Raw genomic sequence first — 42,088 nt, 5'->3', positions numbered from 1 at the left:
CCTCTTCTCAGTCGCAGAATGCCGAAACTTCTTCAAAGCTGCAGGCTATGAGGCAGAATAAATGCGACATGCTTTAGACTTTGGTATTGGTCTTCCCTTCATGGGAGGATTGTAATGAAGCATATCAATGAAAAGGCTGTCGCAGCGGCCGCAACTCGTGTTTGGTCTGTCAAAGACTTCTGCAAGCTCTACCGCGTGGCCGAAGCTGAAGAAAAGAAACTTCTCCGCCTCTTCGGCGAATATGCGACTTCTTGCGAACTCCGCTACAACGTAAAACGTCAGCCACGTTGGCACTAACTCCAATTCGTCCCGGCGCACTCAATATGCGCCGGGCTACTCCGTATCTCCGACCGGACGAATTGAGCGGGGATGGACCGGCCCGAAGGGTTGCGGAGAAAATTCCAGAAAGTGGTGGCCACTTCGTCTCGGGGAAAGTATCGCGCGTCGCGTCATCACCAAGATCGTACAAGCGCGCACTCAAGGACGACGGTGACGTTTTCTGGGGAATCTGTCGCGCAGCCTGCGAGGGGCGCGCCAATGACCTGCGATTGAACGCAACATTTCGGCGCCAGCAGCATCCGAAGACCATGTTTATTTTGCGACGATACCGCTGGGTACATCCTGTGCCCAAATGCGACATGCCAGTGATTTCAATGGCTTCACTTTGGCGATCGTGGCATGTAGCGATGCTACGCGCAATTGACCCTCGTCGATCGCCGGCGGGTTCACCACCTCGTCGCACGCAAGGTCGCTCGCGCGCCATTGTTCAACTATCGATTGCGATATTTCTAGCCCTTGCCGTCTCTCGCGCGTCAGAGCTTCACCTTTGACCGCGGCACGGAGTTTGCCGGTTTCAGGGCTTTGAAAAATGGCATCGGCGCGCGCGCATTTGGTTGTCTAATCGCATCTCGCGAGTCAATCCCGATTGACTACACGCGATGAGCTCCAGATTCCGGCCGCGGCACGGGTTCGACAGTGGTCATATGGCGCGTTCCTATTCTTGGTTGTTGCTCGGCGCACCATTGTGACGTGCGAGCAAACCTATGTCCGGAACATGGTTCTCTCCGTGATCGGCACAAAGCCCCCGCATGTTCGCGGGCAACGGTCTTCCTATGTTCTGCGCGCAGTCTCTGGGAGCTGCGCCAGGTACACGGAATGGCCTAGACCTACGTCCACGCCAGGAACGCCTCGTCGCGTCAGATGCGCGGAGGGTAATTGGCCGTCAGACTTTCAAGGCGGTCCTCGTCGAGATCGCGCTCTAGATCAAGCTCGAGGAAGAATACGCCGTTCTTACAATCGACGACATCCGGGAGGCGCAGAGTGCCTGGTGAATTCTGGCCAGCTATCGACTGGCGAGGTGCCGACCGGAAAAGATCGAAAGTCCCGAGCGCCGGGCCGGCGGGCCGGCCTTGACGCGACGGTGTCCACGCCGTGGCATCTTCAAACTCGCAGGTGAGATTCTTTTTCTTTGTTCCGGCAGACATGGAACAAACGCGTCGCTCATGACTTCTCTAAGGACGCCCCAAAGAGGGTACGGAAGTGAGGAAAATCCATGAAAAACAACGTCTTTCCAAGCGTCTTCGCCCTGATGATGACGTCAACCCTTGCATTCGCGCAGGAAACGCCCCCGCCCGCCACGTCGGGTGAAACGCCTGTCATTGCAACGCCTGACGAGCAGAATCCGGCGGCACCGGTGGCTGGCGAAAACAGCTTCACCGAAGACCAGGCCAAGGAGCGGATTGCCGACGCTGGCTACAGCGACGTGACAGGCCTGAAACTGGACGAAAATGGCGTGTGGCGCGCCAAAGCGATGAAGGATGGCAAATCCGTCGCCGTTGCACTCGATTTCCAGGGAAATATCGTCGCCAACTAGGCAGGGAGGAACTATTCATGAGAACCGTAACAGGATTGTTCGACAGTTACGACGATGCGAGCCGCGCTGTCAGCCAGCTCGAAACCACCGGTGTCCCATCAAGCGACATCAGCATTGTGTCGCATGAAAGCGGCCGCAGCACGACGGAGCACGATACTAATGCAGCCGAGGGCGCGGGCACGGGTGCGGGCCTTGGCGCCGTGGCCGGCGGCGCAGGCGGCCTTCTCGCAGGGCTCGGAATGCTGGCTATCCCCGGCGTTGGTCCCGTCGTCGCGGCGGGATGGCTTGCCGCCACCGCAGCGGGAGCCGCCGCGGGAGCTGTTGCCGGGGGAGCCGCCGGCGGTATCATCGGCGCGATGATCGAGTCCGGCGTCTCCGAGGAGGATGCTCACCTCTATGCGGAAGGTCTGCGACGCGGTGGTACCATGGTGGTCGCCAAGGTCGATGAATCACGCATATTAGAGGCCGAGGACATCCTTCAGTCGGCAAACCGCGTGGATATCAACCAGCGGCGTTCAGCCTATGCGGGCGAAGGCTGGAGCAGGTTTGATGAGACGCTCGACCCCTACTCTCCCGAAGATGTTGCGGCGGAGCGAGAACGGCGGCGGCGGCCGCTTGTTTAACAGCAAAGCCTCATCCTGCGCCATCTTACGCGGGATGGGGCCTCTAGGCATGGGTGCAACGATCGGTGAGAGATCCGACTTCCGTCTTGCTTCAGCGGACGGATGCGCAGGCCCGTATTCGATTGCGGACGGAGCAGCCGATGGCAAGTTCCGCCTGCTGTGCCGCAAACGTGTGCCCGCAGGCCGAAAGCTCGTGAATACGGAGGGCTGCGAGGGGGCGCGGTCGCTGGCATCCTCGTCGGTGGCCGTATCTGCCGAACGGCAATTCGGCACCCGGCCTGGAATGCGATTGCAAGATGCTGGTTTGAGCGCCTCCAAATCTTTGCTGCCGACGTTGGCGCTCCAGCATGGGCCGCTCCGGAGCGTTGGCGCGAAGACGCGCTTGATGTCATTGCTACCTTCAAAGATCGCATCTACTCGCTGGAAATACCTATCGCGGTTCCTTCGAACGCAACGCGGGCTTGCGTCTCGACCACCACTCCTCAATCCGGCCCTGGCGTAAGAAAGGCGAGCATCCGGCCCGCCTATAGAGGATGATGGGACCGCACCAGCGACCGCGCGCCGGTCTGGATCGAGATCAAGCCGCCATCGTTTGAGGTCAGGCCGACGCCTGCTGTGTCGCCCTTCGCTCGCGCGCCCGCGCGATTCGACGTGCCTCGCGCAGTTCATTGAGGGTCGGCAGCCACCAACCGCGGCGGCGCTCATGCTCTCCCGCTTCCTTTCGTGACGGCCAGGTCTGCACAAGTTCTTCCAGTGACGGCGCCCGCCATATTCCCCAAACGTGATCCCCGGCGATATCAGGATAGAGATCGGCAATCTTTTCGCGCTCGACCAGTTCGCGGGTGATATCTCTGACGACGACGATCCCGTATGGCGGCGTCGCAATCGCGCGATCCAACGGTGGCAGATCATTGGCGGGAAACGGGATACGCCGGCGTTTGCGTTCAGCCGCCCGACGGCGGGACATCTTCTCCTCGTACGTTCCTTTACGCACCTCGGCACGCTTGCGTCGTTCTTCAGGCTCGCACCGCTGTGCTTCCGCTTCGATGAGTTGCCAGCGATCGACAAGATCATCATATGAGGAAAACGGAACTCGCCAGACCTTGTGATCGCCGTCCCAGCGCGCGAACGGCACCTGCCGGATTTCCTCGACCAGCTTGCGTGAATAGGGCGTCTTGATGCGAAAACCTTCCCTGTCGACACTGAGGTAGAGGCTGAGGATCGGCTCAAACTCGAACGCGTCCCTGCCCTTCGCGTCGGCATAGGGATCGACACGGGTCTCTTCTTTGGCCATCCACCGATCGATGCGCCGGAGCGCGGTCTTTCCCGGCACAGTCCAGGCCTTTCGCCGGTCGCTCCAGCGAGCACGCGGAAAGGTTTCGCGAAACCGCTGCACGGTCATACGATCAAAAGGAAATGAGACGGTGGCACGGTCATCGCCCTCCACAGCATCATCGCCAATGTCATCCTCGTCGATCATTCCCTTGTCCGCCAGGTCTTCTTCCAGCTGCGGTTCTCAAAGAACGCACCCCACCCCAAAAAAGATGCAGCGACAACAGTCATGATCGAGATTTGTCAAAAGCGAAAATGAAAGCGGCCTCAGTTGTTGAGTTCAGATTTTTTTCGTCTCGGAACAAATTCAAGGGCAAAAACTCTGGGGCCGTGCTGCTGACGCTGCTCGCCGAGATCGAGTTCCGCGGCTGGACCGACGATGGCAATCTACGTCATGCCTTCTAGAAGGACATGCGCGAAGTCCAGCACAATGCCGGGGTCTTTGACATGGTTACCTTAGATGGCAAGTGGTCGCCCCTACCGTCCAGGTCAGCGTGGTCGAGACCGAAGTGATGCAGCACAAGTTGCAGATTCCGGCGGTTTGACTTGAAATAGACGCCAGTTCGCGAAGGTGCGCCAAGCCTTCGATGGGAAAGTTAGGGACTTTCATGCTACTTATGTGGAATCGACGCGCGGCCGTTAAAAGATCATGCGGCGGCCTTGTGCTTACCAAGCCGCTTAGTCGTCTGTTCTAGTGGGCGCTTTCCATCGCCGGTGCGGATCGTGAGCCTTGGCGCCCGGCCCGGCGCGTGGCGAGGGCGGCGCCACCGCTATCGCCACTTGGTCGTTGCGCAGCCCTTGTTTATCTTGATGAGATAGGATTCGGGATTGTCACGCGCCATTTCGTGGCAAACGTCAGAGCTGGGGGGAATGAAGTTCCGGCAGATCGGCACCCGTCGATATCGGCACGTCCTTGCGGGTTTTCTTCTTGCGTTCGTCAGCCTCGAGGCCGTGCTTGCTGCCCCATACCGCATCCGCCTCGCCCTCGTTGCCACTCGTCATGAACGGCATCGGCTTGCGCCCCTTGCCGTCGGTGATCTGTTTTTCGTTCGCCCAGAAGCGACCGAGGTCATGTTCTCCTCCAGGACGGTCGCGCCATTTTCCTTCCACGGAATAATCGTCATGGTGCTTGCCAATTCGTCCGCTTGCCACCGTCCGTTGCGCGTACGAACGAGCACAAAACTTTTATACAGGCGCTTGCCATTCAGCACGGATTTGAAATCCCCATTCTTCAAAGCCTCTTAAGCGGTCTTGTTGCTTTAGGACTCCCAATAGCCGCGATCCCACAGCATGACCGTACCGCCGCCACACTGCCCTTTCGAGATCGTGCCCTCGAAATCGCCGTAGTCGAGCAGGTGGTCCTCGACTTCGACGGCGAGCTGCTTGTCATGTGGATCGCGCGATGGTCCCTTGGTTATGGCCCAGAATTTGAAAACGCCACCGAGCTCGAGGCGCAGTCGTAGTGCAGGTGCGTCGCATCGTGTTTCTGGATGACAAAACGCAGCCGGTTCGACGATTTGACGGCAGCGGAGCCGGGTCTGCTTAAATCCCGCTTTCTTTTGTAGGTCGAGAGCTTGTAACGCACCATGATCGATTTCACCAGATCCGGTCGATTTGCGATGCAATCATCGGTTCGACGCCGCGCCGGGCGTGCCCAGACGAAGGTGCTGAACGAGTCGTCCGAGAATATAGGTCATGGCGCCAGTTGCGAGAATCCTCAGCCACGAATGCAGGTTGCCTCGCGACGGTCGCGCATCCATCCCGTCAGTCTGCGTTCGAATTGTGGTCAGCCGAGCTCTGAGATCCGCAAGTTCTCTCCGAAGTGCAGCGATTTGCTGCTCCGCCGAGGGAGGCATTGCATTTCCGACTCCCGAATTGGCGGGGCTTTCATCCTCGAGCTCGGCGAGATGTTCGCGCAGCTGGGCTGGACTGTCGAAGCCCTTGGCTCGTATATTGGTCATTACTCTGTCTCCCGCAACAACGATGACTACAGCACCGCGGAAAGCTCGGTAGATAGCCAAACAGTACCATCCGAGAATCCTTGGCCCAGATGAAAACTCACCTGCACGATCGTTGTTCCGCGCGTTTAACGGCAGCGTGGTCGCGACCATGATCGGCGACGAATATGTTCGACCGCGATACTACCGCCGCTCAGTTCACGAGGGTCGCATGGCAACCGGTACGGTCAAGTTTTTGGCTTCGGCTTTATCACGCCGGACAACGGCGGAACGGGTCCATGTCTCTGCCGTGCTGTCGGGCGGCCCGCTTCACGATGAGACGAATATCAGCTACGGCGTTGGTGGATCCATACCACCTTTCGCTGCGATCGCGGCCTCGATCTCCCGTATGACCTTGGCCGCTTCGAGCAAAATATCTTTCATCTCGCCTTCGGAAAGAGTGCGCCTGTCCTACGCCGCTCTCGTCAAAGGGTGTGGAGGTCATGACACATTATCTTACGGAGACAATGATCGCGATGGTGTTGGAATACGCTGGGCACAAGGTCATAGGGCCCGTTTCGAATGCCGAAACTGCCAATGAACTGGTTAAACGCGAAAAGACTGGCATTCATGCGGCGATCCTCGATATCAATCTCAATGGAGCGATGGACTTTTCGGTCGCAGATCACCTGGTCTCGCTTGGCATTCCGGTCTTCTTCGCAACCGGGTATGATGGAAGCATCTTACCTGCGCGCATTGCTACGACTTTGTGCTTTGAAAAGCCCTATGACGATCGCGCGATTATCGATATTCTTTCGAAACTCTGACGCGCGCCTGCCAAAATCAGTGGAACTCAGAAGGGGAACCGGTGCATTCGAAGAACTTTCTCCATCTTCTACAAGGAAAACGAATCCTTGTTGTTGAAGACGAATATTTTCTTGCGGACGAAACCCGACGGAAGCTGGAAGTGCTCGCGGCAGAAGTGATTGGACCTGTCGCCAGCGTCGAGGACGCTATCGCACTGATCGAAGCCGAGATCGTGGATGGCGCCATACTTGACGTATATCTTGGCGACGAGTTCGTCTTTCCAGTCGCAGACAAGCTGGAGGCTCTCGACATTCCCTTCGTGTTTGCGACAGGGTATGATCAGAGCGTTTTGCCAGACAGGTTTCCCGGCTTTCTTCTATGCGAGAAGCCGACAGAATTGAGCAACATCGCTCGCGCTCTGTTCGGCGATAGGAATTGCGATGACCTCCAGTGAAGTGGCGGCCTGGTTCTGATCACAAGCAGGCTCGGTTCCAAGCAGACCAATTGAACCCGTGCCCCAGGGAAGGTCATCAGGAATAGCAGCTTTTCCGAGCAATGCTTTCGCCCCCTCGGCGCCAAGACGATCCGCAACAGCGATCACCTCGTCGGTGGCATTGAGCGCTCCAGCACCCACCAGGATCGCGACCCGTTCGCCCTCGTTGAGGACATCGGCGGCCGCCTGAAGATCGTCCTGATTTGGTATGAACTTCGGCGCGCGGTAACTATACCCGAGTGGAGGGTGCCATGGGCATGCTCGGGCTCGTGATAATCCATCACCTGCAGGTCATTCGGCAGGATGAGGGCCGTGACGGTGCGCTTTGCCAGCGCAATTCGCACCGCGCGATCGATGAGATGTCGTACCTGCGCCCGTGTCGTATGTTGCTGAACGAAGTCGCTTTCAACATCTTTGAATAGGGCGGCGAGATCAGCCTCTTGCAATAATGCCCTCCGATTGCGCCCCTTGCCTGTTGTCCGACGATCGCCAGGAGCGGTTGGTGGTCAGCTCGCGCATCGTAGATACCAGTGACGAGATGCGTGGCACCTGGCCCGGATGTTGCTATACGCACCCCCGAGCTCGCCGGAGAACTTCGCGTAGGCCCAAGCCATGAAGGCTGCCATCTCCTCATGTCGCGCCTGCACGAACTCGAAATTATCGCTTGCGCGATTCAGCCCTCCGAATACGCCATTGATGCCGTCGCCAGGGTAGCCGAACATGCGGCGCACGTCCCCTGCGTGAAGGCGGGAAATAATGAAATCGCCAACGGTTTGTTTCATCGAATGGCCCTTCACCCTCTTGATACCCACCACAATCAGAAAACCCGAGCGGCTGTGGTTCCTGGAGAAAGCGATGCTGAATGTAGGGGGTGTATAAGGAACGAACACGGTCCCTCTCCACAATCGTTGATGGCTTCCAATGTCTTTCCACAGCTCACGGGGAACAAGGCGCACTTTCTCCCGTTAGCAAGTGATGAGAGGTAGGACCAACAAACTCACCGTTTATCGGCCTTTCAACGACTGCCGCCCTTTTACGATCAAGGCATGCATCGCAAGGCCCCTAAGCCCCTATCCATCGATACAAAGGTGAAAAATGACGATCACCGCGCTTGCTCTCAACTGTACGTTAAAGACGAAGAAGGCGGAGGCCCCCTCTTCCACCGAACGAATGCTGAAACTGCTTGCCGCCACGATGGAGCCCTACGGGGTAGTCACTGAGCTACTTCAGCTTACCGACCACGACATCAAGCCGGGCGTTTCTTCCGACGAAGGAAATGGTGACGCTTGGCCGAGCATACGCCGGAAAATCCTCGACGCTGACATCCTCGTGATGGGCACGCCTATCTGGATGGGCCAGCCGTCTAGCGTCTGCAAGCGGGCGCTCGAGCGGATGGACGCCTTCCTGGAAGAAAAGGACGATAAGGGCCGCATGGTTTCTTACGGCCGGGTCGCCGCTGTAACGGTCGTTGGCAACGAGGATGGCGCTCATCACGTCTCGGCCGAGCTTTACCAGGCGCTGAACGACGTCGGATTCACCATTCCCGCCAATGCCGTGGCCTATTGGGTGGGCGAGGCGATGGACTCGATCAATTTCGCCGATCTCGAAGAAATCCCTGATGTCGTGCGTTCGACCCTCGATCTCGTCGCCCGCAACACCGTGCACGCCGCCCGCCTCTTCAAGGACCGGCCCTACCCCGGCAAAGGAGAATGATCATGGCGAAGAAAAAGAAGAAGTGGTCGCAGAACGTGACCGAAAGCAGCGATGCGATGAACCTCGAGGAAGGCGTCTTCAAAGAGGGCGGCGCCAGAAAGATAGCCCACTCTCTGAAACAATCGGCGGTAGAAAGCGACCGGCGCAAGTCCAGCCCGTTCCGCTCCGCCATGTCCATGCTGAATTTCTACATCAACCGGGCCGGCGACCAGCTTACCAAACGTCGCCGCGCCACGCTGGAAAACGCCAAGGACGAGTGGCAAGGAATTCGGCAAGGAGCCGAAGAAAAGCAAGTGACGGCCAAGCGGCAATCGCTGCAGCCGGCCCAGCGGGTGTTCGCTATTATATGACGGTTTCGCAACTGTAGAACAACCTTTACGCTTCGACACGGGAAGATGCGTTCTCGCCACCGAAGGCCGGCGGCTTATCCGTGCCAATGACGCTGAAGGAACAGCTTGAGATCGGCGGTCGTCCGATCATACCGGTCGGGATTCGGCACTTACAAGGGAACCGTCGCGGCGGCAACCTAAAGCCGTCAGGAACAATGTCCCGCGACTGGAGTTAGATCCAATTCATCCAAGTCAGGAGGAGATGCAAATGCCCCGCGGCGACAAGTCTTCCTACACCGACAAGCAAAAGCGCAAGGCCGAACATATCGAGGAAGGATATGAGGATCGCGGCGTTTCGGAAAAGGAGGCCGAACGGCGTGCCTGGGCCACCGTCAACAAGGAAAGCGGTGGCGGCAAGAAATCCGGATCCGGCCGCGGTCATGTTGAAAATCACGTTTCCTCGGAAAAGGGCGGTCGAAAGGGTGGAGCGGCATCTGCGGCGAGACCAAAAGCGGAACGCTCGGCTTCAGCAAAGAAGGCGGCCGCCACTCGCAAGCGCAACGAGCAGCACTCCCATCATTGACGGGATAGGCCCGAAAGAAAAAGGAGATTGAATCATGAAAGTCAGTGAAGTCATGACGCGCAACGTGCGCATTGCCAATGCAAACGAGACCATACAGGACGCCGCCCGCATCATGGCGGAAATCGATGCCGGCGTCGTCCCGGTTGGAAAGGACGGGAAACTGGTGGGCATGCTCACCGACCGGGATATCGCGATCCGGGCCGTTGCTCAAGGCATGGGACCCGGATCGAAAGTGAGCGACGTCATGTCGGCCGAGGTGAAATATTGCTTCGAAGACGAGGACCTCGACCACGTCTGCAGCAATCTCGGAAACCAGCAGATTCGCCGTATTCCCGTTCTCGGCCGCGACAAGCAGTTGGTGGGCATCCTGTCGCTCGGCGACGTGGCCGTAGAAACCGGCGGAGATGGCGCCAGCGAGGCGTTGGCCGCGATCTCCCGACCCGGCGGCGCGCACAGCCAGTCCGGAACGCAGCCGCATTGAGGCTCCTCTGTCATAATGAGGCCGGGGCGCAGCGCCGGTCTCACAGGATAGCAAGCCCTCGCCGTGCAGGATCAACAACGGTCCGAGCATCGGATGAGAGACAGCTATCCGCCTTCGCCGTCAACATGATCCTCAGCCTTTTAACCATGTACGTCCTCGCGTTCTTTATGATCGATGGCTGGATCAGTTGCTCTACAGGGCGCTGACTATGGTGGCGCCCATGGATGACGTGTTGCGATATGTGCCACTCACGATCGGGACCCACGTACCCGACGACCTTCTTGAAGTATGGTTTCCGTCTGGCACCGGAATGAACCGACCGAACGGCCCTTGACGCTGCATGCGTTCATGGATTGCCAGTTCGAATGCGACTATGGAGAGCGTGAGGAAGGAGTATTCTGGAAATGGGTTCCCGCGATATAGTTCGGGTCGTTTGCGGGAGCGGGCGGAATCCTACGCTGAGGCTTTGCGCAACGATATTCTTTGATGAGATTGATATGCTCACATCCAAGCGGCGAGACGGATTGGGCGATAGGAATTTTCTCGCGTTTCTGGTTGGCGACGACTTCGCCGAGCTTCATGGTGTTCCGATCGCGGCGAGAAGGCTGATGCGGGGAGCCGGTAGTGGTGGCCTTCGGCGGAACGATCGCGGATTTCCCGGTGAGCGACTGAGGGTCTTGGCAAACCCGAGAACCAAGGCATAGGCACAGGCCGCATGTTTAACCTGAAGCTGAATCCACCTGTATTTTTGAGTTCCGTGGCCGTGATCTCGTTGTTCGTCGGCGTGGGCGTTGTCGCCCCCAGACGCGCCGAAGTACTGTTCGGCTTCATGCAGTCGGGAATTCTGACCCAGTTCGGATGGCTGTATCTTCTAGCAGTGGCCATCTTCCTCATCGCAATTATCATCCTGGCATTCGGTCGGTATGGAGAGCTGAAGCTTGGTCCCGACGACTCCGAACCAGAGTTCCATTACCTCTCATGGCTGGCAATGCTGTTTGCCGCAGGCATGGGCATCGGGCTCATGTACTTCGCAGTTGGCGAACCGTTGACACACTTTGTCTCGCCGCCTGAAGCCGAGCCATCCTCGGTCGCGGCCATGCGCGAGGCGATGAGCGTGACTTTCTTCCATTGGGGCATTCACGCTTGGGCGGTATACGCCGTGGTGGGCCTGTCTCTCGCCTATTTCGGATATCGATACGACCTGCCGCTCACGGTGCGTTCCGGCCTGTATCCGTTGCTCAAGAACAGGATCCATGGGCCTATTGGACACGCTGTCGATATTTTTGCCATCTGCGGCACGCTCTTCGGGTTGGCGACCTCACTGGGATTCGGGGTCCTTCAAATTAACTCGGGCCTCAACTTTCTGATCGGTGTGCCTGTCTCCATTTATGTTCAGATCGCTTTGGTCGCCGTCGTCACGGCAATCGCCACCATTTCTGTTGTTACGGGGGTCGCAAAAGGAGTCCGCATTCTCAGCGAGCTGAACCTCGCATTTGCCGTGCTCTTGATGCTCTTTGTGCTGTTCGTCGGGCCTACCAACCTTCTTATGCGGGACTTCGTCCAGAACATTGGCCTCTATCTCGACAGCCTGCTCCTGCGGACTTTCAACATTTATGCCTACGAACCGCGGCCGTGGATCGATCAATGGACGCTGTTCTACTGGGCCTGGTGGATTTCCTGGTCGCCCTTCGTGGGAATGTTCATAGCCCGCATTTCCCGCGGCAGAACGGTGCGCGAATTTGTCGTCGCGGTTCTTTTTGTTCCAGCGATCTTCACGTTCTTCTGGATGACGATCTTCGGCAATACCGCGATGTATGTCGATACGACGCTGGCTGGTGGCGCCCTTTCACAAGACGTCAAGGTCGATCTTTCGGTCGCTCTCTTCCAGTTCTTCGAATACCTGCCGTTGTCGTTTGTGACGTCGACACTAGCCGTCATTCTGGTCAGCGTCTTCTTTGTAACATCCTGCGATTCAGGATCGCTCGTCATTGATACCATTGCCTCAGGCGGGAACACCGACACCCCAGTGCTCCAGAGAGTCTTCTGGTGCGCTTTGAGCGGCCTCGTCGCCGCGGTTCTCCTCGCAGCGGGAGGATTGTCTGCTCTGCAATCGGCGACCATTTCCACCGCGTTGCCATTTGCGATCGTGATGCTTCTGTTGGTCCTTTCCCTCTTTATCGGAATGAAGGCGGATGTAGAGCAACAACGGGCACGCCAATTAGGCACGACAAACGCCAGGCCCGCGTCCGAGGTTCCGTGGCAGAAATGGCTCGGACAAATGCTCAGTGCACCGCGCAAGGGGGAGGTGGAAGCATTCCTACAGCGTACTTGTCTGGCAGCCCTTCAGCAGGTCGCGCGGGAACTGGAGACGCAGGAACGCCCCGCGTTGGTAACTTCCGACGCGTCGGATGGATTGGTTTCCCTTACGTCATCCACCGAGGGTCTTCGTGATTTCGTTTATGGTGTCCGGATTGCAGAATACAAGCTTCCTGCCTTCACAATCTTCGAGGCGGACCAGAAGGCGGTCAGGTTCGAAGCCAGGACCTTCTTCGGAGATGGCAGCAGCGGCTACAACATTATGGGATTTTCCCAGGATCAGATCATTAACGATGTTGTCGTTCAATTTGAGCGCTACCTCGCCCAGGTTCGCTCGCTTGAGGCATCCTTGCTCACGGCAGCTCCGGGCACAGACAAAGGAATCACCGCACCGTGATTTTCTTTGTCGGCTGGCGAGTCTTTGCCGCGCGCTTCGTCAACGCGGCGCCTGTTCACCGTGTCAGGACCGAAGGCGACATCGCAATAGCAGGTCGCGAACGAGAACCGGGGCATGCCAAAGCGGGGACTACACAATCTGTTCCCAATCGCCGGTTTGTGACGGGAAATGCTTGCCGGTCTCGAGATCATCACAGACCGGGATGCCGATGCTAAACCAACTCGGTCCATTCTGAGAATGGCAGACGGCGATCAGGAGCGTTGATCTACGGCTAGGGCCACGGGCGTCTCCCGACGGAAAATCCGGTCTACAAGCCGGTTCTTAGGACGAGCAAGGAGGATCAAATCGATGCCCATCACCAAGAATATGCAAGACCCGCTGTCCAAGCCCTTGGGAACCTACATTCAATCCTGAACGCGCGGCCCGGATGTTGTGGCCGATCCGACCGAACGTATCAGACTGCGTGCGTTCGAGATTTGGGAACAGGATGGTATGCCAGAAGGTCGACATGAGGAACATTGGCTGCAGGCCACCGCGCCGCACTCTCCGCCTTCAGCGCTCTCGAACCATAATTCTCGCCAGCGAGATAGAGGGTTCGCTTCCGCGCGAACTGGCATTCCAGTCCCTGGAGGCGGACCAGTGCATCAAGACCTTCGGCCGCCTTAGCAGAACGCTGCCACACACGCTGTGTAGGCCCAATCCCCTTGATCGCGACAAGGCGATGCAGCGGTACGTCGATCTCGTGCTGGATCATGGCCGTACTGGCCATACTGCTCCCATGCACTGGTCGTCGACGGTCGATGACGAGGGTACACCGCCAATTCCCGCCCGGCCGAAATTCTTTGCCAAGCATCGGATCGTCTCGTAGGAAACGATGATGCCGCGCTCCAACACCATTTCCTCGATCAGACGCAGACTCGACGGAAACCGGAAATACAGCCAGACCACATGGGCGATCACAGCGGGAGGAAACGACGGCACTTGTAGCTGAATCGACTCCTGCTCATCACCGACGATATAGCCGCAGACCTTTTAGCACCAGTTAACTTGCTCGCCCGCCGGTGTACCACACCAATGTATAGGTTAGACTACCATAGTAAGCGGGTATGCTTCTCGCGATAAGGAATGGGGGAACAATGCTCAAAGCGCCATCAATTCTTCGCTCGAGCGACACAGAACTGTGGCATAGCATTGCCTTCGGCCTGGTTTCCATACTGCTCGCTGCGGCCGTCTTTTATGTCGACACCTACACCGACATCGAGGGCGCGATTGCCGTGCTCTACGTTGTTACAGTTCTGCTCGCAGCCCAAGTCACGACCCGCAAGGGCCTTATTTTTCTTGCCGTAGCTTGCGCCGGACTCTCGCTCCTTTCCTACGCCATGACGCATGGTGACGAAGCGGACCTTCAATCGACCCTACGTCTGCTCGTCGCTCTTGCTGCGCTGGCTGTGACATCCATGTTGCTACTGAAGACAGAAACCGCGCGCCTCACATTGGTATCGACAAACGCGGCCTTGAAGGAGAGCGAGGCAAGATACCGCTCGATTTTCGATCGCACCCGGGTCGCACTCTGGGAGAGGGACTATTCCAAGTTGCGCAGACACCTGATGGATATCAGAGCGCAGGGCGTCACCGACATCAGGGCGCATGCACGCGCCAATCCAGACTTTGTCGACCATTGCATCGATCTCATCACGGTTGTTGCGGCAAATGAGGCAGCGCGGGAGATGCTTGGTCCAACCGCTTCTGCCATCGGCGTGCATCGGTCCAACATCCCTGTCAAGGAAAGGTTTGTCGACGTGCTGCAGGCAATCATTGACCGCGAGCGGGTCTTCGAAGGCAAGGTCGATGTACGCACGGACAACGGCGAGGACAAGCTGGTGCTACTGAGTATTAGCTTTCCCGAGGATCCCGCTGCCTTCAACCGCGTTGTCGTCAGCATGGTCGATATCACCCAGCGCGAAATGGCCCTGAAGGCTCTGGCCGAGGCTCAAGCCGAGCTCACGAAGGCATCAAAGGCTGCGACCGTCGGCGCAATGTCGGCATCGCTCGCCCACGAACTCAACCAGCCGCTCGGCGCGATCGTCGTGAATTCGCAGACGCTGCTACGATGGCTTGACCGCGACCCGCCGGACCTCGCTGCCGTGCGCCGTTCGGCCGAGCGAATGATCCGCGACAGTCAGCGGACGAGCGAGATAATTCAGAATACGCGTGATCTGCTTTCTCCGTCACACAGCAAGCTTGACAGTGTCAGCCTAGAAAATTTGGTGGATGAGACGATGGCGTTGATGGAGCACGAATTTCAGCGCAGCAATTCGACCGTGCTTATCGATTGGAAGGGCGATGTTCCGCCGATTTCGGCCGTAAAAATCGAACTGCAGCAGGTGTTGATCAATCTGCTTACCAATGCCATTCAGGCCATGGATGAAGCTGGTAGTCCGAAGCGGACGATTACGATTGCTGCGGAGCGCCCCGACATCGAACACGTCTCAATCACGGTGCGCGACTCTGGCCCCGGGATCACGGAAGACGCGAAGGACAAGCTATTTGCTCCGTTCTTTACGACGAAGCCGACCGGCATGGGCATGGGCCTTTCCATTTGCCGCAGCACGCTTGAGGCACGCGGGGGAAGGCTCATTGGAGCCAATCATCCAGATGGCGGGGCAATTTTCGAAGTACGCCTGCTGATAAGGCCGGAGGTAGAGCATGCCTGAAGCCCGCAACGTCCAGAAAGTGCCACCCCTGCCGGTGGTCTTCATTGTCGATGACGACCAGTCCATGCGAGAGGCCCTGACCGACCTCTTCTGCTCGATGAAATTCGACGTGGAGGCTTTCGAAAGCGTAGCGGCCCTCCTGGAAGCGGCAAACCTCAATCGCCCTGGGTGCATTCTCCTTGATGTCCGTTTGCCGGGCATCAGCGGGCTGGATTTCCAGGCGCAACTCGAGCGCACTGGCATCACGATGCCGATCGTGTTCATCACCGGGTTCGGTGACATACCGATGAGCGTGCGGGCAATGAAGGCTGGTGCCGTCGATTTTCTGACCAAGCCATTCAAGGACCAGGATATTCTCGATGCGGTTGCGATCGCGATAGAGCGCGACGCCGAGCGCCGCCGCCAGGATACACAGAGCGAAGCCGTGGCCTCGCTCGCGCGAACCCTGACGCCGCGCGAGCGCGAGGTCATGGAGGCGGTCGTCAAAGGGTTGATGAACAAACAGATCGCCTATGAGCTCGGCATCAGCGAGGTGACGGTAAAATTGCACCGCGGAAACGTGATGCGGAAGATGGGAGTGCGCTCGCTCGCCGACCTCGTGAGGAAGGCTGAACTGCTGGGAGAAGGCGCACGGCCACCTGTATCTTAGTGTGATATCTTTGAATCGGGCATGGGCACATAACCAGAATTGGATCCAGTCAGAAAGGTCAATTCATTGCCCACAGTCCCAACTATAGCCGTTGTCGACGACGACCAGGCCATCCGTGAAGCCATGGATGATCTCGTCAAGTCCTGCGGCTACGAGTGCCGGTTATTTGTCTCCGCGGAAGAGTTTCTCGCCTTTGAGCCACGTTCGGCCATCGATTGTGTACTCGTCGATGTCAAAATGCCCGGTCTCAGTGGGATCGAATTGCAGGCAGAGTTGAACAAGCAATCAGGGCGTCCACCGTTGATCTTTGTTACGTCTTACAAGGATGAAAAGACGCGCAATGCAGCGATGGCCGGAGGTGCATTTGCGTTTCTTGGCAAGCCGGTCGATACCGCGATGCTGATCGGCTTCATGCAGTCGGCTCTCACTCGATGACAGCAGGATACAACGAAAGCTGCCGAGCTCCGATCTAGCACGGCCATGGTAACGTGCATCACGACCTGGATCGCTGCGCGTGTCTGACGTTCCCTGAAGTGTTCGCGCCTGTTCGCGACGCTGCTTGCCCAGGCGAGAGGCGTCCCATCTTGCCACCTCAGAAGTCTGCTTGCGTGCAGCTGGCGACCATGTCGTGAAGTATCGCACGATCGATATAGATGCGCCCATGCTGCGGATCGAGCCCTGGATGGGAAAACTGAAGGGCCGGGTGATTCGGCATGCTCAACGCCTGCTCGAGGTTTACGATTCCCAGCGGCACGTATCCACCAGCGCCAACGGCGACGATTTCGATCAGGGTAAAAGCCGACTTCGTTTTGATCATCATCGTAGCTCGATCGTATGCGGGAATATTCAAGCACCGGAACGACCTGGAGGGCCCCGGGCACCGTCACTGTCTGCTTAGCACCATGATCAATTGCGGCCCGCCGCGGGTATGTGAGATCATCGCTCGCTAGGGCCGTGCGGTTTTCGTGATGGAAGACGCCAGGGCACGGCGGCAACTGAGTGTTGCCGCCTGAGCCGTTCGGGTGGCAGCAAGCATTTCATCGATGGCCACCGGCAACCCCTCCGGCGGCCGCCGGCTACCTGGAACTGGCTACTTAGAGACGGTGTCCGCCGCCTGTTCAATGAGGTGCGCGACGGCATCAGGATGGGAGATCATCACAACATGTGATCCACCTTTCACAACGACAGTGCCCTTAGACTTTGCGCGTTCCGCCATCCAGGCCTGCGCGGCAGGCGGGATGTTCTTGTCTGCGTCACCGTAGACGAACCACGACGGGACATTCTTCCAGGCCGGATTGCCTGCCGGTTCTTTCAGCGCGGCTTCTGTGATCGGACGTTGTTCTGCAGCCATGAGCTTGGCGGCCGGTTCAGGAACATCGGCAGCGAACTGCTCAGGGAATTTCGCCTGGTCAATGTAGAGGTCGTGACCGCCTCCGGAAAGGCTGATCGGGGCGACAAGAGTGAGGGCGAGCGAGCTTCCGGGGAGTTTGCCGCTAAGTTCGACCGCGCTTTCACCCACTTCAGGGGCGAACGCGGCGACGTAAACCAGCGCCTTGACATTGTCGTGGCCGTTCGCTGCACCGGAAATGACATGACCGCCGTAGGAATGGCCCACCAGCACGATCGGTCCCTTGATGCTCGACAGAATGGAGGAGACATAGGCTGCGTCCCCTTTGACGCTGCGCAGTGGATTTGCGGCGCCGACAACCGGATAGCCGTCGGCTTCCAGGTCCTTGATCACGCCGTTCCAGCTGCTGGAGTCTGCAAAGGCCCCATGAACGAGGACGATGGTCGGCTTCTGTCCAGCCATTACAGGACTGGAGAAGGCAATTGCTCCGGCTATCAGGGGAGCGAGGATGTTAGCAAAGAAGAACGTTCTGCGACCGAACAGGGCGTAAGGGTGATGTTTCATTTGAGAACTCCACGGGATAAGACAAAGTCGTCAGAGCTTGGCGACGGGTTGCTTCGAAGAGGAACCACTGACGTCGGTCCAGTCTTCGATCAGGCTCGTGGTGGCAAAGTCATGGTGATCGGAGGTCAGCTCATACGGCTGCCTTAGGACGAGGACGAGTTACCCATTGTCCGATCGCCGCTCGGTCAACATGTCGTCGGGCGTGATGAATTCCGCATCGTTGTGGAGCAGCCGCTGCAAGCCTGCAGCATGACCCCAGGGCGCAAAGTATCGGGCCACCTATCTTGCGGGCGCGCTCTGCAATCGCGCGCGTCATTGCGAATAGCGGGTCTGACTGTTCATCGAGCAGCAGGTGATAGTCGCGAAAATGCGGCTCCAAGAAATGCCAGTTGAAGTTCTTGGTCTTGAGATGGAGTGCGAAGACGTCAGCCAGCAAAGCTGTAAGCGCCGCCGCAATATCCTTGGTCGCCACAGCGCCGAGATCGCTCGGCGTTGCAAGCGTTAGGCCGCGTTTCCTAGCTGCAGTTCGTATGTCCATAGTCGCTCTCCTGGTCTCGGGCTGACTGATCGCGGCCAGTGTCTTTCACCCTCGACGATAGAGGCGTGTGATGGCGGCCGAAATCGCCTGCAGGTTTAGTTCGAACCAGACCTAAGTGTAGTTTCGCAAATTGGCGGACCGGCCTAGCTTCATTGTGTCGCCTCACCCCCAATGATGCGGCTCGCGAACTGACCGCTACCGGGCTTCGGCGCCGTTCCCCTCCGCCCAGCCGAAGCCACGGATCCTCCCAAGGTCAGCTTTGGCCGTCTCCGCCGCCAAGGAGACGGCCTTCTTGTTTGTGGGGGCGACTGTCAAAGGCGCCGGTAAAAGGATGCACGACATTGGCAACCCAAGCGAAACTGGCGTCGGCATTCGCTTTTGTAACCTTATGTATCAGACGACCTCGAAGGTACGCTTGCGAACAAGATCGGGTGTACCGTGACACGCCCCGGACAACTGCAACTGTTTGGTTGGGCACCAGGCGCGGGATGCATCACCGCGCGGGGAAACACATTTTGCGGTCCAGGAGCGACGCAATGTACATGACGATGAGGAAGCAACGGCAGGCCTACAGCCAGTTCGCCAGTGTTCTCGATCAATCCGCTTACGAGCCCTTGCCGGACGGGTGGCTTGTAGGGACGACTGATATCGTCGATTCGACCCGAAGCATCCGAGGTGGTCGCTATCAGGATGTAAATTTTGTCGGAGTTTCGATCATCGCCGCACTCGGCAATAGCCTCGGGACATTTGATTTCCCGTTCACGTTCGGCGGTGACGGAGCCGCGTTCGCTGTACCGGGTGAGGCTTACGAGCAGGCGTCCAACACAATGCGACAGGTCCAAGCCCTTGCCCAAAGGCAATTCGGGCTGTCGATGCGCGCCGGCCTGTTTCCGATCGGCGACATCAGGGCAAACGGTCGCGACGTGCGTATTGCCCGCTATGCAGCGTCAAGCGATGCGACCTACACGATGTTTTCCGGCGGTGGAATTCGATGGGTCGAGCACCAATTGAAGCTTGGACAAGGCCGCCCGCTGCTACCCGTTGTCAATGTCGAGGATAGTCCCGACCTGACGGGGCTCTCCTGCAACTGGAACCCGTTCGTCAACAGGAACGGAACGATTCTGTCCCTTCTGGTTGAACCGCGGAGCGAGGACAGCCCGGTATTTGTCGGCCTTGCCAAGCGCATCGTCGAGATTTTTGACGGGGAACGACGGAACTCGGTGCCTGCCCCCGAAACCGCCCCTGCTCGTCGAGGCGAGACTGAGGCGATCGATCCGATGACCTGGTCCGCGGTCGTATCGAATTCCGATTTCAGGAAATATGATGATGCCCTTCGCCTGACCGTGGACTGCTCGCTCGAACAGGTCGAGGCGGTGAAGGCCATGCTACGACTCGCCGCCAGGCGCGGCGAAGTCGCATATGGTCTTCACTGCCAGTCACATGCGATCATGACCTGCTTCGTGCCGTCTTCGGATCCGCACGGTCATCGGCATTTTCTGGATGGGTTGGACGGCGGCTATTCGAAGGCCGCGGCGATGTTGCGGGCTGCGGCATGATCGGATTCCATTCTTGACAGAACAGTCCAGAATCAATAGAAGTCGGCCATGGCACGAACGAAAGAATTCGACAGAAGTCTGGCGCTGAAGGCAGCAATTGGCGTATTCCGCGAGCACGGCTTCGAAGGCACGTCGACGGACATGCTCGTGCGGGCGATGAAGATCGGCCGGCAGAGCCTCTACGACACCTTCGGCGACAAGTGGAATCTTTATTGCCTCGCCGTGGAACGGTACTCAGTTGGAGAAACCGATGCACACATTGCTATGCTGCGCAGTGAGACGCGCGCCTTGGACGGTATTCGGGCAATGATGGAACGCGTGGTCGAAACTGCCGGGGAGACCTGTCTCGGCATCAGCTCGATCTGCGAGTTCGGCCAAAGCCGGCCGGAACTGACCGCCCTCCATCATTCCGCCAACAAGCGGCTGAAGGAAGCCACGCGCAATTGCATCCGCGAGGCCCAGGCTGCGGGCGACCTAGACGCATCCTTGTCCGCGGGAACGGTGGCGGACTTCCTCTTTGCCGGCGTTACCGGCATGCGTGTCGCCGCCCGCGGCGGGGCAAGTCGGGAACATCTGCAATCCCTCTGCCGGCTGACACTTCGTGCCATCACCTAGAAAATTTGCCTGTTTCTGGAACGAACGATCAAGAACGGAGAAGCACATGAAAGCCGTTGTCATGAACAAGGTCGGGGGAGCCGACGTAATTGAATTTGTCGATCGCCCCGAGCCCGTTGCCCCGCCGGGATACGTCGTCGTCGAGGTCGCCGCAGCCGGCGTGAACTTCATGGACATCGGCGTACGTCAGGGCATGGCGTGGACGGAAATGCCGAACCCGAAAGTTCTCGGCGTGGAGGGAGCGGGGCGCGTCAGCGCCGTTGGCGACGGCGTCGGAGACTTCGCAGTCGGCGACCGCGTGGCTTGGGTCTATGCGCCGGGCAGCTATGCCACGCATGTCTCGATCCCGGCAGCCTCGCTTGTCAGGATTCCCGATGGCATCGACGATCCCACTGCCACAGCCGTTATGATGCAGGGCCTGACCGCCAGTCACTTCGCCACCGATTTCTATCCGGTGCAGCCGGGAGACATAGCACTTGTTCATGCGGCCGCAGGCGGGGTCGGCCTGTTGTTGACGCAGATCATCAAAAAGAGAGGCGGCCACGTGATCGGACGCGTCTCGTCCGAAGACAAGGTTGCCATCGCCCGACAGGCTGGCGCGGAGCACGTCATCATCGATACGGAAGGGCATTTCGCTGAAGAGGTTCTCCGCCTCACCGGCGGCGAAGGCGTGAACGTCGTCTATGACGGCTCGGGCCCCCAGACTTTCGAGGGATCACTTGCTGCGCTGCGTCGCTCCGGCACCTTCTGCTGGTACGGGCCCGTGCTCGGCGGTCCGGAATCGTTCGACATCATGAGCCTGCCGAAGAGCATCAAGATTGGCTATGCCGTGTTCTCCGACCATATCCACACGCCGGAACTTCTTCGTACCCACACGCAGCAACTGTTCCGCTGGATACAGGACGGATCGCTCAAGGCGAACTTCGGCGGCACTTACGCTCTTGCCGACGCTGCCCGCGCCCATGCCGACATGGAAAGTCGCGCGACGACCGGAAAGTTGCTGCTGATCCCATGAAGGGAAGCCATGAGCGGCGCTCCAGAGGACAGCGGTCGTAGGCTTAGGCGAGCTGTCCACTAGCTAGCTGCCGGCCAGCTCAATGCGCCGGTCGATCCCAATTTTGGCGAGGAAGGTTTCGTCGTGGCTGACAATCAGCAGGGCCCCGTCATAGGCGAGCAGTCCCGCCTCCACCGCCTCGATGGACTTGACGTCGAGGTGATTGGTCGGTTCGTCGAGGATCAGCAGCGACGGGGGATTGATTCCGCCGAGCACGCAGGCAAGGCCGGCGCGCAGCACCTGTCCGCCGCTGAGGGCGCCGACCTGTTGACGGGCGGCATCGGCACGGAACCGGAAGCTTGCCAGCGTGGCGCGACAGGCGTTCTCACTTGCACCTGGATGGAGCCGTTTGAAGTTGTCGAGAATGGTTTGGTCACGATCAAGGATGCTGATGCTCTGGTCCAGCATCGCGAAGGGGACGCTGGCGGTCACCGTTCCTTCGAACGGCAGGATTTCCCCCGTCACCAGCTTCAGCAAGGTGGTCTTGCCAGCCCCGTTCCGGCCAGCGACGGAAAGGCGTTCCGGCCCCACGATCGAGAACGTAAGGTTGCGAATGATCGGACGTGCTGGATCGTATCCCGCCGTGACGCCGCTGAAGGACAGGACCTCCCGGCCAGCGGGCAACTCTACCGGTAGGAGGCGAACGGCAAGGGGCTGCAGGACTTCGATACGGCTTTTGGCGGCAGCAGCGGCATCGAGCGCATCAGTACGTTGACGCCCCGCAATGTGCGCGCTCTTTCCCCGTGTCGCTTCCGCATTGCTCTTTCTCCTGCCAAGCAGGATGCGAGCCATATCGCCCTTCGCGCCACTTCTGGCGCCGGCCGCGGCACGCCTGTCATGTCTTTCTGCCATGATCTGCGTCTTTTGATCGATCGCGTCGACCACATTCAGTGCATGCGCCAGATCTTGTTCGGCCGCGTCAAGCTCGACGGCTCTGATCGCCTGGTAGCTGCTCCAGTTCCCGCCATAGCGCCGGGCGCCGAGTGCGGACATTTCGACAATTGCGTCCATGTGCTCCAGCAGTTCCCGGTCATGGCTGACGACGATGGCGCCAGTGCGAAGCCCGGCCAGAAGGTCGATGACGGCCCGTCTGCCGTCGCGATCCAGATTGTTGGTGGGTTCGTCCAGCAGCAGAAAATCGGGCTCGGAGAACATCGCCGCGGCAAGCCCCGCGCGCGTGCGCTGGCCGCCGGAAAGCTGCGTCAGCAGCGTGTCCGGCGACGCCTCCAGCCCGAGCCTGGCAAGGGCGGCAAAAATCCGTTCGTCGATCGTCCAGTCCGCGTTCACCAGTTCCTCGACGCTCGCCTCAGCCGTTTGCGCCCGGCCAAGCACGGCAAGCGCTTCCCTGGCACCGAAGAGATCGGCGACGGTTTCATTCGCATCGACCTGATGCATCTGCCGGGCAAGTGCGACAGGGCCGTCTATCACAACCGCTCCAGCCGAGGGCCGTGCAAGGCCGGCGATGATGCTCAAGAGCGTGGTCTTGCCGACGCCGTTACGGCCGACAAGCCCCACGCGCTCGCGGCCGAAGGTCAGGTCCAGATCGGCAAATACCTGGGAGCCGTCAGGCTTTGTCCAGGAAAGGCCGGATAAGGAGATGGAAGACATGGGAATACTGTTGTCGCAAAAATAACGGCACGGTATCGTGTCATTAACAAGGATCGGCATCCGGTACAATGGCAGGCGCCGGAAAGCTGCACCACGGCGGACAGGGAGACCATGACTTCAACGAACAGACGCCCCAGTGGACGCCCCACGCGGCAGAACGCCGAAGCCATGACCGAGCGAATTCTCGATGGCGCCCGCTCAGTCTTCTCCTGCAAAGGTGTCGCAAACGCATCCATGGAAGAGATTGCAGCCGAGCTCGGCATTTCGAAGCATACGCTTTATCGCCGCCATCCGACCAAGCAGATACTTCTCGAAGCCGTCGTCGAACGCGATCTGGTCCGCTTTCGCCAGGTGCTCGAGGAAGCCGCAGCTCAATGCGCCGATCCTCTTGAGGCATTGCGCCACGCGGCTCTGCGATATTTTTCGTTCGGCGCCGATCGCGAGTATTCCGCCTTCTATCTCTCGGTCATCGCCGAGGCCGCCCTTTCGCGGCCGTTACGGGAAAAGCTGGCGGAGTGGTCGAATGCCGCCCTTGCGCCTCTCGTCAACGCAGTTGTCGCGGCTCAAACCGCAGGTGTCGTCGTTCCCGGGAACGCCGAGGAGATTTGCGGCATCCTTGTCGACTTGCTTGAAGGGGCGAACAATCGTGTTAGGCTCAGTCTCGCGGATCATCTCGAGGAAGCCGAATGTCTGCAACATTTTAAGCGGCGATGGGCAGTTTTCCAAGCGGCCATGGCGCCCCGTACGCAACAGACGTAAGGACAAGAGCCGTTCGTCCAATCACAACGGGCGACCACCCTGGCCGCCGCCCGTTGGCCAACTCTAGTGCCGGGAGTGGCCGGTTGCGGTCGACAGTTCGACCAGTCCGGCCAGGGGTGACGGTTCGGCAGAGAACATGTCATGGACGCATGGTGCCGCGACGATGGCGCAGACCAGCAAAGCGAGAGTGAAGCGCTTCATCGAAACCTCCATGGATGATTTCCGGTTCCAGTCAGACGAGCGTCAAGTCGACATTGATGTTGCCGCGGGTCGCCTTCGAATAGGGGCAGGTCTGATGCGCTTCCTCTACCAAAGCATGCGCCAGGGCGGCATCGATACCGGGCATGCTGACCTTCAGCCGGGCCTGGAGCAAATAGGCGCCCTCGATCGTGCCCAGATCGACCTCGGCGTCGACTGAAAGATCGGCGGGCAGCTTGACCTTGCGCTTGGCCGCGGCGATGCCGATGGCACCGATGAAGCAGGCCGACCAGCCGGCTGCAAAGAGTTGTTCCGGATTGGTGCCGGGGGCTGCACTGCCCGGAGGCGATAGCCTGACGTCGAGCCGGCCGTCGCTGCTCCTCGAGGCGCCGTCACGGCCGCCGGTGGTATGGGTCTTGCCGGTGTAGAGAACCTTGTCGATCGTGATCATTGGAACACTCCGCTGTTGTGTCGCTTGGGGTGCGACGTCGTTGACGGAGTGGTTTTTGAACCGCCGATGTATCCGGCATGTTTTCAAGAGCAAGCGAATTGTATCGCAACGTAGCGGCGCATGCCGAAGACAACATCCCACACAATCCGGCGGACTGTCGGCGCTTGTGCTTCGTCAGGGGAGCGTGACTTCCGCCGCCAGTCCGCCGCCCTCGCGGTTATAGAGACGGATCGAGCCGCCGATCGCCGTGACCAGTTGTTGCGCGATGGCAAGGCCTAGCCCGGTGCCGCCCGTCTCACGATTGCGCGATTGCTCAAGCCGGTAGAAGGGCTGCATGGCAGCGTTCAGTTGATCCTCGGGGATGCCGGGTCCGCGGTCCATGACGGTGATCGTCACAGGGCCTTCGCCAACCCGCTCGACGCTGATCTCCGCGGCGCCCGAAAATTTCAGTGCATTGTCGATGAAGTTCGACAGGATGCGGCGCAGCGCATGCGGCTTGGTCTCCATCTTGCCCGCCGCCGTGTTCACAACCGTCACGGACTTTCCCGTATCCTGGTAATCGTAGGAGATGCTCTCGACGAAGGAGGCGATATCGATGCGCGCAGTTTTCTCGACGTTGCCATGGGCGCTTCGCGCATAGGCAATGCCGTCCTGAACCAGGCGCTCGATCTCGCCGAGATCCTTGACCAACTTGTCCCTTTCCGGCGAGCCTTCGGCAAGATCAGCACGGAGCCGCATGCGGGTAATGGGTGTCTGGAGGTCATGCGAAATGGCGGCGAGGATCTGCACGCGCTCCTCGAGATAGTGCTGGATGCGTTCGCGCATCGCATTGAAGGCGCGCGCGGCATGCGCCACCTCGCTGGGGCCGGCCTCGCTCATCGGCGGCCCCTTGCGATTGGGGTCCAACGCATCTGCCGCCGAGGCGAGTTCCGCCAGCGGCCGTATCGCCTGGCGGACGGCAAACCACGTACAAAGCACAAGCAGGACCATCTGCACGATGAAGACATAAGGCAGCCATTCAGCGATCGGCATCACGCCGCGCGGCGTCACGTCCAGCGTCAGCTCGGAGCCGTCGCTCAGGGACAGGTGCGCCTGCAGCCGCTTGTCGTCGCCTGGTATAGTTTCCACCCGCAGCGGGAAACGATGTCCGACGGCCTCCTCGATTTTCCCTGCGATCTCCTTTCCCCTTCCAGACATGTCCGGTACGCCAGGAAGGCCGGGACCGAGCACGAAGCGATAATTGCCACGGCTCAGCCGGTCGAGCCAGTCCGCCCGCTCATTGGCCGGCAGGCGGTCGAGAATGGCGATCGAGGTCGCGACGTCGTTTTCGAGCGTGCCAAGCATCACCGCCTTCGCGGACATGTAGCGTTCGGTGTAGAGAACGCTGAAGGACAGGCCATAGGCGATCGCCAGTCCTGCAAAAAGGATGATGAAGAGACGTGACCGGAGAGTGCTGGGCCAGAAGCGGGCCGACCGAAACGCGTCGCCGGTGCAGCTCATTGCCGCGGCTCGGAAATCTCGACCGGCACCGAGAGGACGTAGCCTTCGCTGCGTACCGTCTTGATGTAGGTCGGCTCACGCGCGTCATCGCCGAGGCGCTGGCGCAAGCGGCTGACCATGAGATCGATGGAGCGGTCGAAGATCTCCGCATCACGCCCCTGCGTCAGATTGAGCAGCTGGTCGCGATTGAGGACCCGCTGGGGATGGTCGATGAAGACACGCAGCAGCCGGTATTCGGCGCCGCTGAGCGCGATTTCCGTACCCTCCCTGTCGAGCAGGTGGCGACCGATCGTGTCGAGTTTCCAGTCGCCGAAAGTCAGCAGTTGGCCCGCTTCCGAGATTTGCAGATTGGGCGGCAACATGCGGGTGCGACGCAACACCGCCTTTATACGGGCAAGCAGTTCGCGCGCGGCAAAGGGCTTGGGCAGGTAGTCATCGGCGCCCATTTCCAATCCGATGATCCGGTCCATCTCGTCGCTGCGTGCCGTCAGCATCAGGATCGGCGTCACCTTGTGCTTTCCTGCGCGCAGTTCGCGGCAGAGCACAAGACCGTCGTCACCGGGCATCATCACATCAAGTACGATCAGGTCGGCCGCATTGGTCTCGAGGAACCTGCGCATCTGGCGGCCGTCGGAGGCGGTGGTCGTCCTCAGACCATTCTTTGTCAGGTAGGTCGAAACGAGCTCGCGGATTTCGCGATCGTCATCGACGATCAAGATATGGTCGACATGCTCCATCTTCAGATTTCCAATTTACTGCCGAGCCGGGCCTGACGAATAACCCATTCCTCCATAGCGGCTATCCAAACCGCCGCGAAGAACAATCTTCATCGTGATTGCCGCCGACTCTAGAGGCGGACGACATCCAGGATCGCCTGGGCAAAAGCTTCGGGCGCCTCTTGCGGCAGGTTGTGACCGACGCCGCCTGAGATGGTCCGGTGCTCGTACTTGCCGGAGAACTTGGCGGCGTAGGCCGACGGCTCCGGGTGCGGAGCGCCGTTCGCGTCACCTTCGAGAGTGATCGTCGGCACTGAAATCTTCGGACCGCGAGCAAGCTTTTCCTCGTAGGCATCGAAGCGGTTTTCACCTTCGGCAAGACCCAGACGCCAGCGGTAGTTATGAACGGTGATCGCGACATGGTCGGGATTGTCCAGCGCCTTCGCCGAGCGCTCGAACGTCGCGTCGTCGAATTTCCAGTTCGGCGAGGCCGTCTGCCAGATCAGTCGTGCAAACTCCCGTGTGTTCAGTTCGTAGCCCTGCCGGCCGCGTTCGGTGGCAAAATAGAACTGGTACCACCAGGCGAGTTCCGCCTTGGGCGGCAGCGGCTTTTCGTTGGCCTTCTGGCTGCCGATCAGATAGCCGCTCACGGAAACCAGCGCCCTGCATCGTTCCGGCCACAGGGCCGCCAAGATGTCGGCGGTACGCGCACCCCAGTCGTAACCTCCGATGATCGCCTGTTCGATGCCGAGCGCGTCCATCAGGGCGATCATGTCGGCGGCAAGGGCGGATTGCTGGCCGTTGCGTGGAGCATCGGCCGACAGGAAGCGGGTCGTGCCGTAGCCGCGAAGGTAGGGAACAATCACGCGATAGCCTTGCGCTGCCAGCAGTGGCGCAACATCGACATAGCTGTGAATGTCATAGGGCCAGCCGTGGAGCAGCAGGACGACGGGAGCGTTTTGCGCGCCCGCCTCGGCATAGCCGATTTCCAGCTCTCCGGCGCGGATGGTCTTGAGGGTCTCGAAGGATGTGTGCTTCCCCACGCCCCGAGCCGGCAACTGGGCGGCAGGTGCCTTCTCTTGCGCGCCGGCGGCACCTGCAAGCCCGAATTCGACCGCGGCAACGGTCATTGCGGCGATGCCGAACAGACGTCGGCGTTGGACATTGATTGCTTCAGGCATCGCTCTCTCCGTTTCGTTCGATGACGATCAGGATAAAGCCGTTCTTGTGTATCCGGGTTATTTCGCGAGCACTCGATATTGTAACGCTTTGTAGCCTCCGGCCGACGCATACGTACCGGTACATTTCCCCCCTTTGCCGGACACATCCGACATACCTCGCCTACCTCATATGCGAACCGTCACCGGAGGGGCCGCGACCCCTTCGGATCCCGATCAAGCGGTTTCAGAGGAAACGACGATGACGCTACTCATCATTGCCTATCTCGGGGGCGCGCTGACCATCTTCAGCCCCTGCATCCTTCCCATCCTGCCCTTCGTCTTTGCCCGTGCCGGCCAGCCCTTCGCCTCGAGCACGCTGCCCATGCTGGCCGGCATGGCAATCACCTTCGCTGGCGTCGCGACCCTTGCCGCGGTCGGCGGCAGCTGGGCAATCCACGCCAACGAGTACGGGCGGATCGCAGCCCTGGTCCTGCTTTCTCTTTTCGGCCTCAGCCTGCTTTCGACCCGCATCGCGAGCTGGCTCGCGCAGCCCGCGGTCAATTTCGGCAACAGGCTGAATACCGCCGCCGGAAGCCGGACGGCACCGACTGCGGTGAGCTCGCTCGTGCTCGGAATCGCGACAGGCCTGCTATGGGCGCCCTGCGCCGGTCCAATCCTCGGCCTCGTGCTGACCGGTGCCGCGCTGAAAGGCGCCAACCTGGAAACCACGTTCCTGCTGCTCTCCTATGCCGGCGGCGCTGCCACATCGCTGGCCGTCGCCCTGCTCGTCGGCGGCAGGATGTTCCAGACGATGAAGCGCTCGTTCCATGTCAGCGAGCGCATCCGCCAGGGGGTTGGAGCCGCTGTGCTTGCGGGTGTCGCAGTCGTTGCCGCCGGGCTGGACACGGGTCTTCTCGCCCGTCTTTCCTATGCCAGCACGTCGGCTTTCGAGCAGACGGTTCTCGACCGATACAATCCCCGCGCCACCACCGAAGTGGCGAGCAACGGCCCAGCGATGGTGGCTGCGGATGCGAGTAGACCGTTCTTCAGCGACCTGCCTGTCGAAGGTGCCGCCCCCTCGCTCGAAGGTGCCGTCGAATGGCTCAACTCCGAGCCGCTCACCCACGAACAGCTCCGCGGCAAGGTCGTTCTAGTGGACTTCTGGACCTATTCTTGCATCAATTGCATTCGGACCATTCCGTACGTCCGTGCCTGGGCGGAGAAGTACGAGGATCAGGGCCTTGTCGTGATAGGTGTCCACGCCCCCGAGTTCGCGTTCGAAAAGAAGGTCGACAATGTCCGCAAGGCCATCGCCGATTTCAGGATCGGTTATCCGGTCGCGATCGACAACGACTACCGAATCTGGCGCGCCTTCGACAACAGCTACTGGCCGGCCCACTACCTGATCGATGCCAAGGGCCAGCTTCGCTACCATCATTTCGGTGAAGGCAACTATGATCAGACCGAGAAAGCGATCCAGGACCTGCTGCGCGAGGCTGGTGGCAAGATGGCATCCGAACCGACGGTTGTCCCGAACGCGAAGGGCGCGCAAGCCGCGCCCGATCTTGCCGAGATCGGTTCGGGGGAAACCTACATCGGCTACGAACGTGCATCGAATTTCGTCTCACCGCAACCGCTGCAGGCGGATGCCGTCGCCAACTACACGGTCGCCGACCCCGGCCTCAACCAATGGGGACTTTCAGGTGCCTGGTCGGTCGGCGCGGAAATGGCAGCACTCGATAAGGTCGGCGGCGCAATCGCCTACCGCTTCAGCGCGCGTGACCTGCACCTCGTCATGGGCCCCGGCGGTGAAGGCAGGCCGGTGCGCTTCCAGGTGACCATCGACGGCAAGAAACCGGGCACAAGCCACGGCGCCGATACCGACGCCGACGGAAACGGTGCAGTCACATCCACACGCCTGTACCAGCTCGTTCGCCAGGCCGGCGACGTAGAGGACCGCAATTTCGAGATTCATTTCCTGGATCCCGGCGTGGAAGCCTACGCCTTCACCTTCGGCTGAAGCGCAGGGACACTACATCGCTCAGGCTGCGTGCGCGGGCACACTCAGCCTGAGCGTTTTCAAGCGGACACCCGTGGTGTCAAAATCGCGCGCGGCTCCAGCAAGCCATCGAGACCATATGCGCCGATTTCCCGTCCCAATCCCGATTGTTTGAAGCCACCGAACGGCGCGCGCGGATCATGCGGGGCGCCATTGATCACAACCCGGCCGACCACAAGGCGTTGCGCAAACCGCCGCGCGCGGGCTTCATCTGCGGAAAGGACATAGGCCTGCAGACCGTATTCGCTATCGTTTGCGATAGTCGCCGCCTCGTCCTCGTCGTCATAGGACATCAGGCAGAGAACGGGTCCGAATATCTCTTCGCGCGCGATGCGCTGGTCGTTTGTTACATTGGCGAAGATCGTGGGGCGTGCGAACCAGCCCTTGTCGAAACCGGCCGGACGCCCCTCGCCACCGGTCACGATCGACGCGCCTTCTTCAAGGCCAAGGCGGATGTAGGACTGTACGCGGCTCCATTGAGCCTGATTTGCAAGCGGGCCAACGCGCACCGCGGGATCACTGGGATCCCCGACCTTCAGCTTTTCGGCTTCGACTTTCAACCGATCCGCTACTTCACCGAGACGCGAGCGCGGCGCAAGGATGCGCGTTCCTGCAACACAGGCCTGACCACTGTTGGCAAAGCCCGCCATGAGTGCAATGGGAATTGCCTTGTCCAGGTCGGCATCGGGAAGAAGCACCGTCGGCCCTTTGCCTCCGAGTTCGAGGATCACACGCTTCATGCCGTCGATTGCAGCGTGCTGGATGATCTTGGCGGCCTGCGTCGAGCCGGTGAAACTGATGGACGCAACATCGGCGTTTCCGGTCAGCGCAGCACCCACGACCGGACCTGTTCCATTGACGATATTGAAAATCCCGGACGGCAGTGCAGCCGCATGGAGGCGCTCGGCGAACACCTGTGTCTGGATGGCGCTCTGTTCCGCCGGCTTGATCACGATCGTCGAGCCCGAACCGATCGCGTGCGCGAGTTTGGTGGCGATGAAGCCAAAATTGCTGTTCCAAGGCGTGATCGCGGCGATGACGCCGCGCGGCAGCATTCTCACCGTACTGGCTCCCGCGATCCGGTCGAAGTCATATGAATAGCCCCTAGATTTGTAGACGCCTTCTTTCCTAATATTATCAAGGCGCAGATCGCCTACAAACGCCGTCCCGGCATCTATGGCGGCAGGCCCGCCGTCGCTATCGACAACACACTCCACCGGCAATTTGACGTCGCGACTCCGGACAAGGCCTGGGTCACGGACATCACCTACATCCGAACCTGCGAGGGCTTCGCTTAGCTTGCGGTCGTCATCGACCTCTATTCTCGCCGGGTCATCGGCTGGGCGATGCAGAACCGACAGAGGATCAGGGTACGCAGTTCACCAGCATGGACTGGGCCTTGTTCCTCAGGCACCACAATCTGGTTCACTCGATGAGCCGACACGGCAACTGCCATGACAATGCGGTGGCCGAGAGCTTCTTCAATCTTCTGAAGCGGGAGTCCCGAAAGGTCTCCAGCATCGGTTCTGGTTCGGGAATGCCAAAGCCCAAAAGATCGAGATCGCGCGTACCGCGGTGTGGATCGTCAAACCAACTCTCAATTTGCGCAACTTGGGTTGAGGTGAGCGACCAGAACTGGGTCAATCCTGTCTGTTTTGCGACGGGCGCAGGCGTTTCTCGTCGTCTACCAATTTCAATTGGACTGGGCGCTCGGATCCCCAGCGCCACAGCACCAGATTGAGATCGTCCGCTGTGGCGCCCGGCGCGAAGCTGCGCACCAATAATCCGTCATATCCTTCCTCAGACAGTCGGCGCGCGAACGCCTGCGTTTTCGCTTGGCCTGTTGCTTTCATTTCATTGCGCCAAGCCGTGTCGGCCAGCACAGCCGGCTCCATATCGTGCGCCAACAGTAGACCTTCATCGCGACTGTCGAAGACCTGTTCGATATCCGCGTCGTAGGACACAAGCGTCGTCGGCTGCAGATTGCCGACCTGATTGGATTCCCGAACCGCGGTCATTATCGACAGCGACGTATAGATTGCCGGCGTTCCTTTCCGGTTGAAACGGCCACCATGGAGCTCTGCACCACGCCCCGACAGCGGCTCGCGTGCATAGATCGGGTTCAGCGCCCGGTAGAGGGTACCCTGAAACCGCATCGGCCTGATCAGGCGTGAATGCCAGCGTCGACCGCGTCGATATAATCGAGCACATCGTCTGCGCGCCCATTACGGACCAATTGCATCGCGGTCAGGCCCGAAAATCCCGGCAGCGGTTCGGAACGATACCAGGCATAGGCCATCAGTGCCGACCCGAAGCGCGGCTCAACCTTGTTGATAATTTCCGCCACTTCGCGCAGGCGCCGCTGCGTCTTGACTGAGCGGACCCGATCGGAGCGCTGAATCGCATCCTTTCCGAGGCCGGCTGTCCGGGCGATCTCTTCGCTGGTCGTGCGGAGGGCTTGCGCGATCTTGCGCGGAGAGAACAGGCCGTCGTCGGCGTATTGTGCAAGACTCATGATGCAATTCTCCTCTATGCCGCTACTTATGACAGAATATAGCGTCAGAACGATTGTGATTCAATCCGACATGGTCCTACGAAGAGAATGTGGTTCTAAATGGCCGCTCGTCTGAAGGGGCTAGTTGCAGTCACGAATGCGGGAAATGGTTCAATATCCGTGCCGTGTTCGGACCTGCCTCCAGCTGTAAACAGGCTGCCGGAACGCCCAGCTGGTACAGCAAAAAAAGCGCAGACCGCAGCAGGAGCAAGATCAAACGCGAGGAGGAGAAGAAGAGGCTGACACTTCAATCTCCTCCCATATACGAATGAGGCCCGCCTTCTCTAGCGGGCCTATGTTTATCTCTTGAGAATGCCAACCATCCGATGGACGCCGTCCCAATATTCCTTGTGCATGGTTTCGGCTGCCGCCGAGATCGCCAGCCTCCAGGCAGGTCCGCGATCCCATGCCTCTTCCAGGGCATCAGCCAGTAAAGGCCCATGGCCCGTGATCGGCAGGGCGTCGAATAGCACTCCTGCCTGTCTCAGGTCTTTATCCCGTTTGGCTTGGCCGCCAGCGTCATTTTGGCGGCGACCGGCAATGATAAGCTTATGCACTGCATACCTGCAAGGATCAGGGATGACCACCGAGATACCAGCACCATGTAGCAGGATCGAACGAATGGGGTCACGGATCAAAAAATCCATGAATCTTGGCGGCTCGGCCGACGCCCCGCCGAGAGCGGGCATGTTGGCGGGTTTATCCGAATATTCTTCGGCTCCCCTGTTCGTCGTCCTGAATTCGACCCGGTAGCCAGTTTGATTCCGGAAGGCATGAGATCGAGGGCTACCGCTGATGTGCGGAACGGCCCGGAACGTTGGATCAAGCCCTTTCAGGAGATCGAGGATCGGCGGCAGCGAATCCGCGACTTCGGCGGAAATCGCGAAATCCTTGGCTCGATCTGCATCACCTGTTTGGATCGCTGCCGAGGGCAGACGGATGCCGAGATATGCCGAGTAGCATTGGAAAGCGACCGTGCCGATGAGAACACCGCGCAGCCGGAAGAGACCGGCCTTGGCAAGCGCTTGTAAGACATTGCCGGTAAAGCGATCAGCAGCAATCAAACCGGCTTCCCGCGTCAGCGTGGAAACGAACTTTCGGCGGGCCTTATAGTCCGACTTCTCGCCCTTGAACGTTTCGACCCGTTTCGAAATCGAGGGATCGTCGGCAGGCCCAACATACCGGCGCTTCTGCCCACCCTCCCCGTCGGGTTGGTCAAAATACCAATAGCGCCGACCATCGACAGCCACTGGCACGAATCTACCCGAAGGCGGGAAGTCTTCCGCCCAATCGTCATCGAACGCCCGTTGCTGAAGCTCCGCGACCATGGTCCGGAACATGAGATCAATCTGCCTAATCACGGCGGCCTCTATATCGTTTTCACAAATCTAGTATAGAAACCATCGGTAAGCAAGCCGCCGTGGTCGCTCCGACCCTGTCGCACTGCCCCCACCTTGGCGGCCACGAAACGACTACGCCAGGCAAGACCGTATACGCAGTCGAGCGCCAGTGACCATTCCGACGGCATCTCTATATTATTTTCGTAACTCTAGTATAGAAAAATCAATAAAACGGATTGCAGACTTATAGGGGTCAAGTCATCGAGCCTCTAAGAATTCCTCGGGTTAGGAGCGCAGCAAGTCGGCGAGCTTGTCACATCTCATTCCCGGATAGCTCATTGAGCAAGCCGTGCGCCTTGAACCAATTCGAACTCTCGACCCCGCCTAACGCACGACGCCATTCTTTTCGCGCAACTGTGATGCGGTCGTGACGATGCTCGCAGGTCCTTGCAGGCGCGTGAACTCTGCGCGCCTGCGTATGTTTTAAGTGGCCACTTGGATTAGCGCAGTGATCTCATCCCGTCGCGAATTTCCGAGACCATGTATGCCGGCTGTTCCCAAGCTGCGAAATGGCCACCCTTTGGGAGCCGGTTGTAATGGATGAGTTTTGGATATGCTTTTTCCGCCCAGCTCTTCGGAGCTTCATACATCTCGTCCGGAAAGACACTGCAGGCCACGGGGAGCTTGACCCCCTTGCTCGCGAAGAAGGAAAGGCCGGCGACCGTCGTCTCCCAGTAGAGCCGAGCAGCTGAGATCGCTGTGCCCGTGAACCAGAAGAGAGTGATGTTATCAAGAACGTCGTCAGGTGTGAGGCCTTCCTTCACGCCGGCGAACGATCTCGCGATCATGGCGCAGCTCTTCCAGTCATGGTCGATCATGAATGCAGCCAAGCCAACAGGTGAATCCACCAACGCGGTCAAGGTCTGAGGGCGCGTTCCCATCAAGAATGCATAGGCAAACTTGTTCTCGCGAACCTGCTCACACGCTTTCCTTTCTTCGTCCGAGAGACCATCTGGCAACGGATTGCCCGACCAGATTGCCTGATCGACCTCGGGTGGGACGACTTCCGGCATATTGGTGTGAATGCCAATTAATCCGTCGGGCTCCTGAACCGCCATAGCGTTAACGACGATCGCGCCCCAATCGCCACCCTGCGCCACATACCTGGTGTAGCCAAGGCGAGCCATTAGCTCGTTGTATGCGCGCGCAATACGTTCGGGATTCCAACCCGTCGCAATCGGTTTGCCGGAAAATCCGTACCCCGGCATCGACGGAATGACGACGTGAAAAGCGTCAGCCGCGCGTCCACCATGCGCTGTCGGGTCGGTCAGAGGATCGATTAGCTTCATCTGTTCGACAATCGACCCCGGCCACCCGTGCGCAACCAGGATCGGAAGCGCACTGTCATGCCTTGAACGGACGTGAATGAAGTGGATATCGAGGCCGTCGATTTCCGTCATGAAATGCGGATAGGAGTTGATCCTGGACTCGATCTTCCGCCAGTCGTATTGCTCGAGCCAGTACCGGGCCAGCTCCTTGAGCGTATCGAGCCGGACGCCCTGCGTTTCATCACTAACCGTTTCTTTTTCCGGCCATCTTGTCGCTTTTATCCGGCGTTTCAGCTCGGCTATTTCCCCTTCCGGAATATTGACTTGGAACGGGCGAGTTTCATTCCTGCTTTGTTGCGTCATGACTTTTCCCCTTCGTGAAAGAGGCCAGCCAGCTGACTCGGAACATACATGGCGAGCCAAAGAGAAAAATATTCATCTGTTGAGGCGGGAGTGTGACTATCCCGAGCCAAGAGACCGCGGTGGCATCCTCCTAGTCGGTGCTCAAGGCTTGCTGTTCCGAGTGTTTCCCGGCAAGACCCAGCCCCTGGTTCAGGTGATCTATGCAATGGGGGCCGTCGATGCACCAGCGCCACCTGAACCGCGAACCGCTTCGAAATTCCGTTGACAAGATTCCGGACGTTCTTCATTGTGAAACCGGTTTCACTACTGGGACATGCCGCTTGAAGTTCGATCTGTCGATCCTCGCCAAACATGTCCCCTTCCTGCTGGAAGGGGCTTGGTTGACCTTTCAAGCATGCCTGCTTGCCGTCCTCGGTAGCCTTGTGCTCGGTCTGCTGGTCGCAATGGCGCGGACATCGGCTTCGCCGCTGCTCAACAAGGCGTCGGCGGTCTATGTCGACCTCTTCCGCAACATCCCTTTCATCGTGCAGTTGTTCTTTTTCTATTTCGGGCTGCCTGAGATCGGCATCTACATTGATGCTTTCACGACTGGCGTCATCGCCATGTCCATTGCCGGCGGAGCCTTCACCTCGGACGTCATCCGCTCCGGCATCCTGGCGATCGACCCCGGCATCATAGAGGCCGCGCAGGTCAGTGGACTGAAGAAGAGCACAATCTTTCGCAGGATCGTCATGCCCATTGCGCTGCGGACATCGGTTCGGCCGCTGGGCTCCGTCTTCATCAACCTCATCCTCACATCATCGATCCTGTCGACGATCACGCTCAATGAGCTGACCGGGTCGGCCAAGATCGTGGCGTCGCAGACCTTCAGGCCTTTCGAGGTCTACTTCGTGCTGCTCGTCGTCTACGCGACGCTCACCTCGCTGGTCTCCGCAGCAGTCGGCACGCTGCATCGCCGCCTCAATGGTGACCAGGCGAAGGGGGCCGCCTGATGCTTTACGGGGACTTTACGCCTTACGATCTGGTGCTGCTGCTGCGGGGGCTCGGCGTTTCGCTTGCCCTCTTCGTGTCGACCACGCTGCTCGGGCTTGTCATAGGCTTGTTCTGGGCGGTGAGCCACTTCTACAGGGTGCCCGTCCTTGCCCGTCTCGTCGCCTTCATCGCCGAGCTGCTCAAGAACTCGCCGGTGCTGGTACAGCTGTTTCTTGTCTTTTTCGGTTTGCCGGCCTTCCTGAAAATCAATGTGACGCCGACCGAGGCTGCCGTCATCACCCTCTCCGGCAACAGTGCCGCCTTCATTTATGTCATCGCCGTCTCGGCGATCGAATCCGTGGGGCGTGACCAACTTGAGGCGGCCCGCGTCTTCGGCCTCAGCCGCTGGCAGATACTGCGCCGGGTCATCGCCCCCCAGGCCACCGCCTTCGCCATCGGCCCACTGACGGGGCTGCTCGTCAACCAGCTACAGGTCACCTCGCTGATCTCGGTCATCGGCGTGATGGATCTGACCAAGGTCGGTAACATCCTCAACCTGCGCACGCTCAAACCGTTCGTCGTCTGGACCGTCGTCGGCGCGCTCTACTATCTCACCGCCAAACTGGTGGCTTACGTCGGCGGCCGCTTCGAAAAGCAGCTCCGCGCCCATACCAAGTGGAAGGGTCTGTAAATGATCAGCATCACCGGCCTGCGCAAGTCGTTCGATGCCCACACCGTCCTCGACGGGATCGACCTCGAAATCCGTCCGGGCGAGGTCATCTCGGTGCTAGGTTCCTCGGGCTCGGGGAAATCGACGCTCATCCGATGCATCAACGGGCTCGAGAGGATTGATGCCGGCCGGATCACCGTGGATGGCTTCGATGTGTCCAACCCCCGCGAGCTGGCCGAGGCGCGCAAGCGTTCCGGCACGGTGTTCCAGCTGTTTAATCTTTACCCGCATATGACGGCGGTCCAGAATATTGCGCTCGCTCCGGTCGAAGTGCTCAAGGTGTTGCGCAAGGAGGCGGAGGCCGAGGCGCGGCGGCTGCTCCAGCAGGTGGGCCTGTCCGAGCGCGCCGACGCCTATCCGGCGCAGCTTTCGGGCGGCCAGCGCCAGCGCGTCGGCATCTGCAGGGCCCTGGCGATGAAGCCGAGTTATCTCCTGCTCGACGAAGTGACGAGCGCACTCGACCCCGAGATGACGGCCGAGGTCTTGTCAATCCTGGCCGATCTTGCAAAGCAAGGTACGACCATGGTGTTCGTCACCCACGAGATCGCGTTCGCCCGCTCCATCTCCACGCGTATCGCCTTCCTCGACAAGGGGCATTTGATCGCCGACCTGCCGACCGAAGAGTTCTTCTCCGACAAGGGCATGGCGATGCCACGCGTGGCACAGTTCCTTTCCAAGATGCGCAAAGACTGAAAGACGTTAGATGATCCTGCTTGCCAACTCCGAGGCTTGGCCCGGCTTCTCCAAGAGCATTGACCTGTTGAAGGCGGGTCGCCACGGTCTCGACGCTATGGTCGCCGGCATCGGCGAAGTGGAGCGCGAGGTCAAGGTGCGATCCGTCGGCTTTGGCGGCTGGCCCAACATGCTCGGCCGAATGGAGTTCGATGCCGGCGTCATGGACGGCACGACCCGCGAGGTCGGCTCGGTGGGCGCTGTGCCCGATACGCTGCCGGTCTCCGCGCTCGCCCACGAGGTCATGAAGCGCCTGCCGCATGTTATGCTTACAGGCGACGGTGCCCGCCGGTTTGCTACCGAGATCGGCTTTTCCGCCGATGAGACGTTGTACGAAGACAGCAAGCGCGTCTGGTGGGAACGGCTGGAGAAGGAGCTTTCACCAGACGAACTTGCAAAATTCCCCGACATTCCGCTGGCGCCGCTCAGCCGTACGATTACCGATCCCGAGCGCGTCCGCGACACCACTGTCTTCCTATCGATGGACAGCACAGCCGGCATCAACGTGGTCACCTCGACGTCGGGCTGGGCATGGAAATATCCGGGCCGGCTTGGCGACTCGCCCATTCCAGGCGCCGGCTTCTATGCCGACAGCCGCTTTGGCGCTGCCGCCTGCACGCACACCGGCGAGATGACGATGCGTTGCGGCACGGCGCGGACCATCGTGCTCGCCATGCGCCTCGGCCACTCGTTGGAAGACGCAGTTGCGCTGGCGGTCGAGGAATTGCGAGAACTCAAGCAGGGTTTTCTGGCCGGCGTCGTCATCCATGCGCTCGACGCCAAGGGCAACCACAAAGTCGTCAGCCTAAATTGCGAAGAACAGATCCGCTTCTGGTACTGGGACGAAAGCCTGCCGGAACCGGAACACCGCTTCGCCGAACCGATCAAATCCTAACAACCAAAGGAGTGGGAGCATGAAAAATCTCTTTGTGAAACTTGCGGGCCTGGCGCTTGCCATCGGCCTCACGACTGCGGGTCAGGCGCAGGCCGGCAAGATCGACGAGATCCGCGATCGCGGCACGGTCCGCATCGGTGTGTCGCTCGGCGGCGAGCCTATTGGCTTCCGCGACGCTCAGAACAACCCGGTGGGTTATGACGTCGACGTCGCGACCATGATCGCCGAGAAACTCGGAGTGCCCGTCGAGTTTGTCGACGTTTCGGGTGATGCACGCATCTCGATGCTGGTGTCGGGCCAGATCGACATCGCCGTCGCCAATACCTCGGCTACGCTCGAGCGCGCCAAGTCGGTCGACTTCTCAATTCCCTACAACCGCGCCGGTCTGCGTATCGTCGTGCAGAAGGACGCAGGCATTTCGAAGATCGAGGATCTCGCCGGCAAGAAGATCGTGGTTGGCCGCGGCTCGACCGGTGAGACCTTCATCCAGACTGCAGCACCCCAGGCCGAGCTGGTCTACACCGATACCTTCGCGCCGGAAGGCGTTCTGTTGCTACAGCAAAAGCGTGTCGATGCGGCCATCGAGGATTCGTCCCTGCTCGACTACCTCGCCACCAAGAACGAAAATCTCGTGACCCTTCCGGGTCTCTACTCCAACGACCCGATCGGCATCGCGGTCGCCAAGGGCGACGAGAGCTTCGTCCGCTGGATTGACATGTTCGTCTCGGAGTACATTCAGAGCGGCGCCTATCAGAAAAACTACAAGAAGTGGTGGGGCGAGACGGCAAACCCGCCGGTTCTGACCCCCCTCTGGTAAGGAACCAGTCCAATGACGGGCCGGCCGGTACTCCGGCCTGCCCGTTTTCTGCTTTCAGGATGTCGCGCGCGGCACGAAGAAGGTCGGTACATTCACCAGGGACTTGTCGTTGGCAAGTCCGTCCGGGGAGTTGAGGAAGCGCAAAATCTCACCGACATATACCTTCTTGTCATAGCCGATGGACGAGATCGGATAGGCCTCGAAATCGGTCAGCGACAGATTGTCGAAGCCGTAGAGCCTGAAGCGCCGGGGTTGGTTTTGCGAGAATGCATCGCGATGAACGTCCATCACACCCATGGCCATGGCATCGGACGAGCAGAACACTGCATCGACATCTGGCCAGTCGGGCAACTGCGCCATGTGCCGGCCGCTGGCATAGGAGTAGTCGCCGCGGAACTCGGCGACGAGTTCAATGCCGTGACGCTGCATCTCGGTCTTGAAGGCAGCGATGCGGATTTGCTCGACTGGCGAGGACAGGCGGCCGGTAACAAGCGCAGCGGTTGCCACGCCCTTGCTAGCGGCATCGGCCACCGCTTGGGCGATGCCAATGGTTTCATCCGGGACGATTGAGGGCGAGAGCTCGTCATGCATACCGTTGAGCATCAGAACATCGTCGTTCCGGAACATCCGGCGCACCGTTTCCGCGTCGGCGAAGTCGGAGAACACGAGCGCGGCATCCACATGGTAGGCAACACCATTGCGCAGGAACTCCTCGGCGCGCTCTACCGTGCCGACACGCACAATGATGACCTGCTTGCCGATCGATTGGATTTCGCCGATCAGCAGGTCGAACAGATCGAGATCGGAGAAGTCGTGGATATGGTTGACGATGACGGCGATCAGGTTGACCGTCTTGGTGGTCAGGCTGCGGGCCAGGAGATTGGGCTTGAAGCCGAGCTTTTCCGCTGCTTCAAGCACGCGGGCTCGCTTGTCGGCCGAAACCGGACGGCTTTCGCGCGACAGCGCGCGCGAGGCGATGGCACGCGACACCCCGGCAAGCTCGGCCACGTCGGCGATGGTCGGCAAAATGCGTTGTTTGCGCGAACTGTCCATTGCTTCTTTCCCAAGTATCGGTCTGGAAAACCGCCACGTCCGGCCAGATGCCGTGTCGCAGAATCTCATAAAGGGCTGTTTTGATGATTACCTGTTTCGACATTGGCGGTTCAACGATAAAAAGCGCCCGTGCCCGCCCGTGCGGAGAAATCGAGGTCCTTGACCGAGTGACAACGCCGCTCGACGATTTCGACGCCTTCGCCGCCATCATCACCGAACGAGTGACACTTGGTGGTATGACCGCTCAGGGCGTGTCCATTTCGATCACCGGTGTTGTCGATCCTGCTTCCGGCCGTTTAAAGTGCGCCAATATCCCTTGCATTGATGGTCGCAACGTCGCGGCCGATCTCGAGCGCGTCATCGGCCTGCCGGTATGGATCGCCAATGATGCAGACTGCTTCACGCTGGCCGAAGCGACCAGCGGCGCCGGCAAGGGGCACAGCAACGTCTTCGGCCTCATTCTCGGGACCGGCGTCGGCGGCGGACTGGTCATCGGGGGGCGCATCGTGGTCGGCGCCGGCGGCTTTGCCGGTGAGTGGGGGCACGGCAAGGCCCTGCAGACGGTGGTCGGTCAGCCGGCGGTCGAGATACCGCACTTCGCCTGCGGCTGCGGACAGCGTGGTTGTGTCGACACGGTCGGAGGCGCGCGGGGCATCGAAAAGCTGCACCATGTTCTTTGCGGGGAGGTCCTGCCCAGCACGGACATAATCGACAACTGGCGGGAAGGCGAGGCGAAGGCGAGCCGCACGCTCGACATCTACCTCGAACTGGTCAGCGTGCCGCTGGCGCTCACTCTCAACGTCATTGGCTCCTCCATCGTGCCTGTCGGCGGGGGGCTTTCCAACGTGCCAGAGCTCATCACGACACTCGACCAGGAGGTGCGCCGCCGCACCCTGCGCAGCGCCGCCGACCCGCTGTTGGTCAAGGCCGA

Annotated in this window: 40 protein-coding genes and 11 pseudogenes (1 of these 51 only partly in view); 28 read left to right on the top strand and 23 right to left on the bottom strand. The window is 59.6% G+C overall.

Annotated features, from left to right (window positions below; genetic code table 11):
* Nucleotides 1-114: 114 nt before the first annotated feature.
* On the top strand, nt 115-297 hold the full coding sequence (locus OCK02_RS21420; RefSeq protein ID WP_263814768.1) for a hypothetical protein: 183 nt from the start codon (nt 115-117) through the stop codon (nt 295-297).
* A gap of 495 nt (nt 298-792) precedes the next feature.
* Nucleotides 793-897 (top strand): annotated as a pseudogene (locus OCK02_RS26245) (IS30 family transposase); the annotation flags it as partial.
* 299 nt (nt 898-1,196) lie between these two features.
* On the opposite strand, the gene OCK02_RS21415 reads toward OCK02_RS26245, so the two are convergent.
* Nucleotides 1,197-1,484 (bottom strand): hypothetical protein, encoded by a 288-nt coding sequence (locus OCK02_RS21415; protein ID WP_263814767.1) that lies wholly within the window; start codon nt 1,482-1,484, stop codon nt 1,197-1,199.
* A gap of 68 nt (nt 1,485-1,552) precedes the next feature.
* On the opposite strand from OCK02_RS21415, the gene OCK02_RS21410 reads away from it, so the two are divergent.
* Nucleotides 1,553-1,873 carry a PepSY domain-containing protein gene (locus OCK02_RS21410; protein WP_412178879.1) on the top strand — a complete coding sequence of 107 codons (321 nt, stop codon included), beginning with the start codon at nt 1,553-1,555 and terminating at the stop codon, nt 1,871-1,873.
* 17 nt (nt 1,874-1,890) lie between these two features.
* A complete protein-coding gene (locus OCK02_RS21405) occupies nt 1,891-2,496 on the top strand; it encodes a general stress protein (protein ID WP_263814766.1) in 606 nt (201 codons plus the stop codon).
* Between the two features lie 598 nt (nt 2,497-3,094).
* Here the strand turns inward: OCK02_RS21405 and OCK02_RS21400 are convergent.
* Nucleotides 3,095-3,976, bottom strand: a complete 882-nt coding sequence (locus OCK02_RS21400; protein WP_263814765.1) for a hypothetical protein — start codon at nt 3,974-3,976, stop codon at nt 3,095-3,097.
* Nucleotides 3,977-4,137: 161 nt separating this feature from the next.
* Between OCK02_RS21400 and OCK02_RS26240 the strand changes: the two are divergent.
* Nucleotides 4,138-4,341: pseudogene (locus OCK02_RS26240) on the top strand (hypothetical protein); the annotation flags it as partial.
* Here the strand turns inward: OCK02_RS26240 and OCK02_RS21395 are convergent.
* Both OCK02_RS21395 and OCK02_RS21390 read right to left on the bottom strand, forming a co-directional pair.
* Nucleotides 4,311-4,385, bottom strand: a pseudogene (locus tag OCK02_RS21395) (DUF4112 domain-containing protein); the annotation flags it as partial. The pseudogenes OCK02_RS26240 and OCK02_RS21395 overlap by 31 nt on opposite strands.
* A 301-nt stretch (nt 4,386-4,686) precedes the next feature.
* Nucleotides 4,687-5,416, bottom strand: a pseudogene (locus OCK02_RS21390) (DNA polymerase ligase N-terminal domain-containing protein); the annotation flags it as partial.
* Nucleotides 5,417-6,292: 876 nt separating this feature from the next.
* Between OCK02_RS21390 and OCK02_RS21385 the strand changes: the two are divergent.
* Together OCK02_RS21385 and OCK02_RS21380 are read left to right on the top strand one after the other, a co-directional pair.
* A complete protein-coding gene (locus OCK02_RS21385; protein ID WP_263814764.1) occupies nt 6,293-6,592 on the top strand; it encodes a response regulator in 300 nt (99 codons plus the stop codon).
* 41 nt (nt 6,593-6,633) lie between these two features.
* On the top strand, nt 6,634-7,026 hold the full coding sequence (locus OCK02_RS21380; RefSeq protein ID WP_263814763.1) for a response regulator: 393 nt from the start codon (nt 6,634-6,636) through the stop codon (nt 7,024-7,026).
* Here OCK02_RS21380 and OCK02_RS21375 read toward each other — a convergent pair.
* Nucleotides 7,012-7,847: pseudogene (locus tag OCK02_RS21375) on the bottom strand (thiamine pyrophosphate-binding protein); the annotation flags it as partial. The gene OCK02_RS21380 and the pseudogene OCK02_RS21375 overlap by 15 nt on opposite strands.
* Before the next feature lie 313 nt (nt 7,848-8,160).
* Between OCK02_RS21375 and OCK02_RS21370 the strand changes: the two are divergent.
* The 4 genes and pseudogenes from OCK02_RS21370 to OCK02_RS21355 all read left to right on the top strand — a co-directional run bounded on the left by OCK02_RS21370 (nt 8,161) and on the right by OCK02_RS21355 (nt 10,171).
* Nucleotides 8,161-8,778, top strand: coding sequence for a flavodoxin family protein (locus OCK02_RS21370; RefSeq protein WP_263814762.1), 618 nt, complete (start codon nt 8,161-8,163; stop codon nt 8,776-8,778).
* A 2-nt stretch (nt 8,779-8,780) separates the two neighbouring features.
* Nucleotides 8,781-9,075 (top strand): annotated as a pseudogene (locus OCK02_RS21365) (DUF3175 domain-containing protein).
* A gap of 300 nt (nt 9,076-9,375) precedes the next feature.
* Nucleotides 9,376-9,690, top strand: a complete 315-nt coding sequence (locus OCK02_RS21360) for a plasmid stabilization protein (RefSeq protein WP_263814761.1) — start codon at nt 9,376-9,378, stop codon at nt 9,688-9,690.
* A 34-nt stretch (nt 9,691-9,724) separates the two neighbouring features.
* Nucleotides 9,725-10,171, top strand: coding sequence for a CBS domain-containing protein (locus OCK02_RS21355; protein WP_263814760.1), 447 nt, complete (start codon nt 9,725-9,727; stop codon nt 10,169-10,171).
* Nucleotides 10,172-10,632: 461 nt separating this feature from the next.
* On the opposite strand, the pseudogene OCK02_RS26165 reads toward OCK02_RS21355, so the two are convergent.
* Nucleotides 10,633-10,855: pseudogene (locus OCK02_RS26165) on the bottom strand (hypothetical protein); the annotation flags it as partial.
* Nucleotides 10,856-10,886: 31 nt separating this feature from the next.
* Between OCK02_RS26165 and OCK02_RS21350 the strand changes: the two are divergent.
* On the top strand, nt 10,887-12,884 hold the full coding sequence (locus OCK02_RS21350) for a BCCT family transporter (RefSeq protein WP_263814759.1): 1,998 nt from the start codon (nt 10,887-10,889) through the stop codon (nt 12,882-12,884).
* Nucleotides 12,885-13,316: 432 nt separating this feature from the next.
* Nucleotides 13,317-13,550, top strand: coding sequence for a DUF2934 domain-containing protein (locus OCK02_RS21345; protein WP_263814758.1), 234 nt, complete (start codon nt 13,317-13,319; stop codon nt 13,548-13,550).
* 162 nt (nt 13,551-13,712) lie between these two features.
* Here the strand turns inward: OCK02_RS21345 and OCK02_RS21340 are convergent.
* Nucleotides 13,713-13,877 (bottom strand): annotated as a pseudogene (locus OCK02_RS21340) (IS6 family transposase); the annotation flags it as partial.
* 143 nt (nt 13,878-14,020) lie between these two features.
* Here OCK02_RS21340 and OCK02_RS21335 point away from each other — a divergent pair.
* From OCK02_RS21335 to OCK02_RS21325, 3 genes are all read left to right on the top strand, one after another.
* The gene (locus OCK02_RS21335) at nt 14,021-15,598 is read left to right on the top strand and encodes a sensor histidine kinase (protein WP_263814757.1); all 1,578 of its coding nucleotides are present in this window, start codon (nt 14,021-14,023) and stop codon (nt 15,596-15,598) included.
* Nucleotides 15,591-16,247 (top strand): response regulator transcription factor, encoded by a 657-nt coding sequence (locus OCK02_RS21330; protein ID WP_263814756.1) that lies wholly within the window; start codon nt 15,591-15,593, stop codon nt 16,245-16,247. Before OCK02_RS21335 ends, OCK02_RS21330 begins: the two co-directional genes overlap by 8 nt.
* A gap of 66 nt (nt 16,248-16,313) precedes the next feature.
* Complete coding sequence (locus OCK02_RS21325) at nt 16,314-16,682, top strand: response regulator transcription factor (protein ID WP_263814755.1); 369 nt, start codon at nt 16,314-16,316, stop codon at nt 16,680-16,682.
* Nucleotides 16,683-16,839: 157 nt separating this feature from the next.
* On the opposite strand, the gene OCK02_RS21320 is transcribed toward OCK02_RS21325, so the two are convergent.
* The 3 genes and pseudogenes from OCK02_RS21320 to OCK02_RS21310 all read right to left on the bottom strand — a co-directional run.
* The gene (locus tag OCK02_RS21320; protein WP_263814754.1) at nt 16,840-17,067 is read right to left on the bottom strand and encodes a hypothetical protein; all 228 of its coding nucleotides are present in this window, start codon (nt 17,065-17,067) and stop codon (nt 16,840-16,842) included.
* Between the two features lie 270 nt (nt 17,068-17,337).
* Entirely contained in the window at nt 17,338-18,057 is a 720-nt protein-coding gene (locus tag OCK02_RS21315; RefSeq protein WP_412178882.1) for an alpha/beta fold hydrolase, read from the bottom strand.
* 142 nt (nt 18,058-18,199) lie between these two features.
* A pseudogene (locus OCK02_RS21310) lies at nt 18,200-18,697 on the bottom strand (Dps family protein); the annotation flags it as partial.
* 536 nt (nt 18,698-19,233) lie between these two features.
* Here OCK02_RS21310 and OCK02_RS21305 point away from each other — a divergent pair.
* The 3 genes from OCK02_RS21305 to OCK02_RS21295 are packed head-to-tail and all read left to right on the top strand — an operon-like array spanning nt 19,234 to nt 21,883.
* Nucleotides 19,234-20,253 carry a DUF3095 domain-containing protein gene (locus tag OCK02_RS21305; RefSeq protein WP_263814752.1) on the top strand — a complete coding sequence of 340 codons (1,020 nt, stop codon included), beginning with the start codon at nt 19,234-19,236 and terminating at the stop codon, nt 20,251-20,253.
* 48 nt (nt 20,254-20,301) lie between these two features.
* Entirely contained in the window at nt 20,302-20,868 is a 567-nt protein-coding gene (locus tag OCK02_RS21300) for a TetR/AcrR family transcriptional regulator (protein WP_263814751.1), read from the top strand.
* Nucleotides 20,869-20,914: 46 nt separating this feature from the next.
* Entirely contained in the window at nt 20,915-21,883 is a 969-nt protein-coding gene (locus tag OCK02_RS21295; protein ID WP_263814750.1) for a quinone oxidoreductase family protein, read from the top strand.
* A 63-nt stretch (nt 21,884-21,946) separates the two neighbouring features.
* Here OCK02_RS21295 and OCK02_RS21290 read toward each other — a convergent pair whose 3' ends face one another.
* The gene (locus tag OCK02_RS21290) at nt 21,947-23,530 is read right to left on the bottom strand and encodes an ABC-F family ATP-binding cassette domain-containing protein (RefSeq protein WP_263814749.1); all 1,584 of its coding nucleotides are present in this window, start codon (nt 23,528-23,530) and stop codon (nt 21,947-21,949) included.
* Nucleotides 23,531-23,641: 111 nt separating this feature from the next.
* On the opposite strand from OCK02_RS21290, the gene OCK02_RS21285 reads away from it, so the two are divergent.
* Entirely contained in the window at nt 23,642-24,289 is a 648-nt protein-coding gene (locus tag OCK02_RS21285; protein ID WP_263814748.1) for a TetR/AcrR family transcriptional regulator, read from the top strand.
* A gap of 63 nt (nt 24,290-24,352) precedes the next feature.
* Here OCK02_RS21285 and OCK02_RS21280 read toward each other — a convergent pair whose 3' ends face one another.
* The 5 genes from OCK02_RS21280 to OCK02_RS21260 form a co-directional block, all read right to left on the bottom strand.
* The gene (locus OCK02_RS21280; RefSeq protein ID WP_263814747.1) at nt 24,353-24,490 is read right to left on the bottom strand and encodes a hypothetical protein; all 138 of its coding nucleotides are present in this window, start codon (nt 24,488-24,490) and stop codon (nt 24,353-24,355) included.
* 31 nt (nt 24,491-24,521) lie between these two features.
* Entirely contained in the window at nt 24,522-24,938 is a 417-nt protein-coding gene (locus tag OCK02_RS21275) for an organic hydroperoxide resistance protein (protein ID WP_263814746.1), read from the bottom strand.
* 174 nt (nt 24,939-25,112) lie between these two features.
* The gene (locus OCK02_RS21270) at nt 25,113-26,438 is read right to left on the bottom strand and encodes an ATP-binding protein (protein WP_263814745.1); all 1,326 of its coding nucleotides are present in this window, start codon (nt 26,436-26,438) and stop codon (nt 25,113-25,115) included.
* A complete protein-coding gene (locus OCK02_RS21265; protein WP_263814744.1) occupies nt 26,435-27,175 on the bottom strand; it encodes a response regulator in 741 nt (246 codons plus the stop codon). The genes OCK02_RS21270 and OCK02_RS21265 overlap by 4 nt, the downstream gene beginning before the upstream one ends.
* A gap of 110 nt (nt 27,176-27,285) precedes the next feature.
* Nucleotides 27,286-28,335: an alpha/beta fold hydrolase gene (locus OCK02_RS21260; protein WP_263814743.1), complete on the bottom strand. Its 1,050-nt coding sequence runs from the start codon at nt 28,333-28,335 to the stop codon at nt 27,286-27,288.
* Nucleotides 28,336-28,573: 238 nt separating this feature from the next.
* On the opposite strand from OCK02_RS21260, the gene OCK02_RS21255 reads away from it, so the two are divergent.
* Complete coding sequence (locus tag OCK02_RS21255; RefSeq protein ID WP_263814742.1) at nt 28,574-30,334, top strand: cytochrome c biogenesis protein DipZ; 1,761 nt, start codon at nt 28,574-28,576, stop codon at nt 30,332-30,334.
* Nucleotides 30,335-30,393: 59 nt separating this feature from the next.
* Here OCK02_RS21255 and OCK02_RS21250 read toward each other — a convergent pair whose 3' ends face one another.
* Nucleotides 30,394-31,428 carry an aldehyde dehydrogenase family protein gene (locus OCK02_RS21250; protein ID WP_263814782.1) on the bottom strand — a complete coding sequence of 345 codons (1,035 nt, stop codon included), beginning with the start codon at nt 31,426-31,428 and terminating at the stop codon, nt 30,394-30,396.
* Nucleotides 31,429-31,509: 81 nt separating this feature from the next.
* Here OCK02_RS21250 and OCK02_RS21245 point away from each other — a divergent pair.
* Nucleotides 31,510-31,874 (top strand): annotated as a pseudogene (locus tag OCK02_RS21245) (DDE-type integrase/transposase/recombinase); the annotation flags it as partial.
* 2 nt (nt 31,875-31,876) lie between these two features.
* On the opposite strand, the pseudogene OCK02_RS26160 reads toward OCK02_RS21245, so the two are convergent.
* The 5 genes and pseudogenes from OCK02_RS26160 to OCK02_RS21220 all read right to left on the bottom strand — a co-directional run.
* Nucleotides 31,877-31,969, bottom strand: a pseudogene (locus OCK02_RS26160) (nucleotidyl transferase AbiEii/AbiGii toxin family protein); the annotation flags it as partial.
* Nucleotides 31,970-32,013: 44 nt separating this feature from the next.
* Nucleotides 32,014-32,529 carry an RES family NAD+ phosphorylase gene (locus OCK02_RS21235; protein WP_263814740.1) on the bottom strand — a complete coding sequence of 172 codons (516 nt, stop codon included), beginning with the start codon at nt 32,527-32,529 and terminating at the stop codon, nt 32,014-32,016.
* Nucleotides 32,530-32,537: 8 nt separating this feature from the next.
* Complete coding sequence (locus OCK02_RS21230; protein ID WP_263814739.1) at nt 32,538-32,888, bottom strand: MbcA/ParS/Xre antitoxin family protein; 351 nt, start codon at nt 32,886-32,888, stop codon at nt 32,538-32,540.
* Between the two features lie 338 nt (nt 32,889-33,226).
* Nucleotides 33,227-34,285, bottom strand: coding sequence for a GSU2403 family nucleotidyltransferase fold protein (locus OCK02_RS21225; protein WP_263814781.1), 1,059 nt, complete (start codon nt 34,283-34,285; stop codon nt 33,227-33,229).
* A gap of 482 nt (nt 34,286-34,767) precedes the next feature.
* Nucleotides 34,768-35,958, bottom strand: coding sequence for an epoxide hydrolase family protein (locus OCK02_RS21220; protein WP_263814738.1), 1,191 nt, complete (start codon nt 35,956-35,958; stop codon nt 34,768-34,770).
* Between the two features lie 218 nt (nt 35,959-36,176).
* Here OCK02_RS21220 and OCK02_RS21215 point away from each other — a divergent pair, with 218 nt between their 5' ends.
* The 5 genes from OCK02_RS21215 to OCK02_RS21195 are packed head-to-tail and all read left to right on the top strand — an operon-like array spanning nt 36,177 to nt 40,104.
* Nucleotides 36,177-36,950, top strand: coding sequence for an amino acid ABC transporter permease (locus tag OCK02_RS21215; protein ID WP_263814737.1), 774 nt, complete (start codon nt 36,177-36,179; stop codon nt 36,948-36,950).
* Nucleotides 36,950-37,621, top strand: coding sequence for an amino acid ABC transporter permease (locus tag OCK02_RS21210; protein WP_263814736.1), 672 nt, complete (start codon nt 36,950-36,952; stop codon nt 37,619-37,621). Before OCK02_RS21215 ends, OCK02_RS21210 begins: the two co-directional genes overlap by 1 nt.
* Entirely contained in the window at nt 37,622-38,353 is a 732-nt protein-coding gene (locus OCK02_RS21205; protein ID WP_263814735.1) for an amino acid ABC transporter ATP-binding protein, read from the top strand. It begins immediately after the preceding gene.
* Nucleotides 38,354-38,363: 10 nt separating this feature from the next.
* Nucleotides 38,364-39,287 (top strand): isoaspartyl peptidase/L-asparaginase, encoded by a 924-nt coding sequence (locus tag OCK02_RS21200; RefSeq protein WP_263814734.1) that lies wholly within the window; start codon nt 38,364-38,366, stop codon nt 39,285-39,287.
* Between the two features lie 19 nt (nt 39,288-39,306).
* Complete coding sequence (locus OCK02_RS21195) at nt 39,307-40,104, top strand: transporter substrate-binding domain-containing protein (RefSeq protein ID WP_263814733.1); 798 nt, start codon at nt 39,307-39,309, stop codon at nt 40,102-40,104.
* A gap of 54 nt (nt 40,105-40,158) precedes the next feature.
* Here the strand turns inward: OCK02_RS21195 and OCK02_RS21190 are convergent, their stop codons facing one another.
* The gene (locus OCK02_RS21190; protein WP_263814732.1) at nt 40,159-41,157 is read right to left on the bottom strand and encodes a LacI family DNA-binding transcriptional regulator; all 999 of its coding nucleotides are present in this window, start codon (nt 41,155-41,157) and stop codon (nt 40,159-40,161) included.
* An 83-nt stretch (nt 41,158-41,240) separates the two neighbouring features.
* On the opposite strand from OCK02_RS21190, the gene OCK02_RS21185 reads away from it, so the two are divergent.
* A protein-coding gene (locus OCK02_RS21185; protein ID WP_263814731.1) for an ROK family protein crosses the window boundary here: on the top strand, nt 41,241-42,088 show its 5' portion. 67 nt of this gene lie beyond the right edge of the window; only the first 848 of its 915 coding nucleotides appear in the window; it begins with the start codon at nt 41,241-41,243; its stop codon lies off the right edge, out of view.

This window comes from Rhizobium sp. TRM96647 (genome assembly GCF_025780115.1).
In the GTDB taxonomy this organism is placed as follows: domain Bacteria; phylum Pseudomonadota; class Alphaproteobacteria; order Rhizobiales; family Rhizobiaceae; genus Mycoplana.
Note: the sequence above shows the minus strand (reverse complement) of the source record. Positions and strands in the feature narration are given on the sequence as shown.

Excerpts from the sequence above, each read along its gene's own strand:
- OCK02_RS21420 (WP_263814768.1), top strand. The coding sequence starts at position 115 with ATGAAGCATATCAATGAAAAGGCTGTCGCAGCGGCCGCAACTCGTGTT.
- OCK02_RS21415 (WP_263814767.1), bottom strand. The coding sequence starts at position 1,484 with ATGTCTGCCGGAACAAAGAAAAAGAATCTCACCTGCGAGTTTGAAGAT.
- OCK02_RS21410 (WP_412178879.1), top strand. The coding sequence starts at position 1,553 with ATGAAAAACAACGTCTTTCCAAGCGTCTTCGCCCTGATGATGACGTCA.
- OCK02_RS21405 (WP_263814766.1), top strand. The coding sequence starts at position 1,891 with ATGAGAACCGTAACAGGATTGTTCGACAGTTACGACGATGCGAGCCGC.
- OCK02_RS21400 (WP_263814765.1), bottom strand. The coding sequence starts at position 3,976 with ATGATCGACGAGGATGACATTGGCGATGATGCTGTGGAGGGCGATGAC.
- OCK02_RS21385 (WP_263814764.1), top strand. The coding sequence starts at position 6,293 with ATGATCGCGATGGTGTTGGAATACGCTGGGCACAAGGTCATAGGGCCC.
- OCK02_RS21370 (WP_263814762.1), top strand. The coding sequence starts at position 8,161 with ATGACGATCACCGCGCTTGCTCTCAACTGTACGTTAAAGACGAAGAAG.
- OCK02_RS21360 (WP_263814761.1), top strand. The coding sequence starts at position 9,376 with ATGCCCCGCGGCGACAAGTCTTCCTACACCGACAAGCAAAAGCGCAAG.
- OCK02_RS21355 (WP_263814760.1), top strand. The coding sequence starts at position 9,725 with ATGAAAGTCAGTGAAGTCATGACGCGCAACGTGCGCATTGCCAATGCA.
- OCK02_RS21350 (WP_263814759.1), top strand. The coding sequence starts at position 10,887 with ATGTTTAACCTGAAGCTGAATCCACCTGTATTTTTGAGTTCCGTGGCC.
- OCK02_RS21335 (WP_263814757.1), top strand. The coding sequence starts at position 14,021 with ATGCTCAAAGCGCCATCAATTCTTCGCTCGAGCGACACAGAACTGTGG.
- OCK02_RS21330 (WP_263814756.1), top strand. The coding sequence starts at position 15,591 with ATGCCTGAAGCCCGCAACGTCCAGAAAGTGCCACCCCTGCCGGTGGTC.
- OCK02_RS21320 (WP_263814754.1), bottom strand. The coding sequence starts at position 17,067 with ATGATGATCAAAACGAAGTCGGCTTTTACCCTGATCGAAATCGTCGCC.
- OCK02_RS21315 (WP_412178882.1), bottom strand. The coding sequence starts at position 18,057 with ATGGCTGGACAGAAGCCGACCATCGTCCTCGTTCATGGGGCCTTTGCA.
- OCK02_RS21305 (WP_263814752.1), top strand. The coding sequence starts at position 19,234 with ATGTACATGACGATGAGGAAGCAACGGCAGGCCTACAGCCAGTTCGCC.
- OCK02_RS21300 (WP_263814751.1), top strand. The coding sequence starts at position 20,302 with ATGGCACGAACGAAAGAATTCGACAGAAGTCTGGCGCTGAAGGCAGCA.
- OCK02_RS21295 (WP_263814750.1), top strand. The coding sequence starts at position 20,915 with ATGAAAGCCGTTGTCATGAACAAGGTCGGGGGAGCCGACGTAATTGAA.
- OCK02_RS21290 (WP_263814749.1), bottom strand. The coding sequence starts at position 23,530 with ATGTCTTCCATCTCCTTATCCGGCCTTTCCTGGACAAAGCCTGACGGC.
- OCK02_RS21285 (WP_263814748.1), top strand. The coding sequence starts at position 23,642 with ATGACTTCAACGAACAGACGCCCCAGTGGACGCCCCACGCGGCAGAAC.
- OCK02_RS21280 (WP_263814747.1), bottom strand. The coding sequence starts at position 24,490 with ATGAAGCGCTTCACTCTCGCTTTGCTGGTCTGCGCCATCGTCGCGGCA.
- OCK02_RS21275 (WP_263814746.1), bottom strand. The coding sequence starts at position 24,938 with ATGATCACGATCGACAAGGTTCTCTACACCGGCAAGACCCATACCACC.
- OCK02_RS21270 (WP_263814745.1), bottom strand. The coding sequence starts at position 26,438 with ATGAGCTGCACCGGCGACGCGTTTCGGTCGGCCCGCTTCTGGCCCAGC.
- OCK02_RS21265 (WP_263814744.1), bottom strand. The coding sequence starts at position 27,175 with ATGGAGCATGTCGACCATATCTTGATCGTCGATGACGATCGCGAAATC.
- OCK02_RS21260 (WP_263814743.1), bottom strand. The coding sequence starts at position 28,335 with ATGCCTGAAGCAATCAATGTCCAACGCCGACGTCTGTTCGGCATCGCC.
- OCK02_RS21255 (WP_263814742.1), top strand. The coding sequence starts at position 28,574 with ATGACGCTACTCATCATTGCCTATCTCGGGGGCGCGCTGACCATCTTC.
- OCK02_RS21250 (WP_263814782.1), bottom strand. The coding sequence starts at position 31,428 with ATGCTGCCGCGCGGCGTCATCGCCGCGATCACGCCTTGGAACAGCAAT.
- OCK02_RS21235 (WP_263814740.1), bottom strand. The coding sequence starts at position 32,529 with ATGCGGTTTCAGGGTACCCTCTACCGGGCGCTGAACCCGATCTATGCA.
- OCK02_RS21230 (WP_263814739.1), bottom strand. The coding sequence starts at position 32,888 with ATGAGTCTTGCACAATACGCCGACGACGGCCTGTTCTCTCCGCGCAAG.
- OCK02_RS21220 (WP_263814738.1), bottom strand. The coding sequence starts at position 35,958 with ATGACGCAACAAAGCAGGAATGAAACTCGCCCGTTCCAAGTCAATATT.
- OCK02_RS21215 (WP_263814737.1), top strand. The coding sequence starts at position 36,177 with ATGCACCAGCGCCACCTGAACCGCGAACCGCTTCGAAATTCCGTTGAC.
- OCK02_RS21210 (WP_263814736.1), top strand. The coding sequence starts at position 36,950 with ATGCTTTACGGGGACTTTACGCCTTACGATCTGGTGCTGCTGCTGCGG.
- OCK02_RS21205 (WP_263814735.1), top strand. The coding sequence starts at position 37,622 with ATGATCAGCATCACCGGCCTGCGCAAGTCGTTCGATGCCCACACCGTC.
- OCK02_RS21200 (WP_263814734.1), top strand. The coding sequence starts at position 38,364 with ATGATCCTGCTTGCCAACTCCGAGGCTTGGCCCGGCTTCTCCAAGAGC.
- OCK02_RS21195 (WP_263814733.1), top strand. The coding sequence starts at position 39,307 with ATGAAAAATCTCTTTGTGAAACTTGCGGGCCTGGCGCTTGCCATCGGC.
- OCK02_RS21190 (WP_263814732.1), bottom strand. The coding sequence starts at position 41,157 with ATGGACAGTTCGCGCAAACAACGCATTTTGCCGACCATCGCCGACGTG.